General features: G+C 71.4%; 53 protein-coding genes (1 of these 53 cut by a window edge). 19 read left to right on the top strand and 34 right to left on the bottom strand.

The features are described from left to right. The 6 genes from AC0IW9_RS11490 to AC0IW9_RS11465 form a co-directional block, all read right to left on the bottom strand. Positions 1-129 carry the beginning of an ABC transporter permease gene (locus tag AC0IW9_RS11490; protein WP_471648381.1) on the bottom strand. Its footprint begins 660 nt before the window's first position, so the window shows 129 of its 789 coding nt (coding positions 1-129); it begins with the start codon at positions 127-129; its stop codon lies off the left edge, out of view. Further along, a complete protein-coding gene (locus AC0IW9_RS11485; protein WP_471648380.1) occupies positions 126-962 on the bottom strand; it encodes an ABC transporter permease in 837 nt (278 codons plus the stop codon). Before AC0IW9_RS11485 ends, AC0IW9_RS11490 begins: the two co-directional genes overlap by 4 nt. After that, positions 952-2,013: an ABC transporter ATP-binding protein gene (locus tag AC0IW9_RS11480; RefSeq protein WP_471648472.1), complete on the bottom strand. Its 1,062-nt coding sequence runs from the start codon at positions 2,011-2,013 to the stop codon at positions 952-954. The genes AC0IW9_RS11485 and AC0IW9_RS11480 overlap by 11 nt, the downstream gene beginning before the upstream one ends. Before the next feature lie 32 nt (positions 2,014-2,045). Next, positions 2,046-2,816 carry a class II aldolase/adducin family protein gene (locus AC0IW9_RS11475; RefSeq protein ID WP_471648379.1) on the bottom strand — a complete coding sequence of 257 codons (771 nt, stop codon included), beginning with the start codon at positions 2,814-2,816 and terminating at the stop codon, positions 2,046-2,048. Position 2,817: 1 nt separating this feature from the next. Continuing rightward, positions 2,818-3,765 (bottom strand): 2-hydroxyacid dehydrogenase, encoded by a 948-nt coding sequence (locus AC0IW9_RS11470; RefSeq protein WP_471648378.1) that lies wholly within the window; start codon positions 3,763-3,765, stop codon positions 2,818-2,820. A 94-nt stretch (positions 3,766-3,859) separates the two neighbouring features. Then, positions 3,860-4,963 carry an extracellular solute-binding protein gene (locus AC0IW9_RS11465; RefSeq protein ID WP_471648377.1) on the bottom strand — a complete coding sequence of 368 codons (1,104 nt, stop codon included), beginning with the start codon at positions 4,961-4,963 and terminating at the stop codon, positions 3,860-3,862. 96 nt (positions 4,964-5,059) lie between these two features. Between AC0IW9_RS11465 and AC0IW9_RS11460 the strand changes: the two genes are divergently transcribed. After that, positions 5,060-6,379 carry an NAD(P)/FAD-dependent oxidoreductase gene (locus AC0IW9_RS11460; RefSeq protein WP_471648376.1) on the top strand — a complete coding sequence of 440 codons (1,320 nt, stop codon included), beginning with the start codon at positions 5,060-5,062 and terminating at the stop codon, positions 6,377-6,379. A 64-nt stretch (positions 6,380-6,443) separates the two neighbouring features. After that, positions 6,444-7,058, top strand: a complete 615-nt coding sequence (queE, locus tag AC0IW9_RS11455) for a 7-carboxy-7-deazaguanine synthase (protein ID WP_471648375.1) — start codon at positions 6,444-6,446, stop codon at positions 7,056-7,058. Positions 7,059-7,070: 12 nt separating this feature from the next. Here the strand turns inward: queE and parC are convergent, their stop codons facing one another. The 3 genes from parC to recO all read right to left on the bottom strand — a co-directional run bounded on the left by parC (position 7,071) and on the right by recO (position 11,171). After that, positions 7,071-9,311 carry a DNA topoisomerase IV subunit A gene (gene parC / locus AC0IW9_RS11450; RefSeq protein ID WP_471648374.1) on the bottom strand — a complete coding sequence of 747 codons (2,241 nt, stop codon included), beginning with the start codon at positions 9,309-9,311 and terminating at the stop codon, positions 7,071-7,073. A 72-nt stretch (positions 9,312-9,383) separates the two neighbouring features. Next, the gene (locus AC0IW9_RS11445; protein ID WP_471648373.1) at positions 9,384-10,412 is read right to left on the bottom strand and encodes an LLM class flavin-dependent oxidoreductase; all 1,029 of its coding nucleotides are present in this window, start codon (positions 10,410-10,412) and stop codon (positions 9,384-9,386) included. 21 nt (positions 10,413-10,433) lie between these two features. Further along, positions 10,434-11,171 (bottom strand): DNA repair protein RecO, encoded by a 738-nt coding sequence (gene recO / locus AC0IW9_RS11440; RefSeq protein ID WP_471648372.1) that lies wholly within the window; start codon positions 11,169-11,171, stop codon positions 10,434-10,436. A gap of 105 nt (positions 11,172-11,276) precedes the next feature. Here recO and AC0IW9_RS11435 point away from each other — a divergent pair, with 105 nt between their 5' ends. Next, positions 11,277-12,242: a magnesium transporter CorA family protein gene (locus tag AC0IW9_RS11435; RefSeq protein ID WP_471648371.1), complete on the top strand. Its 966-nt coding sequence runs from the start codon at positions 11,277-11,279 to the stop codon at positions 12,240-12,242. Here the strand turns inward: AC0IW9_RS11435 and htpG are convergent. From htpG to AC0IW9_RS11410, 5 genes are all read right to left on the bottom strand, one after another. After that, entirely contained in the window at positions 12,220-14,073 is a 1,854-nt protein-coding gene (gene htpG, locus AC0IW9_RS11430) for a molecular chaperone HtpG (RefSeq protein ID WP_471648370.1), read from the bottom strand. The genes AC0IW9_RS11435 and htpG overlap by 23 nt on opposite strands. A 118-nt stretch (positions 14,074-14,191) precedes the next feature. Beyond that, positions 14,192-15,169 carry a TRAP transporter substrate-binding protein gene (locus AC0IW9_RS11425; protein ID WP_471648369.1) on the bottom strand — a complete coding sequence of 326 codons (978 nt, stop codon included), beginning with the start codon at positions 15,167-15,169 and terminating at the stop codon, positions 14,192-14,194. 95 nt (positions 15,170-15,264) lie between these two features. Beyond that, on the bottom strand, positions 15,265-17,061 hold the full coding sequence (locus AC0IW9_RS11420; RefSeq protein ID WP_471648368.1) for a putative bifunctional diguanylate cyclase/phosphodiesterase: 1,797 nt from the start codon (positions 17,059-17,061) through the stop codon (positions 15,265-15,267). 149 nt (positions 17,062-17,210) lie between these two features. Beyond that, positions 17,211-17,966 carry an SDR family NAD(P)-dependent oxidoreductase gene (locus AC0IW9_RS11415; protein ID WP_471648367.1) on the bottom strand — a complete coding sequence of 252 codons (756 nt, stop codon included), beginning with the start codon at positions 17,964-17,966 and terminating at the stop codon, positions 17,211-17,213. Continuing rightward, positions 17,963-19,321, bottom strand: a complete 1,359-nt coding sequence (locus tag AC0IW9_RS11410; RefSeq protein ID WP_471648366.1) for a formimidoylglutamate deiminase — start codon at positions 19,319-19,321, stop codon at positions 17,963-17,965. Before AC0IW9_RS11410 ends, AC0IW9_RS11415 begins: the two co-directional genes overlap by 4 nt. A 275-nt stretch (positions 19,322-19,596) precedes the next feature. Here AC0IW9_RS11410 and AC0IW9_RS11405 point away from each other — a divergent pair, with 275 nt between their 5' ends. After that, complete coding sequence (locus AC0IW9_RS11405) at positions 19,597-21,687, top strand: hybrid sensor histidine kinase/response regulator (RefSeq protein WP_471648365.1); 2,091 nt, start codon at positions 19,597-19,599, stop codon at positions 21,685-21,687. Positions 21,688-21,719: 32 nt separating this feature from the next. On the opposite strand, the gene AC0IW9_RS11400 is transcribed toward AC0IW9_RS11405, so the two are convergent. After that, positions 21,720-22,658 carry a lipid kinase gene (locus tag AC0IW9_RS11400; RefSeq protein ID WP_471648364.1) on the bottom strand — a complete coding sequence of 313 codons (939 nt, stop codon included), beginning with the start codon at positions 22,656-22,658 and terminating at the stop codon, positions 21,720-21,722. 114 nt (positions 22,659-22,772) lie between these two features. Here AC0IW9_RS11400 and AC0IW9_RS11395 point away from each other — a divergent pair, with 114 nt between their 5' ends. Genes AC0IW9_RS11395 through AC0IW9_RS11360 form a run of 8 tightly spaced genes read left to right on the top strand, consistent with a single transcriptional unit; the run spans position 22,773 to position 29,752 of the window. Then, complete coding sequence (locus AC0IW9_RS11395; RefSeq protein ID WP_471648363.1) at positions 22,773-23,456, top strand: phosphatase PAP2 family protein; 684 nt, start codon at positions 22,773-22,775, stop codon at positions 23,454-23,456. A 31-nt stretch (positions 23,457-23,487) separates the two neighbouring features. Beyond that, positions 23,488-25,164, top strand: a complete 1,677-nt coding sequence (hutU, locus tag AC0IW9_RS11390; RefSeq protein ID WP_471648362.1) for a urocanate hydratase — start codon at positions 23,488-23,490, stop codon at positions 25,162-25,164. Between the two features lie 2 nt (positions 25,165-25,166). Further along, positions 25,167-26,366, top strand: coding sequence for an imidazolonepropionase (gene hutI / locus AC0IW9_RS11385; RefSeq protein ID WP_471648361.1), 1,200 nt, complete (start codon positions 25,167-25,169; stop codon positions 26,364-26,366). Then, on the top strand, positions 26,366-26,782 hold the full coding sequence (locus tag AC0IW9_RS11380; protein WP_471648360.1) for a PaaI family thioesterase: 417 nt from the start codon (positions 26,366-26,368) through the stop codon (positions 26,780-26,782). The genes hutI and AC0IW9_RS11380 overlap by 1 nt, the downstream gene beginning before the upstream one ends. Continuing rightward, positions 26,779-27,525, top strand: coding sequence for a hypothetical protein (locus AC0IW9_RS11375; RefSeq protein ID WP_471648359.1), 747 nt, complete (start codon positions 26,779-26,781; stop codon positions 27,523-27,525). The genes AC0IW9_RS11380 and AC0IW9_RS11375 overlap by 4 nt, the downstream gene beginning before the upstream one ends. Before the next feature lie 44 nt (positions 27,526-27,569). Continuing rightward, on the top strand, positions 27,570-28,325 hold the full coding sequence (locus tag AC0IW9_RS11370) for a hypothetical protein (RefSeq protein ID WP_471648358.1): 756 nt from the start codon (positions 27,570-27,572) through the stop codon (positions 28,323-28,325). Between the two features lie 32 nt (positions 28,326-28,357). After that, the gene (locus AC0IW9_RS11365; RefSeq protein WP_471648357.1) at positions 28,358-29,092 is read left to right on the top strand and encodes an alpha/beta fold hydrolase; all 735 of its coding nucleotides are present in this window, start codon (positions 28,358-28,360) and stop codon (positions 29,090-29,092) included. Positions 29,093-29,143: 51 nt separating this feature from the next. Beyond that, entirely contained in the window at positions 29,144-29,752 is a 609-nt protein-coding gene (locus AC0IW9_RS11360; protein WP_471648356.1) for a TetR/AcrR family transcriptional regulator, read from the top strand. Positions 29,753-29,771: 19 nt separating this feature from the next. Here the strand turns inward: AC0IW9_RS11360 and AC0IW9_RS11355 are convergent, their stop codons facing one another. Together AC0IW9_RS11355 and AC0IW9_RS11350 are read right to left on the bottom strand one after the other, a co-directional pair. Then, entirely contained in the window at positions 29,772-31,295 is a 1,524-nt protein-coding gene (locus tag AC0IW9_RS11355; RefSeq protein ID WP_471648355.1) for a flavin monoamine oxidase family protein, read from the bottom strand. Further along, complete coding sequence (locus AC0IW9_RS11350) at positions 31,292-32,377, bottom strand: isocitrate/isopropylmalate dehydrogenase family protein (protein WP_471648354.1); 1,086 nt, start codon at positions 32,375-32,377, stop codon at positions 31,292-31,294. The genes AC0IW9_RS11355 and AC0IW9_RS11350 overlap by 4 nt, the downstream gene beginning before the upstream one ends. A 75-nt stretch (positions 32,378-32,452) precedes the next feature. Between AC0IW9_RS11350 and AC0IW9_RS11345 the strand changes: the two genes are divergently transcribed. Both AC0IW9_RS11345 and AC0IW9_RS11340 read left to right on the top strand, forming a co-directional pair. Next, positions 32,453-33,430, top strand: a complete 978-nt coding sequence (locus AC0IW9_RS11345) for a Bug family tripartite tricarboxylate transporter substrate binding protein (RefSeq protein ID WP_471648353.1) — start codon at positions 32,453-32,455, stop codon at positions 33,428-33,430. Positions 33,431-33,434: 4 nt separating this feature from the next. After that, entirely contained in the window at positions 33,435-34,391 is a 957-nt protein-coding gene (locus AC0IW9_RS11340; protein ID WP_471648352.1) for a Bug family tripartite tricarboxylate transporter substrate binding protein, read from the top strand. A gap of 52 nt (positions 34,392-34,443) precedes the next feature. Here AC0IW9_RS11340 and AC0IW9_RS11335 read toward each other — a convergent pair whose 3' ends face one another. From AC0IW9_RS11335 to rpsB, 17 genes are all read right to left on the bottom strand, one after another. Beyond that, positions 34,444-35,319 carry a DUF697 domain-containing protein gene (locus tag AC0IW9_RS11335; RefSeq protein WP_471648351.1) on the bottom strand — a complete coding sequence of 292 codons (876 nt, stop codon included), beginning with the start codon at positions 35,317-35,319 and terminating at the stop codon, positions 34,444-34,446. Further along, a complete protein-coding gene (locus AC0IW9_RS11330) occupies positions 35,316-36,725 on the bottom strand; it encodes a YcjX family protein (RefSeq protein ID WP_471648350.1) in 1,410 nt (469 codons plus the stop codon). Before AC0IW9_RS11330 ends, AC0IW9_RS11335 begins: the two co-directional genes overlap by 4 nt. A gap of 3 nt (positions 36,726-36,728) precedes the next feature. Beyond that, a complete protein-coding gene (gloA, locus tag AC0IW9_RS11325; RefSeq protein ID WP_471648349.1) occupies positions 36,729-37,118 on the bottom strand; it encodes a lactoylglutathione lyase in 390 nt (129 codons plus the stop codon). Continuing rightward, the gene (locus tag AC0IW9_RS11320) at positions 37,115-37,984 is read right to left on the bottom strand and encodes an LpxI family protein (RefSeq protein ID WP_471648348.1); all 870 of its coding nucleotides are present in this window, start codon (positions 37,982-37,984) and stop codon (positions 37,115-37,117) included. Before AC0IW9_RS11320 ends, gloA begins: the two co-directional genes overlap by 4 nt. Further along, positions 37,981-38,823, bottom strand: a complete 843-nt coding sequence (gene lpxA, locus AC0IW9_RS11315; protein ID WP_471648347.1) for an acyl-ACP--UDP-N-acetylglucosamine O-acyltransferase — start codon at positions 38,821-38,823, stop codon at positions 37,981-37,983. The genes AC0IW9_RS11320 and lpxA overlap by 4 nt, the downstream gene beginning before the upstream one ends. A 4-nt stretch (positions 38,824-38,827) precedes the next feature. After that, positions 38,828-39,316 carry a 3-hydroxyacyl-ACP dehydratase FabZ gene (gene fabZ, locus AC0IW9_RS11310; protein ID WP_471648346.1) on the bottom strand — a complete coding sequence of 163 codons (489 nt, stop codon included), beginning with the start codon at positions 39,314-39,316 and terminating at the stop codon, positions 38,828-38,830. Between the two features lie 3 nt (positions 39,317-39,319). After that, on the bottom strand, positions 39,320-40,384 hold the full coding sequence (gene lpxD, locus AC0IW9_RS11305; protein WP_471648345.1) for a UDP-3-O-(3-hydroxymyristoyl)glucosamine N-acyltransferase: 1,065 nt from the start codon (positions 40,382-40,384) through the stop codon (positions 39,320-39,322). Between the two features lie 16 nt (positions 40,385-40,400). Then, complete coding sequence (locus AC0IW9_RS11300; RefSeq protein WP_471648344.1) at positions 40,401-41,255, bottom strand: OmpH/Skp family outer membrane protein; 855 nt, start codon at positions 41,253-41,255, stop codon at positions 40,401-40,403. A gap of 74 nt (positions 41,256-41,329) precedes the next feature. After that, a complete protein-coding gene (gene bamA / locus AC0IW9_RS11295) occupies positions 41,330-43,756 on the bottom strand; it encodes an outer membrane protein assembly factor BamA (RefSeq protein ID WP_471648343.1) in 2,427 nt (808 codons plus the stop codon). Between the two features lie 193 nt (positions 43,757-43,949). Then, positions 43,950-45,080 (bottom strand): RIP metalloprotease RseP, encoded by a 1,131-nt coding sequence (rseP, locus tag AC0IW9_RS11290; RefSeq protein ID WP_471648342.1) that lies wholly within the window; start codon positions 45,078-45,080, stop codon positions 43,950-43,952. A gap of 61 nt (positions 45,081-45,141) precedes the next feature. Beyond that, positions 45,142-46,305 (bottom strand): 1-deoxy-D-xylulose-5-phosphate reductoisomerase, encoded by a 1,164-nt coding sequence (gene dxr / locus AC0IW9_RS11285; RefSeq protein ID WP_471648341.1) that lies wholly within the window; start codon positions 46,303-46,305, stop codon positions 45,142-45,144. After that, positions 46,302-47,153, bottom strand: a complete 852-nt coding sequence (locus AC0IW9_RS11280) for a phosphatidate cytidylyltransferase (RefSeq protein WP_471648340.1) — start codon at positions 47,151-47,153, stop codon at positions 46,302-46,304. Before AC0IW9_RS11280 ends, dxr begins: the two co-directional genes overlap by 4 nt. A gap of 27 nt (positions 47,154-47,180) precedes the next feature. Continuing rightward, complete coding sequence (uppS, locus tag AC0IW9_RS11275; protein ID WP_471648339.1) at positions 47,181-47,945, bottom strand: polyprenyl diphosphate synthase; 765 nt, start codon at positions 47,943-47,945, stop codon at positions 47,181-47,183. A 5-nt stretch (positions 47,946-47,950) separates the two neighbouring features. After that, positions 47,951-48,523: a ribosome recycling factor gene (frr, locus tag AC0IW9_RS11270; protein ID WP_471648338.1), complete on the bottom strand. Its 573-nt coding sequence runs from the start codon at positions 48,521-48,523 to the stop codon at positions 47,951-47,953. Positions 48,524-48,602: 79 nt separating this feature from the next. Then, the gene (gene pyrH / locus AC0IW9_RS11265; RefSeq protein WP_471648337.1) at positions 48,603-49,328 is read right to left on the bottom strand and encodes a UMP kinase; all 726 of its coding nucleotides are present in this window, start codon (positions 49,326-49,328) and stop codon (positions 48,603-48,605) included. 137 nt (positions 49,329-49,465) lie between these two features. After that, the gene (tsf, locus tag AC0IW9_RS11260; protein WP_471648336.1) at positions 49,466-50,386 is read right to left on the bottom strand and encodes a translation elongation factor Ts; all 921 of its coding nucleotides are present in this window, start codon (positions 50,384-50,386) and stop codon (positions 49,466-49,468) included. 100 nt (positions 50,387-50,486) lie between these two features. Continuing rightward, positions 50,487-51,359 (bottom strand): 30S ribosomal protein S2, encoded by an 873-nt coding sequence (gene rpsB, locus AC0IW9_RS11255; RefSeq protein WP_471648335.1) that lies wholly within the window; start codon positions 51,357-51,359, stop codon positions 50,487-50,489. Between the two features lie 213 nt (positions 51,360-51,572). Here rpsB and AC0IW9_RS11250 point away from each other — a divergent pair, with 213 nt between their 5' ends. The 5 genes from AC0IW9_RS11250 to pgsA all read left to right on the top strand — a co-directional run. Next, positions 51,573-52,469, top strand: coding sequence for an ROK family protein (locus AC0IW9_RS11250; RefSeq protein WP_471648334.1), 897 nt, complete (start codon positions 51,573-51,575; stop codon positions 52,467-52,469). A 50-nt stretch (positions 52,470-52,519) separates the two neighbouring features. After that, positions 52,520-53,299 carry an SDR family oxidoreductase gene (locus tag AC0IW9_RS11245; RefSeq protein ID WP_471648333.1) on the top strand — a complete coding sequence of 260 codons (780 nt, stop codon included), beginning with the start codon at positions 52,520-52,522 and terminating at the stop codon, positions 53,297-53,299. Positions 53,300-53,347: 48 nt separating this feature from the next. Then, on the top strand, positions 53,348-53,740 hold the full coding sequence (gene folB, locus AC0IW9_RS11240; protein ID WP_471648332.1) for a dihydroneopterin aldolase: 393 nt from the start codon (positions 53,348-53,350) through the stop codon (positions 53,738-53,740). A gap of 309 nt (positions 53,741-54,049) precedes the next feature. Then, on the top strand, positions 54,050-55,957 hold the full coding sequence (gene uvrC, locus AC0IW9_RS11235; RefSeq protein WP_471648331.1) for an excinuclease ABC subunit UvrC: 1,908 nt from the start codon (positions 54,050-54,052) through the stop codon (positions 55,955-55,957). Between the two features lie 63 nt (positions 55,958-56,020). Continuing rightward, on the top strand, positions 56,021-56,629 hold a 609-nt coding region (pgsA, locus tag AC0IW9_RS11230; protein WP_471648330.1), incomplete at its 3' end, for a CDP-diacylglycerol--glycerol-3-phosphate 3-phosphatidyltransferase.

Here is a 56,629-nt window from a genome sequence, read left to right as displayed (position 1 = left end):
GGGCAGCGAGAGGAAGCGCTGGTCGGTGACCGAGACCGGCAGGACGATGGTGATGGGCAGGATGAGGTAGAGCACCGTCGCCCAGGCGATGATGCGGGCGAAGGGGCCAGCCCCGTACCCGCCGGTCATGCCCTTGCCCCGAACATGCGGCGCAGATCGACGATGCGGGAGAAGATGCCGAGCGTCACCAGGATGGCGACCACCATGACCGTCGCCAGCATGGTCCCGAGCCCCCAGCGGATGATGTCGAGGATCTGCAGCTTGATCCACTCCGCCGCCATCAGCGTCTTGCCGCCGCCGAGGATGGCTGGGGTGATGTAGAAGCCGAGCGAGAAGATGAAGACCAGCACCCCCGCCGCGACCAGCCCCGGCGCCGAGAGCGGCAGGAAGATGCGGAGGAAGGCGGTGCGGCGGGAGGCGCCGAGGCCGCGCGCCGCGGCCAGCAGCCGCGGGTCGATCTCCCGCATGCTGGCCAGGATCGGCAGCACCGCATAGGGCACCATGTAGTGGACCATGCCGATAACGATGCCGAATTCGTTCCAGACCAGCGCCAGCGGCGCATCGATGACGCCCGCCGCCTGCAGCCCCTGGTTCACCAGCCCCTGCCGGCGCAGCAGCGTCACCCAGGCGAAGGCGCGGACCAGGACGCTGATCCAGAGCGGCAGCAGCACGCACAGCAGCCACCAGCGCTGCGCCCGCGGCTTGGCGAGGGCGATGACATAGGCCAGGGCATAGCCGAGCAGCAGCGCGATGACGGTGGTGAGCAGGCCGATCCGCAGCGTCGTGCCGATGACGCGCTGCACGCCCATGTTGGTCAGCAGGCGTTCGTAGTTGCCGAAGCCGAGTTCCGGCTCGGTGACCGAGATGGTCAGCACCTGGAGGATCGGCGCGATGTAGAAGACCGTCATCAGCAGGAAGGCCGGCAGCAGCAGCAGCCACCAGCCGAGCGCGCTACGCTGCATCGTCGAGCACCGGGACGGCGGCATCGGCGGACCAGCCGAGGCGGACCGTGAGGCCCTCGGTGGGGGCGATCGGCGCGCGCCAGGATGGCAGGGTGACGCGGATCTCGCCGAGGTCGGCGGTGCGGACCACCAGCAGGAAGCCGGCCCCGAGATAGGCCCAGGCGGCAATCTGGCCCTCGACCTGGTTGTCCTCGGCCTCGCCCTCGGCCAGCAGGGCGATCTTCTCCGGGCGGAGGGAGAGCAGCGCCAGGCTGCCGGCGGCGGGGCGGAGGGCACGCGGCGCCTGCTGGACCAGGGTGGTGGCGCCTGCCTGCAGCGTCAGCCCGCCCGGATGGCTTTCCCGCACGGTGCCCTGGAGGAAGTTCGACTTGCCGAGGAAATCGGCGACGAAGCGGGTGCGCGGCTGCTCGTACAGCGCCTCGGGCGCGCCGAGCTGGATCAGCTTGCCGTGGTTGAGGATGGCGACCTGGTCGGAGAGCGACAGCGCCTCCTCCTGGTCATGCGTCACGTTGACGAAGGTGCGACCGACCCGGCGGTGCAGCGCCTTCAGCTCCTCCTGCAGCTCGGCGCGCAGCTTCTTGTCGAGCGCCGAGAGCGGTTCGTCCAGCAGCAGCAGCGCCGGGTCGAAGACCAGGGCGCGGGCCAGCGCCACGCGCTGCTGCTGGCCGCCCGACAATTGCGAAGGCCTGCGCTCGGCGAAGCGGTCGAGCTGCACCAGGTCCAGCGCGGCGCGGACCTTGGCATCGCGGTCGGCCCGCGACAGGCCGCGGACCCGCAGCGGAAAGGCGACGTTCTCCGCCACGGTCATGTGCGGGAACAGCGCATAGCCCTGGAAGACCATGCCGAAGTCGCGGCGCTCCGGCGGCAGCGGGGTGATGTCGCTGCCATCCAGCAGCACCATGCCCGCGCTCGGCGCGACGAAGCCGGCGATGGTCATCAGGATGGTGGTCTTGCCGCTGCCGGAAGGCCCGAGCAGGGTCAGGAAGGCCCCGCGCGGGACGCTGAGCGAGACGGCATCGACCGCGGTGAATTGGCCGTAGCGCTTGGTCAGGTCACGCAGTTCCAGCGCGTGGGCGGTCGCGCTCAGCTCCGGTAGTCCGGCTGCTCGCGGTCGAGCTTGCGCTTCAGCGCCTGCCAGGGCAGCCAGCCCTTGGTCGGCCCCATGCTGAACTGGGCGCGGGTGCGGGCGACCGTCTCGGCCGAGGGAATCGCCAACGGCACGCCGGAGCCCTGCGCCGCGAGCTGGATGCGGCAGGACTGCTCGAGGTACCACATCCAGTAGAAGGCCTCCCGCACCGTGGCGCCGACGGTCAGCAGCCCGTGGTTGCGGAGGATCATGCAGGGCCGGTCGCCGAGGTCGGCCACCAGCCGCTCGCGCTCCGACATGTTGTCGTCGGCGGCGACGCCCTCGTAGTCGTGCACCGCGACGCGGCCGTCGAATTCCATGCTGATCTGGTTCAGCGGCAGCAGCCCGCCCGCCTGGGCGGCCACCGCCATGCCGGCCAGGGTATGGGTGTGCATCACGCATTGCGCGCTGTCGCGGCCGAGGTGCACGGCGGAATGGATGACGAAGCCGGCCGGGTTGACCGGCCAGTCGGTCGGCTGTGCCGGCTCGCCCTCGGCATCCACCATGACCAGGGAGGAGGCGGTGATCTCCTCGAACAGCAGCCCGTAGGGATTGACCAGGAAGCGATGCCCCGGCCCCGGCACCCGGACCGAGAGGTGGGTGAAGACCAGGTCGGTCATGCCGTAGAGGGCGATCAGCCGGTAGGCGGCGGCGAGGTCCTCGCGCAGCTCCTGCTCGGTGAAGATGTGGTCCGGGTCGGGCCGGCGCGGCGGGGCGGGAAGCGGCATGTCAGTAGCCTTTGGCGTGATCAAACAGGTTGGGCAGCGGCTCGCCCCGCTCGAAGCCCGCGATGGCGGCGGCGACGGCGGCGGAGCGTTCCATCCGCGACGGCAGGCTGGCGACATGGGCCGTGACGGTGCAGCGCGGATGCGACCAGAGCGGGTGGCCCGGCGCCAGCGGCTCGGGCTCGAAGACGTCGAGCACGGCACCGCCGAGCTGGCCGTCGTCCAGCGCGGCCAGGATGTCGTCGAGCTTCTGCTGCATGCCGCGCCCGGCGCCGATGTAGCCGGCGCCGCGCGGCAGCTTCGCCAGCGTCGCGGCATTGATGATGTGGCGGGTGTCCGGCGTCGCCGGCAGCAGGCAGATCAGGATATCGGTCCGCGCCAGGAAGGCGTCGCGCTCGGCATCGCCGGCATAGCTCTCGACACCGGGGACCGACTTGCGGCCGCGGGACCAGCCGATGACGGGGAAGCCGATGCCCTGCAGCATGGCCGCCGTCCGCGCCCCCATGTTGCCGAGGCCCATGATGCCGACGGTGCGCTGGCTGGCGCGATAGGGCGGCTCGAAATCCTCCCAGCGGCCGGCGGCCTGGGCGATGGCCATGCGCCGGGCATCCTTCAGCAGCGACAGGGCGGCCCAGCAGCAATACTCGCCCATGCGCTCGGTCGCCTCCGGGATGCTCATCCGCACCAGCGGGATGTGCAGCGGATAGGCGGGGTCGGCGACGATGCCATCGACCCCGGCGCCCGAGCCGAAGACCACCTGCAGCTTCGGCATGGCGGCGAGGCGGCCGGGCTCAGGGTCCCAGACCAGGGCGTAGTCGATCTCCTCGGGGCGCACCTCGGGATCGGTCCAGTAGCGGACCCTAAGCCCGGGCGAGAGGGATTCGAAGCAGGCCCGCCATTCCTCGAACACGGCCTCGCCGCCGGATTTCACCACCATCAAGCGCTGCGACATCCGGACCTCGTATTGCGTTGCAGCAAGCGTGCCGCAGCTTCGGGCCGGGGGCTAGCAGGATTCGGGCCAGGAGCGGTGCCCCTGGCCCGGCGGGTCACCCTGTGACGGCGTCGATGTAGTCCTGGTTCACCGCCTGGTAGTTCTCCCCCCACCAGGTACCGTTGATCACCACCTGCTGCTTCTCGTTCTCCGGATCGGTCGGGTTGAAGCGGCGCAGCTCGGCCGGGACCAGGGCGGCGGCCTTTGGATTGGTCGGGCCATTGCCCAGCAAGCCAAGCAGGCCGACCTGCGGTTCCGGCTTGGCGAGCATGCTGGCGAGCAGCCGCTGCGCCATCTCACCGCCCGGATTGCCCTTCGGGATGACGAAGATGCCGGGCTGCAGGATGCCCTGGTTCCAGATGAACTTGAACCGGCCGTTCGATTCCTTCTCCAGCACCGTCGCCCTTGTGTGCCAGATCTGGCCCATCACCGCCTCTCCGGTGCGCATCAGCTGCTCGGATTCGCTGCCATTGGTCCACATGACCAGGTTGCGGCGCAGCTCCAGCACGCGCTTCAGCGCGGCGCGGGTATCGAGCGGATAGAGCGAAGCCGGGTCCTTCCCCATCGACAGCATGGCGGCTTCCAGGGAGCAGGTCGCATCCCGCCGCAGCAACCGCGTGCCGGGGAATTTGCGGGTATCCCAGAAATCCGCCCAGCCGGTGGGCGCGGTCGGGAATTTGGCGCTGTCGTAGACCAGCACGCTGCTGAAGGAATAGGGCGCGGCGCCGTACTCCAGCGCGAAGCCCGGGCCGATGACGTTGCTGCGGTCGACGATCCCGTAGTCGATCCTGGTCGCGAGGTTCAGCTTGCCCAGCAGGTTGGCGCCGCTGGCCGAGCTGTCGCAGAGGTCCCAGGTCGTACGACCGCTCTCGACCATGCTGCGGATGCGCCCCGTGGCCGGGCCGGTGCTGTCCTGCACCACCTTCCAGCCCGGCGTCTCCGCCAGGAAGGGGGCGCCGTAGAATTTGCCGAAGCCTTCGTTGGCCAGGCCGCCCCAATTGACCATGACCAATTGCCGCTCGGCCTGCGCCGCGGCCTCGTCGCCGGCGGCGATGACGCCGAGCGCGGCGAGGCCCTGGAGCAGGGCGCGGCGGGAGAACAGACCGCGCCGGTACTGGCGGAGCGCCAGTGCGACGCAATCCTGCTGGAAACTCTGCATGGGCATTGCCCCTCTTGCGGCGTTGAGCCGTCGGCGTGAACCTCACCCAGGCCTGATCAAAGCGCATTCGGCGCCGGCCGGGGAGCCCTCCATTCGATGTCCGACCAATTGTTCGCCCCCGGTTTTAAGACCAGCCCCTGGTGGTGGGAGGCGGCCGAGCCGCCGCAGCGCGACAATGCGCTGCCGGACAAGGCGGCGGTGGTGGTGGTCGGCGGCGGCTATGCCGGGCTCTCGGCGGCGCTGACCCTCAGGCGGCTGGGCCAGCAGGTGGTGGTGCTGGATGCCGAGCGGATCGGCTGGGGCGCCTCCTCGCGCAACGGCGGGATGGTCTCAGGCGGGCTGAAGGTGGCGGGCACCGGGCTCGAGCAGGCGCATGGGCCGGAGCGGGCCAAGCAGATCGCCCTCGCCGCCGCGGCCAGCCTGCCCTTCATCGAGGAGACCATCGCGCGGGAGGAGATCGACTGCGACTACATCCGCTGCGGCCGCTACGCCGCGGCTTGGTCGCCCGGGCATTACCGCGCCATGGCGGAGAAGGCGCCGCTGCTGGCCGAGCTCACCGGCCTGCCGACCGAGATGCTGCCGAAGGCGCGACAGCGGGAGGCGCTGGGGAGCGACCACTACCACGGCGGTATGCTGGCGGCGGCGACCGGCAGCCTGCATCCGGGCAAGTATGCCCGCGGGCTGGCGGCGGCCGCCGAGCGCGCCGGGGCGCGGCTGGTGGATGGCGTGCGGGTGCAGAAGATCCGCGAGGAGGCGGGCGGCTTCCGGGTGGCGACCGACAAGGGCGAGATCCGCGCCGATGCGGTGCTGGTGACGACCAATGGCTATTCGCTTGATGCGCGCGGCACCGCCAGCCCCTGGCTGGCGCGTCGGCTGGTGCCGCTGAACAGCTACATCATCGCTACGGAGGAGCTGGGCGAGGAGAAGATCGAGAAGCTCTTCCCCGGCCGGCGGATGATCGCCGACAGCAAGCGGGTGCTGAACTACTTCCGGCCGAGCCCGGACGGGAAGCGCATCCTCTGGGGTGGCCGCGCCAGCTTCCGCGCGGCGACGGCGGAGCAGACGGCCGTCGCGCTGCACCAGTACATGACGGCCTGCTTCCCCGAACTGGCCAAGCTGCGGATCACCCATGCCTGGACCGGCCATGTCGCCTTCACCTTCGACTACCTGCCGCATATCGGGGTGCAGGACGGCATCCATTACGCCGCCGGATGTCAGGGCAGCGGCGTGGCGATGGCGACCTGGCTCGGGCACAATGTGGCGATGAAGCTGGCAGGCGCCGCCAATGCCCGCTTCGCGCTGGATGGCCTGCCCTTCCCGACGCGGCCTTTCTATTCCGGCAATCCGGCCTGGGTACTGCCCTTCATCGGCGGGTGGTATCGGCTGCGGGACCGGATCGACCGCATGGCGGCCTGAGGCGGCGCGTTGACAGCGGGGGCGTGGATGGCCGAAGGGACGGCCTGAATCGGAACCCCCCGCATTGACCTATACCGTCCACGAGATCTTCCTGACCACCCAGGGCGAAGGCGCCAACCTCGGCCGCACCGCCGTCTTCATCCGCTTCGCCGGCTGCAACCTGTGGTCCGGGCGGGAGGAGGACCGGGCGACCGCCGTCTGCCGCTTCTGCGATACCGAATTCCGCGGCGGCGAGAAGCATGATGTCGCCAGCCTGGTGGCCGCCGCCCTCGCCCTCTGGCCGGCGGGCGCCGGGCACCGCTTCACCGTGCTGACCGGCGGCGAGCCGCTGCTGCAGGTGGATGCGCCGCTGCTGGCGGCGCTGCACGCCGCCGGCTTCACCGTGGCGATCGAGACCAACGGCACCCTGCCGCTGCCCGGGCCGATCGACTGGGTCTGCGTCAGCCCCAAGGCCGGGGCGCCGCTGGTCCTGGCCGAGGCCAGCGAGCTGAAGCTGGTCTATCCCCAGGCCCGGCTGGACCCGGCGGCGCTGGCTGGCTTCCCCGCCGGGCAGCTTTGGCTCTCCCCGATGGATGGGCCGGAGATCGCGGCCAATACCGCCGCCGCCGCCGCCTATTGCCGGGACCATCCGGAATGGCGGCTGAATATCCAGGCGCACAAGACCTGGGGGGTGCGGTAGCCCCCTCCCCCGCTACTCGAAACGGTTGGACTTGGGGAAGCCGTTCGGCGGCAGCTTGCCGGCCGTCGCGCGGTTGCCACGCCAGGGCGTGACATCGGCCTCGGTGCGGATGCGGTCGCCGAGGCGCCAGCTCAGCCCCTCCTTCCGGACGAAGACCTTGGCATCGGCCAGGCCGCCGTCCTTGTAGGATTGCAGCTGCACGCCGCGGCCGCGCGCCATCTCCGGCACCTGTTCCAGCGGGAAGACCAGCAGCTTGCGGTTCTCGCCGAGCACCGCGACCATGTCGCCCTCGGCGCGCTTGCAGACCGCGGCTTCGCGGCCGGCTTCCAGCACCAGCACCTGCTTGCCGGTCCGCTTCTCCGCTGCCAGATCCTCGCCGGCGACCAGGAAGCCCTTGCCGTCCGAGCCGGCGACCAGGTAGCGGGCGCCCTCGGCCTGGACGAACATGACCAGCACCGCATCCTCGTTGGTCATCTCGACCAGCAGCCGCACCGGCTGGCCGTCGCCGCGGCCGCGCGGCAGGGCCTCGGCCTTCAGCGTATAGGCGCGGCCATTGGTGGCGAAGAGGATGATGCGGTCGGTGCTTTGCGCATGCACCGCGGTGTGCAGCGTGTCGCCTTCCTTGAAGCGCAGTTCCGCATCGGGGCCGAGGTGGCCCTTCTGGGCGCGGATCCAGCCCTTCTCCGACAGGATGACGGTGATCGGCTCGCGCTCGACGAAGGCATTCTCGTCGATGGTGATGCTGGGCATGGTGTTGCCCGTCACGGTGCGGCGGTTGCCGAGCGCGCCGTCGCCGAACATCCGCCGCGTTTCCTCGACCTCCGCGGCGATGGCAGCCCAGCGCTTGGCCTCGGAGGACATCAGTCCCTGCAGCGCCTTCTGCTCCTTCGTGAGCTTGGTGTGCTCGCGCTTGATCTCCATCTCCTCGAGCTTGCGCAGGCTGCGCAGGCGCATGTCGAGGATGGCATTGGCCTGCACCTCGGTCAGCTCGAAGGTGCGCATCAGCGCCTCCTTCGGCTTGTCCTCCTCGCGGACGATGCGGATGACCTCGTCGAGGTTGAGGTAGACGATGAGGAAGCCGGAGAGGATCTCGAGCCGGCGGGCGATGGCATCCAGCCGGTGCTGGGTGCGGCGGACCAGCACGACGTGGCGGTGGTCGAGCCAGGCGCGCAGCACCTCGCGCAGGCTCATCACCCGGGGGGTGCGGTCGGCGTCCAGCACGTTGAGGTTCAGCGGGATGCGGTTCTCGAGCTGGGTGGCGCGGAACAGCGTCTCCATCAGCATCGCCGGGTCGATGTTGCGGTTCTTCGGCTCCAGCACGATGCGCACCTTGTCGGTGCTCTCGTCGCGGATGTCGCCCAGCAGGGGAAGCTTCTTCTCCTCCAGCAGCTGCGCGATCTGCTCGATCAGCTTGGCCTTGGCGACCTGGTAGGGGATCTCCTCGATGATGATGGTATAGGCGCCGAGCTTGCCGTCCTCGCGGCGCCAGGCGGCGCGGACGCGGAAGCCGCCGCGGCCGGTCTCGTAGGCTTCGTGCAACGCCTCCGGCGTTTCCATCAGCACGCCGCCGGTCGGGAAATCCGGGCCCTTGATGTGGCCCAGCAGCTCGGCGGTGGTGGCGGCCGGGTTGGCGATCAGCGCCAGAGCGGCGCCGCAGAGCTCGCCGGCATTGTGCGGCGGGATGGAGGTCGCCATGCCGACGGCGATGCCGGTCGCGCCATTGGCCAGCAGGTTCGGGAAGGCGGCGGGCAGGACGACAGGCTCCTGCTCCTCCCCGTCGTAGGTGGTGCGGAAATCGACCGAGTTCTCGTCGATGCCCTGGAGGAGCGCCTCGGCGACGGTGGTGAGCCGCGCCTCGGTGTAGCGCATGGCCGCGGCGTTATCGCCGTCGATATTGCCGAAATTGCCCTGGCCATCGACCAGCGGGTAGCGCGCGGCGAAATCCTGCGCCTGGCGGACCAGCGCCTCGTAGATCGAGCTGTCGCCATGCGGGTGGTACTTGCCCATGACGTCGCCGACGATGCGGGCGCATTTCTTGAAGCCCGCCGCCGGGTCCAGCTTCAGCTGGTGCATCGCCCAGAGCAGCCGGCGATGCACCGGCTTCAGCCCGTCCCGCACATCCGGCAGGGACCGCGACATGATGGTGGACATGGCATAGGCCAGGTAGCGCTCGGACAGGGCATCCGCGAGGAAGGTATCGCGGGTGCCGCCGCCATCCCCGGAGGGCGGGAGGGTCTTGATGTCGTCGGGCATCGGATCCGCCAGTTTCGTGCTTTGTTCTCACTGGCAGTCTAGCCGAGGGCCGGGCCGATGACCACCCGGCTCTCAGCCGAAATGCGGCATGACATGCTCGGCGAAGACCCGGAGCGAGCGCGCCAGCACCTCGGTCGGCACATCCGGCATCTGCATCCGCAGCACGATCTCGGTCGGGTGCAGCGCCTCCGCCAGGGCCTGCACGCCCTCCCGCACCTCGGCTGGGTCGCCGATGAGGAAGCGGGAGGCGAGCGCCTGGAAGCCCATCGCATCCGCATCGGTCACCAGCGCGCCGCTGTCGTCGCGCAGCGCCCGCTCGCCGGAGGCCGATTTCTTGCCATAGAGGCCGAAGAGCTGGCTGGTGCCGGGGGCGCCGTAGCGGATGGCCTCGCCGCGGTCCTCCAGCACCAGCGCCTCGCGGATCACCGGGCGCTCGGTGGGGGTATAGCCGTAGCGGGCGGCAGCGGCCTCGTAGCGGGCGAAATGCCCGGCCAGCTCGGCGGTGGTATGGCGGGGGGATGCGGTGACGGGGACGCCGCGCCGCGCCGCCCGGTCCAGCATCTGCGGGCCGGAGACGCCGTACCAGATCGGCAGCTCCGGCTGCACCGGGCGGGGCTTCAGCGCCAGGCTCGGCACCTGGAAGAAATGGCCGGCGAAGCCGATGTCGTCCGGGTTGCGCCAGGCCTGCTGGAGGAAGTCGATGATCTCCTCGTGCCGGCGGAAGCGCTCCTCATAGGCCAGGCCGCGGCCGGCGAATTCCTCCCGCACATAGCCCGGGGCGGTGCCGAGGCCGAGGCGGCCATTCGAGATCAGGTCGAGGGTCGCCAGATCCTCCAGCAGCTGCACCGGGTGATACAGGGTGCTGACCAGGATGTTGGAGACGAGGCGGACCCGCTTCGTCAGCCCGGCGGCGGTCGCCAGCACCAGCAGCGGGCTGGGCAGCCAGCCATCGGGCTGGAAATGGTGCTCGGTGACGTGGACGCCGTGGTAGCCGAGCGCCTCCACCAGCGGCAGCACCTCGGTGAACTGGGCGAAGCTCTCCCGGTGGCTGAGCAGCCCGCCCTCCGGCGCGACGAAGCTGAACATGATGGAGAACTTCATCCGGGTGGGCTCCTCGCCGGCTCAGTCCAGGCTGGCCGCCACCCGATCCTGCAGCATGCCCCGCGCCATGGGGAGGCCCTGCTGCTGGTGGCCGAAGGCGTCGCGGCCGAGGAAATGCCCGGTCAGCCGCAGCCCGGCCAGGCAATCCGCCATGCTCACCGGGCTCGACTGGCCCAGCAGGAAGCGCGGCAGCGGCAGCAGCCGGTCGGCCCAGGGCAGGCCCGCCTCGGTGCTGACGGCGCGGCCGGTGCGGGGGGAGACCAGGGTCAGGTCATCGACGCTGCCGGTCAGGGCGCAGCGGGCGAGGTCGAGGCCATAGCCCAGCTCGGTCAGCAGCTCCGCCTCCCAGCGGATGTAGTCCGGCAGGGCGGCGGCGGTCCCCTCCCCCAACCGGGCGATCAGCGCCACCAGGCCATGGAAGCACCGGGGATGCGGCTGGCGTTCCGGCAGGGCGCCCTCGGCCACGGCGCAGGCGGCGCGCAGCAGGGCCAGGGCCAGCGGATCCTCCATGGCCAGCGCCGCCGCCGGATGCACCATCTCGCCCGAGAGGGCGCCGAGCTGGTCGGGCAGCCGGGCGACCCAGCGGGCCTCCACCAGGTTGCCGGGCAGCCACACGGCGGATTGCGCGCGGGAGGCACCCCCCTTGGCCAAACCGGCATGGCGGCCCAGGGCTTCCGACAGCAAGGTCACCACGGCGCCCGATTCGCCGAGCGGCCGGGTGGCGAGGACGACGGCGGGGCCGCTCCATTCGGTGCTCACGTCAGGCTCCGGCCAGGGTCCGGTAAGGCGTCCATGCCGCAGGATGTGGGGCGATGGATGCCTGGGCGAAAGGTATCACGCCACGGGGCGAAGGAGTTGCGCTGGGTGCTGAAAATCTATCCGGGTCCGGTTTCAGGTGAGCTGCCGGCGGAGCTGCCGGCCGGGGCGGTCTGGCTGGACCTGCTGAACGGGACCGAGGCGGAGAAGGCCTTCGTCGCCCGGACCACGGGGCTGCGGGTGCCGGACCTCGAGAGCCTGCGGGAGATCGAGAATTCCAGCCGGCTGATGGCCGAGGGCGAGGTGCTCTATCTCTCCATGCCCATCATCTCGCGCGGCGACGGGCCGAAGCCGCAGGTCTCGGCGCTGGGGCTGGTGCTGTCGCCGCAGGTGCTGCTGACGGTGCGCTTCGCCCCCATCGGCTCCTTCGACAGCTTCGCCGGGCAATTCGGCAAGGCCGAGGACACGAGTTGCAGCTTCGGCGCCTTCATCGGCCTGCTGGAGGCGATGGTGGACCGGATCGCCGATGCGCTGGAGCGCATCCGCGGCGAGCTGGACGACATCTCCCATGCGGCCTTCGAGGCGGAGGTGCCGCTGCGCCATTCGCCGGCGCGGATGGACCGGGTGCTGCGGCTGTCGCTGCGCTCGATCGGCCGGATGGGGGAATATACCTCGAACGTGCGGGATACGCTGCTCGGCGTGGAGCGCATCCTGCCCTTCGCGGTGGAGCAGGCGCGGCGCTGGGTGCCGCCGGAATACGACCACCGGGTGCGCACCCTGCGGCAGGATATCGCATCCCTCAACGACTACGACGCGCGGCTGTCGGACAAGGTGCAGTTCCTGCTCGATGCCACGCTGGGCTTCATCAGCATCGAGCAGAACAACACCATCAAGATCCTGACGGTGGTCTCGGTCGTCGGCATCCCGCCGACCCTGGTCGCCAGCATCTACGGCATGAACTTCAAATTCATGCCGGAGTTGGACTGGGCGCTGGGCTACCCCTGGGGGCTGGCGCTGATCGTGCTCAGCGGGGTGCTGCCGCTGGTGCTCTTCAGGCTGAAGGGCTGGCTGTGAGGCTTCCTGCCAGCATGCCGGCGACCTGACGGGCGAAGCCGGCGGGGTCGCGCGGGGTATCACCATCCTGCAGCCGGGCGAGGTCCAGCAAGGTGCCGGCGGCCGCCTTGAGGTCGTCCCCCGTCTCCGCCAGCTCCGCCAGGCGGCGGATCAGCGGGTGCTGCGGGTTCACCTCCAGCACCGGGTTGCCGGCGCCGAAGCCGCGGCCGGCGCGGCGCAGCAGGCGCTGCATCTGCAGGTCGGGGCCATGCTCCGGCGCGGCGAGGACCACGGCGCTGTCGACCAGCCGGTCGGTGGTGCGGACGTCGGAGACCTCCGCCTCAAGCGCCGCTTTCAGCAGCGGCAGCAGCTTCGCGGTATCGGCCGGCGGCTCGGCATCGGCCACGGCCGGAGCGATGGCGGAAAGGTCGACGCTGCCCTGGGTGATGCTGCGGATCGGCTTGTCCTCGAAGGCATCGAGGCGTTCCGGCCAGAAGCTGTCCACCTGATCCGAAAGCAGCAGCACCTCGACGCCGCGGGCGGTGAAGCCCTCGAGCTGGCTCGACTTCGCCAGCGCCGCCGGATCGTCGCCGACCAGGATATAGATGGCCGTCTGGCCTTCCTTCATGCGGGAGACGTAGTCGGGCAGCGAGGTCCAGCCCTCCTGGGTCGAGGATTTGAAGCGCAGCAGGGGGGCAAGCTCCTTGCGGTGCTCGCTGTCCTCCCAGACGCCCTCCTTCATCACCGGGCCGAAATTCTCCCAGAAGCCGGCATAGCTCTCGGCATCCTTGGCGCGGGTCTTGAGCTCGGAGATGACGCGGTTGGTCACCGCCTTGCGGATGCGGGCCAGCGCCGGGGTGGTCTGCAGCATCTCGCGCGAGACGTTGAGCGGCAGGTCCTCGGTGTCCACCACGCCATGGACGAAGCGCAGCCAGGGCGGCAGCAGCGCGGCCTCGTCGGTGATGAACATGCGGCGGACATGCAGGCGGACGCGGCTCTCGCGCTCGCCCTCCACCGCCTGGAAGGGCTTCATGCCGGGGATGAAGAGCAGCGCCGCGAATTCGGTGGTCCCTTCGGCGCGCCAGTGCAGCGTGGCCCAGGGCTTGTCGAAGAAGTGGCCGACGTGGCGGTAGAAGTCGGCGTACTGTTCCTCGGTGACCTCGGACTTGGCCTTGCGCCACAGGGCGGTGCCCTCGTTGGCCGGGGTGTCCTTGCCGTCCTCGGCAATGGTGATGGGGACCGTGATGTGGTCGGCCCATTTGCGGATGATGGTCTGCAGGCGCAGAGGTTCGAGGAATTCCTCGGCATCCGCCTTCATGTGCAGGGTGATGGTGGTGCCGGGCTCGTCGCGGGTTGCGGGTGCCAGGGTGAAGTCCCCCTGCCCGGCCGAGGCCCAGGTCCAGGCCTCCTCGGTCCCGGCGCGGCGGGACGTCACCTCGACCCGGTCGGCGACCATGAAGGCGGAGTAGAAGCCGACGCCGAACTGGCCGATCAGGCTCGGCCGCTCGCCCGGCTTGGCATCGACCAGCGACTGGGTGAAGGCGCGGGTGCCGGAACGGGCGATGGTGCCGAGGTTCTTCGCCAGCTCCTCCTTCGCCATGCCGATGCCGGCATCGGTCAGGGTCAGGCTGCGGGCGGCCTTGTCCGGCAGGATGCGGATGGCGGCATCGGCCGGCGGCGGGGTGACCGCCTGGGTCAGGGATTCGAAGCGGCGGCGGTCGATCGCATCGGCCGCATTGGCCACCAGCTCGCGCAGGAAGATTTCGCGGTCGGAGTAGAGGGCGTGGACCACCAGGTCCAGCAGGCGGCCGACTTCGGCGCCGAATTCATGCCGCTCGACGGTTTCGCTCACGGGGGATGCTCCAGGGTTGCGGGCTCTCGCGCGGGCGATATGCGGGAGGTTCGTGACGAGTTCAAGGCCGGGGGGTCAAGTGTGGCGGCGGTCGCCGGGACCGCCCCCACGCAGGAGGTCAGCGCAGCAGCGCGCGGTAGCGGTCCAGCATGGCGCGGCCGTCGGGGCCGGCCTTGGCCACCCATTCCTCCTCCTGCTTCGCGCCGATGGCGCGGAGGCCGGTCATCAGCACCTCCGAGGGTTCCGGCGTCAGCATGCCCTGGGCCAGCAGCCGGGCGGTCATCACCTGCTCGGAGGCCTGCGACGCCTCCCAGCCGCGCGCCGTGGCGCGGTCCGCCGCGGCGGCGATGGCCGCCTGGGTCGGGGCATCGAGGGCGCGGAGCGCCCGGGTATTCGCCACCACCACGTTGCGGGTCAGGGTGAAGCCGATGTTGTAGAAGTAGCGGCTATAGTCCCAGGCGGCGCTGTCGACGCCGGTCTGGGCGCTGGTGATCATGGCGTTGATGATGCCCGTCGCGAAGGCCTGGGGGATATCGGCCGCCTGCACCAGCACCGGGGTGGCGCCGAGCAGCTCGGCCATGCGGGCGATGACCGGCGTCTGGGCGCGGAAGCGGGCGCCCTTCAGGTCCTCCACGCTGCGCAGCTCGGTGCGGCTATAGAGGCCCTGGCTGGGCCAAGGGACCATGTAGAGCGCGGTCAGCCCCTGGCGCTCCAGCCGGGCGCGGACGGCGGGCTCGATCGCCTGGCCGAGGGCGCGGCCCTGGGCCCAGGAGGTCGCCAGGAAGGGCAGGAAGTCGACCTCGTAGATCGGATCCTCGTTGCCATAGGCGCCGAGCAGGAATTCGCCGAGCTGGATCTGCCCGGTCTGCACCCCGCGCTTGATCTGCGGCAGCGGCATCAGCGCGGCATTGGTATGGAGCTGGACGGCGAGCTTGCCGGGAGCCGTCGCCTCGATGTCGGCCAGGAAGCCGCGGACGGTCTGGGTGTGGAAATTGGTATCCGGATAGGCGGTGGCCATGACCCAGCGGGTCTGGGCGACGGCCGGGGTGACAAGCGTGACGAGCGCGGCGACGGCCGCGGTGATGATACGGTGCATGCCGCTCCTCCAGAGGATGGTCGGTGCCGTGGAGGGCGCGTTCTTCCCGTTTCGGTTATGACAGGAGGCTGGCGGCGGCGCCAGCGCGGCCTGCCTCAGGCCGCGGCGGCCCGCTGGTCCGGGGAGGGCTGGCCTTGGCGCTCCCGGCTGTCGCGCCACCAGGCGAGGAATTCGCCGGCCGGCATCGGGCGACCGAAGAGATAGCCCTGCGCCTCGTCGCAGCCGGCGGTGGTGATCGCGCGGAGGGCCTCCTCCGTCTCGACCCCCTCCGCCACCACCCGGTAGCCGAGGTCGTGCGAGAGCGAGGCCATGGTTGCAACCAGGGATTGCTTGCGCTCGTCCCCCACCAGCCCGCGGACGAAGGACTGGTCCACCTTGACCACCTGGGCCGGCAGCCGCTGGAGATAGGCGAGGCTGCTGTAGCCGGTGCCGAAGTCGTCGATCGCCAGGCGGATGCCGGCGCCGGCGATGGCCTCGAGCATGGCGAGCGCCTTGCCCGCATCCTGCATGATGGCGCTCTCGGTCAGCTCCAGCTCCAGGCTCGCGGCCGGCACCGCGTGCCAGACCAGGGCCTCCTGCAGCCGGGCGGCGAAATCGGGCTCCTGCAGGTTGGCCGCCGAGATATTGACCGAGAGTTCCAGCGCATGCCCGGCCGCCCGCCAGCGGCTGAGCTGACCAAGGGCGGCTTCCAGCACCCAGGCCGTGGCCGCCCGTGACATCGAGGTCTGCTCCACCAGCGGCATGAATTCGCCGGGCGAGACTTCGCCGAAGGTCGGATGGCGCCAGCGGAGCAGCACCTCGGCCCCCAGGCAGGCCCTCGTGGCCAGGTCGACGCGCGGCTGGAAGACCAGGCGCAGCTGGTCGGCGGCCTCGAGCGCCCCGGCGAAGTCGTTCAGCAGGGCGAAGCGGCGGGTATGCAGCTGGTCCTGGTCGGCGGAATAGAGGCCGCAGGCCTGGGCCGACTTGCGGGCATCCTGCGCCGCGCTATGCGCCATCCGCAGCAGGTCCTGCGGTTCGACCCGGCCCAGCTCGAAGGGCACGACGCCGGCGGCCGGGGTGGTCACGTAGCGCATGCCGGCGTCCTGGCGGGCGAAATCCAGCTTCGCCTCCAGCCGCGGCAGGTAGCTGGCGGCGACGCTGCCCGGCTCCGCCAGGAAGGCGAATTGGGTGGCGTTGACATGATAGGCCTTGGCGGCGGGGCCGATCGCGGCCCGGATCGTCCTGGCCATCCCGGCGACCAGCGCATCGAAATAGGGTGCGCCCATCACCCGCACCGCATTGCTGTGCTCCTCCGGGCTGGCAACCTCGATCAGCACGGCGAGGCACGGCTCGTGGCAGGGCCGGTCGCCGACCAAGTCCTTCAGATCCTCGGCGAACTGGATCCGGTTGGGCATGCCGCTCAAGGGTTCGATCCGGCCGAAGGCATGCTGCAGCTCGACCTGCGCCATGGTCATCGCGGCCAGGTCGTGCAGCGCCGCCAGCTCGGTCGCCGAGGCATCGCGCGGCTCGGCGCCGAGGACGCACATGGCGCCCAGGCCGAAGCCGTCGCGCGTCATCAGCGGCGCGCCGGCATAGAAGCGGATCCCGCTGCGGGCCAGGTGGCAGTCGCGGTAATCGGGGTCGGCCAGCAGGTCGGGAATGACGAGGAGGCGCGTCGTCTCGGCCACCTGGGAACAGGGTGCCTGATGGCGGGGGATCGACTGATGCGCCACCCCGATGCGCGATTTGAACCATTGCCGGTCGTGGTCGGTCAGGGAGACCGCGGCGATCGGCAGGCCGAAGAGATGGGCCGCCATGCGGGTGATGCGGTCGAAGGCTTCGCTCGCCCCGGTATCGAGCAGATCGAGCTGATGGAGCGCCGCAAGACGCGCGGCTTCATGCGAGAAGGGCATTCCAGACCTGTGCAATGGCAACGCAATTGACGCAGCTATCGAGGCACTCCGTCAACCGAAAGTTATCCATTGCACCGCGCCTCATCTATACAGGACCAAGTACAGGACCAAGTCGCCGAATCCTGAATCAATGCTGCAACGTTCCCACCTCAGTGCATGACGTCGCCGCCGTTCGGCGACAGCGTGGCGCCGACGTAGTAGTCCCCGCCCGGCCCGGCCAGCAGCAGCGCCGTCGCCGCGATCTCCTCCGGCCGGCCGAGCCGCCCGGCCAGGATCGAGCCCTCGATCATCGCCTTCCAGTCCGGCCCGCGCGACCGGGTCAGGTCGGTCTCGATCGGTCCCGGGGCGATGGCATTGACCTGGATGCCCTTCGGCGCCGCCTCCCAGGCCAGGTTGCGGGTGAAGCCGATGATGGCGCCCTTGGCGGTGCCGTAGGGGGTGATGTTCGGCCCGCCCTTGAAGGCCAGCTGGCTGGCGAGGTTGATGATCTTGCCGCGGCCCCGTGCCACCATCCCGGCATAGACGGCCTGGGCCATGAAGAACATGCCCTTCACATGCACGTCGATGACCCGGTCGTAGACCTCCTCCGTCACGCTCTCGAAGGGGCCGCGCAGGTTGATGCCGGCATTGTTCACCAGGATGTCGCAGGGGCCGAGCGCCGCTTCCGCCGCCGCGGCGAAGGCGCGGGTCGCGGCCGGGTCGGCGACGTCGCAGTCCTGGGCGAAGGCACGGCGGCCGCGGGCGGTGACGGCCTGGGCCAGGGTCGCGGCCTGCTCGGCATCGCCCAGGTGGCAGATCGCCACATCGGCCCCGGCCTCGGCGAAGGCCAGCGCGATGGCGCGGCCGATCCCGCGGCTGCCGCCGGTGATGATGGCAACCTTGCCGTGCAGCATTCCGTCACTCATGCCAGCAGCCCCCGCATCACCCTGGCGAATGCCTCGCCGATCTCGCGCGCCTGGACATGCCGGCCGGCCTCCACCACCCGCTGGCCGCCGGCGATGACGGTGCGGATCGGGTTGTGCTGGCCGGAGAAGACCCAGGCATCCAGCAGCCTATCCCCGGCATGGCCCGCCAGCGAGGGGTGGTCGCCATCCAATTCCACCAGGTCGCAGCGCAGCCCCGGGGCGATGGCCCCGACCGGCCGGCCGAGCGCCTGGGCGCCGCCGGCCAGCGCGCCATCCAGCAGCCGCCGGCCGGGATGGGGCGAGGCCTCCGTGGTGGCGATGCTGCGCGACTGCCGCAGCAGGCGCTGGCCGGTCTCCAGCAGGCGCAGCTCGTCGCGGGCGGCGATGCCGACATGGCTGTCGGTGCCGATGCCGAAGGCGCCGCCGGCGGCGAGCCACTCGGGCAGCGGAAACAGCCCGTCGCCCAGCGAGGCCTCCGTGGTGGGACACAGGCCGGCGACGGCGCCGGTGGCGGCGAGGCCGGCGGTCTCGGCCGCGGTCATGTGCGTCGCATGGACCAGGCACCAGCGGGCATCGAGGGGCAGGTTGGCCAGCAGCCATTCGACCGGGCGGGCGCCCGTCGCGGCCAGGCATTCGGCGACCTCGCGCGGCTGCTCGGCGACATGGATATGGATCGGCCCCGCCTCCCCCGCCAGCGCCGCCAGCATCGCCGGCGTGACGGCGCGGAGACTATGCGGGGCGACCCCGACCGCCGCCTGCGGATCCCCGGCGGTCGCCGCCCGTGCCGCGCCGACCAGGCGGAGATAGGGGTCGAGGTCGTGCAGGAAGCGGCGCTGCCCTTCGGACGGCGGCAGGCCGAAGATGCCGCCATGGCGATAGAGCACCGGCAGCAGGGTGATGCCCATGCCGGTGCGGCGGGCGGCGGCCAGGTGGCGCAGCAGCATCTCGGCGGGCGCGGCATAGGGGCTGCCGTCCGGGGCATGGTGCAGGTAGTGGAATTCGGCGACGCCGGTGAAGCCCCATTCCAGCAGCTCGACATAGAGCTGGGCGGCGATCGCCTCCAGCGCCTCCGGGCCGAGCCGGCCGGTGAAGCGGTACATCACCTCCCGCCAGCTCCAGAAGCTGTCCTGTCCCGCGGGGCCACGGCGTTCCGTCGCGCCGGCCATGGCGCGCTGGAAGGCGTGGGAATGCAGGTTGGGCACCCCGGGGATGAGGCTGCCGCGCAGCCGCTGCGCGGTGCCGGGGGCGGCATCGGGCGTGACGGCGGTGATCCAGCCGGCGGCATCGGCGGCGATGCGGACGTCGCGGGCCCAGCCATCGGGCAGCAGGGCGGCGGGGGCGAAGAAATCGGGCATGCCGCATCATGCCGGGGACCGGCGCCGGGCGGAATGGCCGAGGCCCCTTCCCCGGACAAGGCCCGCCCTGCCCCGCAAGCGCCAGCGGCGCGCGGCGGTGTTACGGACCACTCACCGGGTTGTACCTTTCCTAAAGCTAAGCATGGCGATAATGATTCGCAATGCCGAGACTCATCGCCCTGCCGGCGCCGGGATGTCCCGGGCAGCCACCGGATCCCCGACGACCGGACGCCGGAAGGAAAACCGGCACCATGCCGGCCGGCGGCTAGCGGCCCATGGCGGATGATGGGGGCCGGGTCGCCGCGGATCCCGCGGTGCTGTCCGGCGGCAGCGCGACCGCCCGCCTCGTGGCCGATTTCGACTGGGCCGCGACCAGCCTCGGCCCCATCGTCGGCTGGCCGCCGGGCCGGCGGGCGACGGTGCAGCTCATCCTCCACTCCCCGGTGCCGATCGTCACCCTCTGGGGCGAGGAGGGCATCATGATCTACAACGATGCCTATTCCGGCTTCGCCGGCGGCCGCCACCCGCGCCTCTTCGGCTCCCGCGTGCGGGAGGGCTGGCCGGAGGTGGCGGAGTTCAACGACCACGTCATGCGCATCGGCCTGGCCGGCGGGACCCTGGCCTACCGGGACCAGGAGCTGGTGCTGCATCGCAGCGGCCAGCCGGAACAGGTCTGGATGAACCTCGACTATTCCCCGATCATCGGGGAGGCGGGCGAGCCGGTCGGGGTCATCGCCGTTGTCGTCGAGACGACGCAGAAGGTGCTGGCGGAGCGCCGGCAGCGCGACACCGCCGCCGCCCTGGCAAGTCTGAACCGGGAGCTGGAGCAGCGCGTCGCCGAACGCACGGCGGAGCGCGACCGGGTCTGGCGCAACTCGCGCGACCTGATCGTGGTGCTGCGGGCCGACGGCACCTTCACCGCCGTCAGCCCGGCCTGGACCGAGATCCTTGGGCATGACCCGGAGGAGGTGGTGGGCCGCCATTTCCTCGACTTCGTGCTGCCCGAGGATGCGGCCCGCACCCAGGCGGGGCTGGAGAGCGCGGCGGCGCAGCAGGACCTGACCCGCTTCGAGAACCGCTACCGGCACCGGGACGGCTCGGCGCGCTGGATCTCCTGGAATACCGCGGCCGAGGGCGCGGTGATCTATGCCTATGGCCGCGACATCACCGCCGAGAAGCAGCGGGCCGAGGCGCTGGAGCGGGCGGAGGACCAGCTCCGCCAAGCACAGAAGATGGAGGCGGTCGGCCAGCTCACCGGCGGGATCGCGCATGACTTCAACAACCTGCTGACCGGGATCATCGGCAGCCTGGAGATGATCGGGACGCGCATCGCCCAGGGCCGGATCGGCGACCTGCCCCGCTATACCCTGGCGGCGCGCGGCGCGGCCAACCGGGCGGCGGCGCTGACCCACCGGCTGCTCGCCTTCTCCCGCCGGCAGACGCTTGAGCCGAAGCTGACCGATGCCAACCAGCTGGTGGCGGGGATGGCCGATCTCATCCGCCGCACCATGGGGCCGGCGGTGGTGGTGGAGGTGGTGGCCGCGGCCGGGCTCTGGCCCAGCATGGTCGACCGCAACCAGTTGGAGAACGCGCTGCTCAACCTCAGCATCAATGCCCGGGACGCGATGCCCGATGGCGGCAGGCTGACGATCGAGACAGCCAACCGCTGGCTCGATACCCGCACGGCGGTGACCCATGGGCTGGCGCCGGGGCAGTACATCTCGCTCTGCGTCAGCGATACCGGCGTCGGCATGACCCCGGAGGTGGCGGCCCGGGCCTTCGACCCCTTCTTCACCACCAAGCCGACCGGCCTCGGCACCGGGCTCGGCCTCTCGATGATCCATGGCTTCGCCCGGCAATCCGGCGGCCAGGCCCGGATCTATTCGGAGCCGGGCCGGGGGACGATGATCTGCCTCTATCTGCCCCGCCACCTGGGCGAGGCGCCGGCGGAGGAACCGGCCGAGGCTGCCGGGCGCCTGCCGCCGGCCCCGGCCGCCACGGGCGGGACGGTGCTGGTGGTGGACGACGAGCCGACGGTGCGGATGCTGGTGACGGAAGTGCTCGGCGAGCTGGGCTTCGCCACCATCGAGGCGGCGGATGGCCCGGCCGGCCTTGCCATCCTGCAATCGCCCGTGCGGATCGACCTGCTGATTTCCGACGTGGGCCTGCCGGGCGGCATGAACGGCCGGCAGGTGGCGGATGCGGCCCGGGAGCTGCGGCCGGGGCTGAAGGTGCTGTTCATCACCGGCTATGCCGAGAATGCGGTGCTGAGCCATGGCCACCTGGACCCCGGCATGCATGTGATGACCAAGCCCTTCCCCACCGCCGCCCTGGCCGAGCGGGTCCAGGCCATCCTCGCCGGTTGAGGGCCAGGCCGGAGTGGTTCAGACGGAATGGCTCAGGCGGGCGGCTGCGGCGGGGCGAAGACCTTCAGCGCCCCCGGCAGCAGGCGGAAGACCGCCGGCGTATGGGTCACCAACTCCCCGTCGGTATTGACCGGGCGCGGCTTGCGGGTGCGCAGCTCCATGGCGGTGGTGCGGAAGGCGCGGACATCGTCCCAGCGGCCCTGGGTGCCGCTGCGCAGCCAGGGCAGCAGCGCCACCAGTCGCCACCAATGCGCGATCTCGAGGCTATAGACATCGAGGACGCCGTCGTCCGGCCGCGCCTCGGCGGCAACGGTCATGCCACCGCCATAATGCTTGCCGTTGCCGACCGAGACCTGGATCGTCTTGATCCGCTTCACCTGGCCGTCATGGATGAGCGTGGCGGTGAAGGGCCGGGCGCGGCGCAGCAGCCCGAAGGCGGCGATGCCGTAGCCGAGCTTGCCCCAGCGCTTCTTCGCCGCGGCCTTCATCTCCCCGGCCAGCTCGGCGCTGAAGCCGACGCTGGCGACGTTGAAGTAGCGATGGCCATTCACCTCGCCGAGGTCAAGCCGGCGCGGCGGTTGCTCGGCGATGACCCGGGCGGCGCCTTCCAGCTCCAGCGGGATGCCGAGGCTGCGGGCGAGGTCGTTGGCGGTGCCGAGCGGCAGGATGCCGAGGGGCAGCCCGGTCTGCAGCAGGCCGGGGATGGCGCCGTTCAGCGTGCCGTCGCCGCCGCCGAGCACCACCCGGTCGATATCCCCGCCGGCGGTGCCGGTCAGGATGGCCTCGGTGCAGGGCATCCCTTCCGGCGGGTCGAAGGGGGTGACGGCCATGCCGGCGGCCTCCAGCGCGTCGCGGGCGGCCTCGGCGGCATCGGCCCCGCTGCGGGCGCGGCGGTTGACGATCAGCAGGGCATGGGGGCCCTTCCTCGCTGCGGTAATGACCCGGCTCCCGTTGCTATTCCGCCGCTGCAACCGCTGAGGGCGCCAAGGGTTGCCGCAGGCGCGTGTCGTGGTGCGCCGGGAGGATGCGGGATGGTGGGTACCGGGCCGGATGGGACGATGGCCGATCGCCAGGATGGGCCAAGCATGGGGCCCCGACTGCGGCGGCTGCTGGCCGGGCAGGCCATACCGCTGCTGGCGCTGGCGGTCTGCGCCGGCGGGCTGCTGGGCTTCGCCCTGCTGGCCGATCTGCTGGAGGATGGCGAGCATCGCTTCGACGAGACGGTGCTGATGGCGCTGCGCCAGCCCGGGGACCCGGCCCAGCCGATCGGCCCGGCCTGGCTGGGGCTGGTGATGCGGGACATGACGGCGCTGGGCGGCATCCCGGTGCTCGGGCTCTTCGCGCTGATCGCCTTCGGCTACCTGCTGCTGGCCCGGCAGGGCAAGGCGGCGCTGCTGCTGCTGGTCTCGCTGCCCGGCGGCCTGCTGCTCAATACGCTGCTGAAGCAGGGCTTCGACCGGCCGCGCCCGGCGCTGGTCGCGCATCTGGTCGATGTGCAGACGCTGAGCTTCCCGAGCGGGCATGCGATGCTCTCGGCGGTCGGCTACCTCACGCTCGGCGCGCTGCTGGCCGGGGCGGCGACGCAGCGGCGGCGGCAGGGCTATATCCTGGGCGTGGCGGTGCTGCTGACCCTGCTGATCGGCGGCAGCCGGGTCTATCTCGGCGTGCACTGGCCGACCGACGTGCTGGCGGGATGGTGCCTCGGCGCGGCCTGGGCCATGGGCTGCTGGCTGGTGCTGCGCCTGGCGCCCCTCCTTCGTCGCGGATGACGGCGGGCCGCCGGCCGATTACTCTGCCGGCATGACCGATACCCTAGGCCGCTTCCGCAATGCCCCCGCCATCCGCGCGCCGCGCGGGCTGGAGAAATCCGCGCTCGCCTGGACCACCGAGGCGCCGCTGCGGATGCTGATGAACAACCTCGACGCCGAGGTGGCGGAGAAGCCCGGGGAGCTGGTGGTCTATGGCGGCATCGGCCGCGCCGCCCGCGACTGGGCCAGCTACGAGCGCATCGTCGAGACGCTCCGCCGGCTGCGCGAGGACCAGACGCTGCTGGTGCAATCCGGCAAGCCGGTCGGCGTCTTCGAGACCCATGCCGATGCGCCGCGGGTGCTGATCGCCAACAGCAACCTCGTCCCCCGCTGGGCGAGTTGGGAGCATTTCTCCGAGCTCGATCGCAAGGGGCTGATGATGTACGGCCAGATGACCGCGGGGTCCTGGATATACATCGGCTCCCAGGGGATCGTGCAGGGCACCTACGAGACCTTCGCCGAGTGCGGGCGGCAGCATTTCGGCGGCGACCTCGCCGGGCGCTGGATCCTGACCGGCGGGCTCGGCGGCATGGGCGGGGCGCAGCCGCTGGCCGGCGTCTTCGCCGGCGCCTGCGTACTGGCGGTGGAATGCCAGCCTTCCTCCATCGAGAAGCGGCTGGAGACGAAGTATCTCGACCACAAGGCCGACGACCTCGACACCGCCCTCGCCATGATCCGCCGCGCCTGCGACGAAAAGCGCGCCATCAGCGTCGGCCTGCTCGGCAATGCCGCCGAGGTCTTCCCGGAGCTGGTCCGCCGCGGCGTGGTGCCGGATATCGTCACCGACCAGACCAGCGCCCACGACCCGGCCAATGGCTACCTCCCCGCCGGCTGGACCCTGGCGCAATGGGCCGAGCTGCGGGAGCGCGACCCGGCCGCCGTTGCCGCCGCGGCGAAGCGCAGCATGGTCGCCCAGGTCCAGGCCATGCTGGATTTCCAGGCCCGCGGCGCCCAGGTGGTCGACTACGGCAACAACATCCGGCAGATGGCCAAGGAGGAAGGGCTGACCGGCGCCTTCGGCTTCCCCGGCTTCGTCCCCGCCTATATCCGCCCGCTCTTCTGCCGCGGCATCGGCCCCTTCCGCTGGGCGGCGCTGTCGGGCGACCCGGAGGACATCTACCGTACGGATGCCAAGGTGCGGGAGCTGATCCCCGACGATGCCCATCTGCACCGCTGGCTGGACATGGCCCGCGCCCGGATTTCCTTCCAGGGCCTGCCGGCCCGCATCTGCTGGGTCGGGCTCGGGGTGCGCGACAAGCTGGGCCTCGCCTTCAACGAGATGGTGGCGCGCGGCGAGATCGGCCCCATCGTCATCGGCCGCGACCACCTCGACAGCGGCAGCGTCGCCTCCCCCAACCGGGAGACGGAGGCGATGCGCGACGGCTCGGACGCTGTCTCCGACTGGCCGCTGCTCAATGCGCTGCTGAATACCGCGAGCGGGGCGACCTGGGTTTCGCTGCACCATGGCGGCGGCGTCGGCATGGGCTTCTCCCAACATGCCGGCATGGTCATCGTCTGCGACGGCACCGCCGATGCAGCGCGGCGGCTGAAGCGGGTGCTCTGGAACGACCCGGCGACCGGGGTCATGCGCCATGCCGATGCGGGCTACGAGACCGCCATCGACTGCGCCCGCGAGCACGGCCTCGACCTGCCGATGCTGGGCCGCTGAGCATGTTCGACCGCGTCTGGCTGAACGCCGACCTTGCGACCATGGAAGGCCCCGGCCTCGGGGTGGTGACGGATGGCGCCATTGCCGCGCAGGACGGCCGCATCGCCTGGGTCGGCCCGCGCGCGGCGCTGCCGGGCCCCGCCGCCGAGACGGTGGACTGCGCCGGCGCCTGGATCCTGCCCGGGCTGATCGATTGCCACACCCACCTGGTCTTCGGCGGCGACCGCTCGGATGAATTCGAACGCCGCCTGGCCGGCGAGGATTACGCCGCCATCCTGGCCTCGGGCGGCGGCATCCTCTCGACCATGCGGGCAACGCGGGCGGCCGATGCGGCGACGCTGCTCGCTGCCGCCCTGCCCCGCGCCCGGGCGCTGATTGCCGAGGGCGTCACCACTATCGAGATCAAATCCGGCTATGGGCTGGAGCGGGAGGCGGAACTGCGCCAGCTCCGCGTCGCCCGGCAGCTGGCCGAGCGGCTGCCGGTCGCGGTGCAGACGACGCTGCTCGCCGCCCATGCGGTGCCGCCGGAATACGCCGGACGCCGCACCGACTATGCCCGGCTGGTGGCGGAGGAGATCGTCCCCGCCGCCGCGGGTCTCGCCGATGCCGTCGATGTCTTCCACGACCGGATCGGCTTCGACGATGCCGAGACCCTGCTGGTGGTCGAGGCGGCGCGCCGGGCCGGGCTGCCGGTGAAGCTGCACGGCGACCAGCATGCCGACATGGGCAGCGCGGCCTTCGCCGCGAAGCATGGCGCGCTTTCGGTCGACCATCTCGAATGCGCCAATGCGGCCGGGCTGGCGGCGATGGGCGCGGCGGGCACGGTCGCGGTACTGCTGCCCGGCGCCACCTACTTCCTGCGGGAGCCGCGGCGGCCGGATATCGCCGCCATGCGCGCGGCCGGGGTGCGCATGGCGCTGAGTACGGACATGAACCCCGGCTCCTCCCCGGCGCAGTCGCTGCTGCTGATGCTGAACCTCGGCTGCACCCTGTTCCGGCTGACGGTGGAGGAGGCGCTGCTGGGCGTCACCCGCCATGCCGCGGCGGCGCTGGGGCTGGCCGACCGCGGCCGGCTGGCGCCGGGGCTGCGCTGCGACCTGGCACTGTACGGGATCACCCGTCCGGCCGAGCTCTGCTATTGGTTCGGGTGGAATCCCTGCCAGGGTCGTGTTCTGCTGGGCCGGGTGCTGGAAGGATGCTGATGCAGACGCCAAGCCTGGCCGAGATGACGGCCATCATCCACCGCGGGGTGCCGCTCGCCGGCGCCTGGGGCATCGAGGTGGTCTCGGCCGAGGCCGGCACCGCCGTGGTCCGCCTGCCGGCCCAGCCGCTGCTGCTGCGCCCGGGCAATACCGTCTCCGGCCCGGCGCTGATGGGCCTGGCCGACGTGGCGATGTGGGCGGCGCTGCTGTCCGTCACCGGCGGCAAAGACGAGAGCGTGACGTCGAGCATGACGGTCAATTTCCTCCGCCCCGCCGGCTCCGGCCCGGTGTTGGCGGAAGCCCGAATCGTCAAGCGCGGCAAGCGCATGGTCTTCGGCGACATCATGCTACGGGCGGAAGGCAGCGAGGCCATCGCCGTGCATGTGACGACCACCTGGGCGGTGATCGCGCCATGACGCGCTGGCTGGTGGCAGCGCTGCTGTTGCTGGCCCCCTTCGGCCCGGCCCGGGCGGTGGACGAGATCCAGGTCTATACCGGGGAGATCGCGGCACCGCGCGAATGGTCGCTGCTGCAGCACCTGAACTACGGCCTGCGGGCCCGCGCCGGCCGCGACTACCCGGGCGGGCTGCCGGCCCGCGGCACGGTCAACGGCACGCCGGAGCTGGCCTATGGCGTGACCCCCTTCTACGAGGTCGGGCTCTACCTGCCCTTCGCCTTCCGCGACGACCGCTTCTACTCCGGCGGCTTCAAGCTGCGGAACCTCTTCGTCACCCCCGATGCCGGCAACCGCGCGGTCTTCTACGGCCTGAACACCGAGCTGTCCTGGGCGCCGCAGCGCTTCTCCCGCAGCTTCTGGAACCTCGAGTTCCGCCCGATCCTCGGCATCCACCTGGGCGGCTGGGAGCTGACGACCAACCCGATCATCGGCCTCGGCATCGGCGGCCATCAGGGCACCGCCTTCCTGCCAGCCAACCGCGTCTCCTACGGCGTCCGGCCGGACCTCTCCTTCGGCGTCGAGACCTATTCCGACTTCTCCAGCCCCGGCCGCTTCGCCAAGTTCGACCGACAGGCGCACCAGGTCTTCGCCGTGACGGACTTCAAGCTCGGCACGGTCGACGTGAACCTCGGCATCGGCCGCGGGCTGACGCCGCAGAGCGACCGCTGGGCGGTGAAGACGATCTTCGGCTTCAGCTTCTGAACCCTTCTGGTGTCGGCACGTTGCGCCGGACGGAGGGACCCCCCATGCGCCGATTGCTCGCCCTGTTGCTGCTGCTCGCCACCCCCATCATTACCCCCGCCGGGGCCGCCGGCTTCGACGAATTCCAGATCTTCGACGGCCGCATCGGCGAGCCGGGCTCGGTCGACCTGAACCTGCACTACAATCTCGGCCGCCGCGGCCGGCTGGACAGCCCGCGGGAGCAGGGCGCCCCGCGCAACGGCATGCTCCTCACCCCGGAGATCGGCTTCCCCACCGCCCCCTGGCACGAGATCGCGGTCTTCCTGCCGGTCGCCCGGGAGTTCACCGGCGACATCTACGGCGGCGGCTTCAAGGTGCGGAACACCTTCATCAGCCCCGGCGCCGCCGACCGGCCCTTCGCCTACGGCATGGACGTCGAGCTGCGCTACCAGTCCGCCCGCTTCTCCGAGGCCGACTGGGCGGTGACCCTGCGGCCGATCATCGACCTGCGTTACGAGCGCTGGCAGCTCATCCTCAACCCGGCGGTCGAGATGCCGCTCGGCCGCGGCGGCGCCATCTTCGCCCCGGCGGTGCGCGGCGTGCGGCAAGTGGCCGAGACCGTCTGGCTCGGCGTCGAGCACTACATGGACTTCGGCCGCATCGACCGGCCGGAGGCCCCCCGCGGCCAGGCGCACCAGCTCTTCGTCACCACCGACGTGAAGCTCTCCAACCGCTTCGCCCTGCATGTCGGGCTCGGCCATGGCCTGACGCATGCCAGCGACCGCTGGGCCGGCAAGGTGATCCTCGCGGTGGACTTCTGATAGGCTCCCGGCAAAGACGCGGGAGCAAGGCGATGGCCGGCAAGACCTATGTGCTGCTGCACGGCGCCTTCCATGGCGCCTGGTGCTGGCGGGATGTCGCGGAGCGGCTGCGCGCCGCGGGCCACCGGGTGACGACGCCGACCCAGACCGGCCTCGGCGAGCGGGCGCACCTGCTCTCGGCGCAGATCACCCTGGATACCTTCGTCGAGGATGTGGTCCGGCACCTGGAGGCGGAGGAGCTGGAGGATGTGGTGCTGGTCGGCCACAGCTTCGGCGGCAACGGCATCTCCGGCGCGGCGGACCGGGTGCCCGGGCGCATCCGGCACCTGGTCTACCTCGATGCGATGATCCTGGAGGATGGCCAGACCCCCTGGGGCCGGATGCGGCCGGAGGTCGCGGCCGAGCGCCGCCGGCTGGTGGCCGAGCAGGGCGCCGGGATCGTGGCGCCGCCGCCGCCGGTCAGCGCCTTCGGCGTGCCGGAGGACCATCCCCTCGCCCCCTGGGTGCGGCGGCGGCTGACCCCGCATCCGGCCGGGACCTACCGCACCCCGCTGCGGCTGGGCGGACCGGTCGGCAATGGGCTGCCCTGCACCTACATCGCCTGTTCCGCCCCCTGGTACGCGCCGCTTGACTGGGCGCGGGACTGGGTGCGGGCGCGGCCGGCCTCGGGGGGAGAAGGCTGGTCCTGGCAGGAGATCGCCACCGGGCACGATGCCATGGTGACGGCGCCGGAGGAGCTGGCCCGGATGCTGGCCGCCATCGGCTAGGCGACGCCCCAGGGCTTGCAGTTACAGGAGCTTACGGGCTTTCTGCCGGTCATGGCAGCGGACCCCTCCCCCGAACCGGCCGCCCGGCGCGGCTATCACCACGGCAATCTGCGGGAGGCCCTGCTGGAGGCCGCGCGCGCCCTGGTGGCCGAACGCGGGCCGCAGGGCTTCACCCTGACCGAGGCGGCGCGACGGGCCGGGGTCTCGCCCTCCGCCCCCTATCGGCATTTCAAGGACCGCGAGGAGGTGCTGGCGGAGCTCTGCCGGCGCGGATTCGCCCTGTTTGGCCAAAGGCTGCAGGCCGCGGCGGGCGGGGCCGCCTCCCCCACCGAGGCGCTGTCCGGGATGGGCCCGGCCTATCTCGCCTTCGCCCGGGAGGAGCCGGGGTACTACGCCGCGATGTTCGCCTTCCAGCCGCCGGCGGGGGCGGAGCCGGCGGTGCCGGAGCAGCGGGAGCCCTTCGAGGGGCTGGCCCGGGCGGTCGCCCGGGTGCTGCCGGCCGGGGTGGCGGAGCCGCGGCTGGTCGCGTTGCAGATCTGGGCGCTGTCGCATGGCGTGGCGATGCTGGAACGGGTAGGCATGCCGCCACCGGGCAGCGGGGCGCCACCGCCGGAACGCATCCTCGATACCGGGGTCGCCGCCCTGCTCGGGCGGCGGTAGCCGCTTAGGCCCCCCCCCTTTAGGCCATCCCCTCCAGCGCATTCCAGGCCGAAAGCACCGCGCCCTCCTGCCAGCCGGTGAGCCAGGAGAGGTATTCGCCGGCGAAGTGGTAGGGGCCTTCGGGGCTCCGCAGCAGCGGGTACAGATCGCGCCGCTGCGCCGTGGTCCATTCCGCCCAGGCGCCGCCGGCCCGCGGCATGCGCGACCAGGCGACGGAGACGGGCGCCGAGACCTCCCGGCCCAGGCCCGGGTGCAGCGCCTCGCCATCGGCGGCGATGGCGGCGGCACGCCCGGCCGGGCGGCGGGCGGCGAAACGCTCGCCGAGGTTGTCATCCCAGATATAGGCGCCGGTCAGGATGCCGCCCTCGGCGTGGAAGCCATGCGAGGGATACCAGAGCTGGGTGGCCTCGCCCGGGGTCCAGGAGATCCCGCCGTAGATGGCGTGGTCCTCCTCCCAGAAGCGGCGCGCGCAGCGGAAGGCGAGCTTGGCGGCCGAGGAATAATGCAGCGCGGCGAGGCCGGCGCGGCGCGCCTCCGGCAGGTCGGTATCAAGCCGGGCCAGCAGCGGCGCCGGCAGGGTGATGAGGACCTGCGCGGCGGTCTCCTCCCGCATCCCGTCGGCACAGCGCCAGCGCACCCGGGCACCGGCTTCGCCGCGGCGAAGCGAGACGACCTCGGCGCCGGGCACCAGCGCCTCGCCGAGTGCCGTGGCCAGGGCGGCGGCGATGCGGTCCATGCCGCCCACCGGTTGCAGCATGGTGGCGGCATAGTCCACGCCCTCGGTGAAGGCGGCGCCGGCCCAGAGGGTCGGCTCCAGCAGCAGCCGGGCATCGAGCGGCGGCAGGGCGCGTGGCGCCTCCAGCCCTGCCCCCGGCGGCCGGTCCCAGCCGGCGCGGGAGGAGCCGTGGTAGCGATGGTCCGCCCCCAGCGCGCCGAAGCGGCGGAGCATGGCGCGCAGCGCCTCCAGGTCGGGCTCGTCCAGCGGCGCCTCGAGCGTGCCGCGCTCCAGCCCCTTGGCGGCGAGCTCGGCGATGAGGCCGCGAAGGTCGGCCTGCACCCGCCGCTGCGGCACCGGGCCGGTGGAGGCCTGCAGCAGGGCGGCGCGGTTCTCGTTCACCTGCACCTCCAGCGGCACGCCGAGCGCACGGCAATAGCCGAGGATGCCACGGTGGTGGTGCGGGATGCGGGCGGGGCCGGGGTTGAAGTAGAGATGCGGCGCGGCATCCCAGGCCACCGGCTGCGGCGGTGCCTCGCTTTCCCGCACCGTATCGCCGGCGCGGAGCGTCAGGCAGCGGCCACCGGCGCGCTCGGCGGCCTCCAGCACCCGCACGGACCAGCCGGCGCGCCGCATCTCGAGGGCCGCGACCAGCCCGGCGATGCCGCCGCCGATGACGATGACCCGGCGGTCGCCGCGCGGCAGCACCGGCGCCGCCGCCCGCGCCGGGGTGGCCGGCAGCCCGCCGAGCGCCGCCAGGGTGGCGATGGCCGCCGGCAGCCCGCCGGCCGCGCCCACCCCCTGCAGCAGCGCCCGCCGGGAAATCACGCGCCGAAACGCGCGGTGACGGCCTTGGCCACCGCCGCCGTGCCATCCGGCCCGCCGATATCGGCGGTGCGCAGCCCGGCGGCGAAGGCGCCATCCACCGCCGCCTCCAGCTCCGCCGCCGCATCGGCGAAGCCCTGCCCGGCCCCGCGCGCCGCCAGCCAGTCCAGCATCATCGCCGCCGAGAGCAGGGTCGCGGTCGGATTGGCGATGCCCTTCCCCGCGATGTCGGGCGCCGTGCCATGCGCCGGCTGGAAGACCGCGTGCTCGTCGCCGATATCGGCGCTGGGCGAGAAGCCCATGCCACCGACCAGCCCGGCGGCGAGGTCCGAGAGGATATCGCCGAACATGTTCTCGGTCGGCACCACGTCGAAGGCCCAGGGGTGGCGCACCAGGTCGAGCGCCATGGCATCGACGTAGTGATGCGCCGATTCCACCTGCGGAAACTCGCGCGCCACGCCGTCGAAGACGCCGCGCATGAAGGCGAAGGCGCGGAAGACATTGGCCTTGTCCACCAGGGTCACCCGCCCCGTGCGCCCACGCTTGGCGGCGCGCCGCTCGGCGAGGCGGAAGGCGAAGCGGGACAGCTTCTCGGTCGTCGCGCGGGTGATGCGCAGCGTCTCCTCGGCATAGTCCTCGGTCACCAGCCCCTTGCCGCTGGAATGGAACAGCCCCTCCGTGCTCTCCCGGATGAGGACGAAATCGATCCCCGCCGCGCGCGGGTCGGCCAGCGCCACCGGCACGCCGGGAATGGCCCGCACCGGCCGCACCCCGGCATAGAGCTTCAGGCGGAAGCGCAGGTCGAGTTGCGGCGCGATCTCGGTGCCATCGGCGCGGCGGATGCCGGGCCAGCCCATGGCACCGAGCAGGATGGCGTCCGACGCCTCCGCCGCGCGGAAGCTCGCGTCCGGGAAGGCATCGCCGGTCGCCTGGTAGTGGAAGGCGCCGGCCGCCAGCGTCTCGGTGCGGATGCCGATGCCGTGGCGCTTCGCCAGCGGCTCCAGCACGCCGAGCGTCGCCGCGGTCACCTCGGTGCCGATGCCGTCGCCCGGCAGGACTGCGATCCTTACGCTGTTGCTGGCCATGTGCTTTCCCCCTGGGACGATTGGCCCCTATCCTGCGGCAAAGCCCGACCCAGGGCCAAATCCGGAGGAACGACCATGACCCTCATCACCCGGCGCGCGCTGCTCGCCACCGCCGCCGTGCTGGCGGCCCCGGCCGTCCGTGCGCAAGGCACCTGGCCGGAGCGGCCGGTGCGCATCATCGTCCCCTTCCCGCCCGGCCAGGCCGCCGACATCTTCACGCGGGTCTATGCCGACGAACTCTCGCGCCGCTGGCCGCAGCGCGTCGTGGTCGAGAATCGCGGCGGCGGCGCCGGCGCCCCGGCGCTGGAGGCCGGGGCACGGGCCGCGCCGGACGGCTATACACTGACCGCCGGCACCTCCGGCACGCTCGGCGTGAACCCCTCGGTACTGCCGCGGCTGCCCTATGACGCGGAGAAGGATTTCGCCTTCATCTCCAACGTCGTCGTGCTGCCGCTGCTGATCGTGGCGCATCCCTCGCTGGGCATGAAGACCGCGGCCGAGGTGGTGGCCGCGGCCAAGGCGGCGCCGGGAGCGATCGACATCGCCACCGCCGGCCCCGCCACCAGCCAGCACATGTCGGCCGAGCTTTTCGTCCATCGCACCGGCATCAGGCTCAACATGGTGCATTACCGCGGCAGCGGCCCGGCCATGGCCGACCTGCTCTCGGGCAACGTCAAGCTGATGTTCGACAGCGTCGCCTCCGCCCTGCCGCAGATCCAGGCAGGCCGCATCATCCCCATCGCCGTCACCACGCCCGACCGCGCGCCGCAGCTGCCCGACGTGCCGACCATCGCCGAGACGGTGGCGCCGGGCTACGGCGCCTATGGCTGGACCGGGCTCTGCGCGCCCACGGGGACGCCGGAGGCCATCATCCGCCAGGTCAATGCCGATGTCGGGGCCATCCTGCGTCAGCCCGCGGTGCAGGCCCGCTTCCTCGAACTCGGCGGCACCGCGGCGCCTGGCACGCCGGAGGAATTCGGCGCCTTCGTCCGGCGGGAGATCGCGCAGTGGCGCGAGGTCGCCCGCATCGCCAATGTCCGGCTGGAGGGTTGAGGCCATGCACCGCCGCACCCTGCTCGGCAGCAGCCTGCTGCTCGCCACGCCGGCCATCGCCCAACCGACTGGCCGCCCCGTCCGCGTCATCGTCCCCTATGGCCCCGGCGGCAGCAGCGACTTGGTCGCCCGCATCCTGGCCCAGCGCGCCAGCGAGATCAGCGGCCTGTCCTTCGTGGTCGAGAACCGCGGCGGCGGCGCCACCGTCCCCGCCACCCAGCAGGTGGTCGCCGCGCCGCCGGATGGCTCCACCATCGGCACCGCCGACAATGCCTTGGTGCTGAACCCCTTCCTGCTGGCGGCGAGGCTGCCCTACGATACCGAGCGCGACATCGGCGCCCTCGGCCTGGCGGTGACCGCCCCGGCGCTGCTGCTGGCCCACCCGGATGCCCCGGCCCGGACCGTGCAGCAGGTGCTGGCGGAGGCCCGCGCGGAGAGTGGCGGCCTCGGCATCTCCCATGGCGGGATCGGGGCGCCGACGCACCTCACCGCCGTGCAGTTCCAGCTCGCCAGCGGCCTGCCCATCACCCTGGTCGGCTACCGCGGCGGCGGGCCGCAGCTCACCGGCCTGGTCAGCGGCGACGTCCGCTACGGCTTCGTCGCCATCTCCTCGGCGCTCAGCCAGGTGCAGGGCGGCAAGCTGCGGCCCATCGCCATCGTCGCCGCGAAGCGCAGCCCGCTGCTGCCGGAGGTGCCGACCATGGCCGAGGCCGGACTGCCGGCGGTGGATGCGCTGGGCTGGTGGGGCTTCATCATGCCGGCCGGGGTACCACCGACGGTGGTTGCGCGGCTGCATGCGGCCATCATCGCCCCGGCGAAGGAGCCGGCCACGGCGGCGCGGCTGGAGGCGCTGGGCTATACGGTCGTCGCCAGCGGGCCGGAGGAGTATGCGGCACAGATCCGGCGGGAGATCCCGCAGTGGCGGGAAGTGCTGACCAGGGCGGGGGTGACGCCGGAGTAGACAGGAAGACGGGGGAAGGCACTTCCCCCGAGCCCCCTTCGCTTTCTGTCAGTTAAGGCAAAGGGGGGACGATGCGGCAGGCTTCTGCCGCCACCTTCGACAGCCGCAGCATCCGCCGCGCGGCCACCGCGCCCGCCGCGGCCTCGCCGGCGAATTGCTCCAGCAGCTTGTTCGACAGCAGCGCCCGCGCCGCGGCATCCACCGCCACATCCGTCGCGGCCACCGTCGCCGCATCCAGCAGGGTCCGCCGCAGCAGCGCCAGGGTGCCGACCAGCCCCGGCCGCAGCCCGTGCAGCGCCGCCACCTGCCGCACCAGCCGCACCCCGCGCCAGGTGAAGATCAGCGCATCCAGCCCCGGCGAGGGGCTCACCGCCGTCACCGCGAAGGACTGCACCGCCGCCGCCCGGCCCAGCGCCACCGCCTGGCTGTCCAGCACCAGCAGCGGCCCGCCCTCCAGCAGCGCCCGCAGCTCCCCGGTGCTGCCGGCCTGGCGCAGCGCCGGCTGCAAAGCCGCCGCCTCCGCCACGCCCCCGGCCCAGCGCAGCGCCTCCGCCTTGGCCGCCGGCAGATCCTCCCGCGCGAAGGCCGCCCGGGCCCGCTCCACGGCGCGGATCGAGAGCAAACCCCGCACTTCCCGCCAGGCGCCGGAGGCCAGCAGGCCGAAGCCCGCGACCACCACCCCCGCGGTTGCCCAGCCCTGCACCGGGCCGCGGCCGAACTGGTCGATGACGAAATTCACCGCATCCAGCGCCGCCAGCCCAAGGCCCAGCACCGCCAGCCCCGCCCCCGCCCGGCCGAGCCCGGACCAGCGCGAGGGCACCTTCGGCGCCGCCACCGGCACCACCGCCTGCTCCCATTGGAAGTCGAGCCGCGGCGCCGGGGCCACATCCTCGACGATCACCCGCGGGCCCCTTGGGCTATCGCTCACAGCAGGTCTCCGATCAGCGCGGCCAGCAGCGCATCCAGCCCGAGATGCGGAACGCCGGAACCCCCCGCCGAGTCCAGCTTCGGCGGCTGGAATTCCGGCATCTCGAAGAAGCCGTGCTCCCAGAAGCCCGGCTCCGGCGGCCGCAGCGGAATCTCGCCGGGATAGACCTTGGCGCTCTGCCCGGTCGCCAGCAGCGTCCCCCGCACCGCCGCAACCGGCCGGCCGTCGAGGCTCGCCACCGCATCCTCGGTGCAGCGGAGCGAGGCCAGCGCATGCACGCTGGTGGCGACGCCGGCTTCCGTGACGCGGCCCTGCGGCGCCGCGACCAGGGTGCCGAGCAGCGCCGCCAGCGCATCCCGCTGCCGGCCCGGCACATGGTCCGCCTTGGTCGCGGCGAAGGCGACCCGGGCGACGCCGGCGCCCACCAGCCAGTCCCACCAGCCGCCGCCGTAGCGCAGCGCCGCGGCGATGGCGGCCAACGCCTCGGCGGTATCCTCGAAGGCCGCCTGGCCGGCATGCAGCGCACCGAGCACGTCGACCAGCACCGCCTGGCGGTCGAAGCGGCGGAAGAAGGGCTCGAAGAACTCCGCGCGCTGGGCCGCGACATAGGCGGCGTGCCGCTGCGCCATCAGCGAGGCGAGGCCGCCGCCGGCCGGATGCGGCAGCGGGAAGAACCACAGCAGCGGCGTCTCCCCACGCGGCCCTGGGTTCAGCACCCGCCCCGGCTGCAGGAAGCGGAAGCCGAGGCTATCCCGGCATTCCCGCAGCGCGTCGCGGTAGAGCGCATGGCCGCGCCGGGCCAGGCTCTCATCCGCCGTGGCGCCGGCCGGCAGCGCCTCCACCCAGGCCAGGAATTCGCGTGCCGCCGCCGAGGCCCCGGCCCGCCGCAGCCGCCGCAGGGTCTCGGCCGACCAATCGGCATAGCCCTGGTCGAGCATCGGCAGGTCGAGCAGCCATTCGCCGGGATAGTCGAGCAGTTCCAGCGTGATGGTCCGGCTGCCGATGACGCTCCCCAGCAGGCTGCCGAAGCTGCCCGCCCGGTCCAGCTCCAGCGTCAGCTCAAGCGTCGAGAGGTCGTCGGTCCGCCCCGGCCAGGCCGGCGGATCGGCGGCGAGCGCGGCCAGATGCGCCTCCACATCGAAGCGCGGCAGCGCCTCGCTGGCCGAGGGCACCAGCCGCACCGACCGCAGCCGGCCGCCGGCCGCCGCCTCGAACAGCGGAAGGGTGCGCTTGCCGCGCCCGGCCGCCAGCAGGTTGGCGACGAGCGAGGTGATGAAGACGGTCTTGCCCGCCCGGGTCAGCCCGGTGACGGCGAGGCGGATGCGCGGCTGGCCGATGGCGCGCCGGCCGAGGCGTTCCGGGACCTCGGCGAGGTCCCGCAGCAAGGCCAGCGCGTCAGGGAGCATGGTTCAGCGCTGGATCAGCTCGATCTTGTAGCCGTCCGGATCCTCGACGAAGGCGATGATCGTTGTGCCGAATTTCACCGGCCCGGCTTCCCGCGTCACCTTGCCGCCGCCTTTGCGGACCTTCTCGCAGGCCGCCGCCACATCCGGCAGGCCGACCGCGAGGTGGCCGAAGGCATTGCCCTGGTCGTACTTGTCGGTGCCGTAGTTGTAGGTCAGCTCGATCTCGCCCTGGCCCTCGGCATTGCCCTCGCCGTAGCCGAGGAAGCACAGCGTGTACTTGCCCTCCGGCACGTCGCGGCGGCGCAGCTCCTTCATGTCCAGCAGCTCGGTGTAGAATTTCACGCTGCGGTCGAGGTTGCCGACCCGGATCATGGTGTGCAGGAATTTGCTCATGGCGTCGTCTCCATTGATTGCAGCTCGGCGGCACCGAGGGCGATGAGGAAGAGCCCCGCCGCATCCGCCGCCGCGACCGTCGCCGGCCGGTCCACCACGATGGTGCCGCCGGCCTCGATGGCAATGCCGGCGAGCCCGGCCGCCGCCGCACCCTCGATGGTGACGGGGCCGATGGTCGGCAAGTCCACCCGGCGATCCTGCCCCGGCTTCACCAGCTTCACCAGCACGCCGCCCGGACCTTCCCGCCTGAGCCCGGCGCAACGCGCGAGCAGGGCATCGGTGCCCTCGATCGCCTCGACGCCGAGGACGAGGCCCTGCTGCACCACGGCGCATTGGCCGACATCCACCCGGCCGAGGGCGCGGACCACGGCGATGCCGCGGCGGATATCCTCCCAGGCGCGCTCCTCCGGCGCGAGGGCGCCGAGCTGGCCGGCCTCCGGCAGGATGTCGCGGACGATGGCCTGGGAGGGCACGACCTCGTAGCCATCCTCTTCCAGGATGCGGACGACGGCCTTCAGCAGCCCGTCATCGCCCTGCCAAGCGGCGCGGCCGACCCGCAGCAGCATCTTGGCCATGCCGGCATCGGGGAAGATGGCGGTGAAGGAGGGGCGGCTGGCGCGGCCGCACATGACGATCTGGCGGACGCCATGGGCGCGGAATTGCTCCATGGCATGACCACCGGCGCCGACCCGGACGGTGATATGCGGCACGCCGGCGAAATCCGCCGGATCGGCCCAGCCTTCCACCACCACGACGAAGACATCCCGGCCGGAGGCGCGGGCGGCGGCGATGACCCGGTGGGGCATCTGGCCGCCACCGGCGATCAGCCCCAAGGGACCGGTGGGCGGGCCCGAAGCCGGGCTCATTGCCCGTCCCCGGGCTCCTCGTCGGTGCCGCCGAGCTCGGGCGCGGCCATCCGGCCGGGCCGCACGAGCTGGCGGCGGCGGGCGGGATCGCGGATGAAGTCGATGATCTCCATCACCAGCGGCTCGCCGGCGTAGCGCTCCGCGGCCGTCGCCAGCCTGGCCGCGAATTCGCCGGGATCCTTGAAGAGCAACGCATTGGCGACCCGCAGGGTGCGGAGCTGGTCCCGCGAGGCGCCGCGGCGCAGCAGGCCGATCTTGTTGAAGCCGACGAGACGGGCGGGCAGGCCGAAGACATAGCCGAAGGGCGGGATGTCGTTGGTGACGCCGGCGAGGCCCGAGACCATCGCCAGCCGGCCGATCCGCACGCCCTGGAAGACCGCGGCGCCGCCGCCGACGAAGCCGCCATCGGCCACATGCACATGGCCGCCGAGCATGACGTTGTTGGCCAGTATGACGCCGTCGCCCAGCACGCAGTCATGCGCGACATGGGCCTGGGCCATCAGCATGCAGTCGGCGCCGACGGTGGTGACGCCGGTGCCGCCGACGCTGGCGCGGTGGATGGTGACGCCCTCCCGCACCAGGGTACGGGCGCCGACCTCGCAGCGGGTCGGCTCTCCCTTGTACTTGGTATCCTGCGGCGGCGTGCCGATGGAGGCGAAGGGCAGCACGCGGACGCCGGCGCCGAGGCGCGTCATCCCCTCGACCACCACATGCGAGACGAGTTCGACGCCATCCCCGAGCACCGCCTCGGGCCCGATGCTGCAGAAGGGGCCGATGCTGCAGCCGGTGCCGAGCACGGCACCGGGCGCGACCTGCGCGCTCGGATGAATGAGGGTCAAGGGATCAGCGGTCCAGGATCATCGCGGCATAGCTGGCTTCGGCGACGACCTTGCCATCCACCTTCGCCTCGGCGTGGAATTTCCAGATATTCCCACGCTTCTTCTCGCGCACCACATGCACGCGCATCTGGTCGCCGGGAACCACCGGCTTGCGGAACTTGGCATTCTCGATGGTCATGAAATAGACCAGCTTGCCGCGCGCATCCGGGCCGAGGCTTTCCACCACCAGCACCGCCGCGGTCTGCGCCATGCATTCGATGATGAGCACGCCCGGCATCACCGGGTGTTCCGGGAAATGGCCCTGGAAGAAGTTCTCGTTGATCGAGACATTCTTGATGCCGACCGCCGAGACGTCCTTGACCACCTCGACCACGCGATCGACCAGCAGGAAGGGATAGCGGTGCGGGATGGCCCGCATGATCTGCCCGATATCGTAGGTATCGGCCAGCTCGGGTGCGGCGGTTTCCGCCTGCGTCGCCTCGGTACCGTCCATCCGCTAGCCTGCCTTCCCCTCGTCCTTGGTATCCGGCTTGATATCCGGCTTGCTGGGCGGCGCCCCCATCTTGCGCAGCCGCGCGATGGAACGCCAGAATTCCCGCACCGGCCAGGCCGGGCTGCCGATCACATCCGTCTTGGCCGGCACATTCTCCATCACCCCGGCCTGGCCGCCGATGCGGGCGCCGCTGCCGATCTCGAGATGCCCGGCGATGCCGGCCTGGGCGGCCAGCTGCACGTAATCCCCGAGGGTGGAGGAGCCGGAAATGCCGGCCAGGGCCACGATGATGCAGCCCCGGCCCATGGTCACGTTGTGGCCGATCTGGGTCAGGTTGTCGAGCCGCGAGCCCGGCCCGATGACCGTATCACCCTGGCTGCCGCGGTCGATGCAGGCATTGGCCCCGACCTCGACGAAATCGCCGAGCAGCACCCGGCCGAGCTGCGGCATGGTCTCGAACCGGCCGTCCGGCGTCGGCGCGAAGCCGAAGCCCTCCTGGCCGATCCGGGCACCGGGATGCAGCACCACGCCACGGCCGGCGACGGCATGGCTGATGCTGCTATGGGCATGCAGCCGGCAGCCCTCCCCCAGCTCCACCGCCGGGCCGACCACCGCATGCGGATGCAGGATGCAGCCGGCGCCGAGCCGGGCGCCGGCCCCGACCACGGCATAGGGGCCGATCTCGCAGCCCTCGCCCAGCGCCGCATCGGCGGCGACCACGGCGGTCGGGTGGATGCCGGGCACCGGCTTCGGCGCCGGATGCAGCAGCTGGGCGATGCGGCCGAAGCCGAGGTAGGGCGCCGGGGCGACGATCGCCAGCACGCCCTCCGGCACCTGCGACGCCATCGCCGCCGCCAGCACCACGGCGCCGGCCTTGGTTTCCTTCAGCGCCGGCAGGTACTTGCGGTTGTCGAGGAAGCTGACGTCGCCGGGCCCGGCCGTCTGCAGCGGCGCGACGCCGTGGAACAGCCGCTCCGGGTCGCCCTCGCAGCGGCCACCGGCCGCGGCGACGATGTCGGCCAGCCGCAACGGGCCGGCGCTGGTGAAGAACCGGGGATCCGCCGCCAAGGCCGGCTCCTGCCGCTCAGCGCCGCTGCTGCGGGGCGGCCGGCGCCGGGGACGCCGGACGGGGCGCGGCGGCGGCCGGCGCCGCCGGGGCGGCCTCGCCACCGGCGGTCTCGGCCGGCATGGTCACGCTGCGCAGCACGCGATTGAACTGCTGCGCCACTTCCTCGGTCAGGTCGAAGGGCGGGTCGTTGAAGATGACCAGCGGCCGCGGCAGCACGAGGTTCACCTTGCGGCTGGCCGCCACCTGGCGGATCACCACGCCCAGCCCCTGCTCGATCTCGACCAGCGCCTGCTGCGCCGCCTGCTCGATCGCCCGCGAACGCTCGCGGAAGATGCGCTGGCTGTCGGTGATGCGGTCCTGCAGGGTGCGCTCGCGCTCCCGCAGCTGCTCCGCCGGCAGGGTGGCGCGCTGGTTGGCGAGCTGCTGCTGCTGCTCGCGCCAGCTGTTCTGCTCGCGCTGGAGGTCGTCGTTCAGCTTGGCGCGGCGGCGCTCGATCTCGTCCCGCACCTGGTTGAAGGCGGTGGAGACGCGCTGGATCTCCGGCACGTCGACGATGCCGATGACCGCATCGGGCGGCTGCTGGCCGGCCGGCAGGGGCGGCGGCGCCTCGGTCCGGGCACCGCCGGGCCGGGCCGGCTGGGCCGCGGGCTGGTTGGGGCGCTGGGCCTGGGGCTGCTGCGGCCGGGCCGGCTGCTGCGCCGGGCGCTGGCCGCCCTGGTTGGGGATGAAATAGCCGGGGTCCTGCTGCTGGGCCAGGGCCGGGCCGCTGCCCGCCACCGCGGCGAACAGCAGGGCGGATGCCGCCAGGGTGACCCTGGCCCGGGATGCGCCTGCCCGCGGGGACTGGGGCAGGGACTGGGGCAGAGACACGGCAGGCGAAGCGCGAAGGGCTGGCATATGCAGGGAAATCCCAGAAATCGGTAAGGCGGTCGAGGCGGCGATGGTCAGAAGCGGGTGCCGAAGCCGAAGCGGAAGATTTGGGTCTCGTCGTAGGACTTCTTCACCACCGCCTGGGCAAGATCGATGTTGATCAGGCCGAAGGGGCTCCGCCAGGAAACGCCGACGCCGGCGCCGACGCGGGGCGAGCTGTCGTCGGCGACGCCGATGCCCTTCGCCGATTGCGACAGCGAGCCGACATCGACGAAGGCGCGGCCGACCAGCCCGAGTTCCGCCGGCAGCGGCAGCGGGTAGCGCATTTCCGTGGTCTGGGTCCACAGCAGGCGGCCGCCGAGGCTGTCGCTCGTCGTCGTGTCGCGCGGGCCGGCGCCGGCGATGCGGAAGCCGCGGAGGTTCTCGCCGCCGAGGAAGAAGCGGTCGATGATGCGGTCCCGCTTGCCGAAGAGCGTCTCGAGGTAGCCGACGCTGCCGGAGATCGAGAGCAGGTAGTCCGGGTCGCCGAAGACGGATTCGAGCGGGACGTAGTAGGTGCCGTCCACCCGGGTCCGCAGATAGGCCACGTCGCCGCCGAGGCCGGCGAAATCGGTGCCGAGGCGCAGCACGGCGCCGCGCCGCGGATCGACCACCGAATCGCGGAGATCGTAGGTCAGGGTCTGGCCGATCTGCGACAGCACGGTCGTGCCGGCCTGCTCGCGGACGAAGCGGGAGGCATTGGTCGCGATATCGGTGATCTCGCGCTGGGTCAGGGTATAGGCCCAGGTCTGCCGCAGCCGGTCGTTGAAGGCATAGCCCAGGCGGAGGGTGAAGCCCTCGCGCCGCTCGCGGTAGGAGGCGATGTTCAGCAGGTTGCGCTCGACGTAGAAGATATCGAGGCCGGCCGCGAGGTTGCGGTTGAGGAAATACGGGTCGGTGATCGAGAAGTCGAGCTGGCTGCGGCGCTGCGCCAGGGTGCCGTTGATGCGGGCGTCGATGCCGGTGCCGAGCAGGTTGCGCTCGCGCAGGCCGACGTCGGCGAGCAGGCCGGCATCCGTGGAATAGCCGCCGCCGATCGAGACCTCGCCGGTCGCCCTTTCGGTCACCTGGGTATTCAGGATGGCGCGGTCGGGCGCCGAGCCCGGCGCCGAGTTCACCTGCACGTCGGAGAAGTAGCCGAGGTCGCGGATGCGCTGGCGCGAGCGGCGGATCTGCGCGGCATTGAAGGCATCGCCTTCGGCCAGGCGGAATTCGCGGCGGATGACGCGGTCCTGGGTGCGGGTATTGCCGCCGATGTCGATGCGCTCGACATAGACGCGCGGCGCCTCGTTGATCTCGAAGGTGAGGTCGACGCGGCGATCCTCGCGGTTGCGGGTGATGCGGGGCTGCACGTCGACGAAGGGGAAGCCGCGCAGGTTGGCGGCATCCTGCAGCGCCTGGGCCACCCGCTCGACCACGTCGCCGTCGTACCAGTCGCCCTCGCTGACATCGACCAGCCGCTGGACGCTGGCGGCATCGAGGTTGCGGAGGTTGGAGACGACCTCGACCTTGCCGACCTTGTAGCGGACGCCCTCATCGACCGAATAGGTGACGAAGAAGCCGGTGCGGTCCGGCGCCAGCTCGGCCGTCGCATTGGTGATCTGCACATCGGCATAGCCGTTGCGCAGGTAGTAGCGGCGCAGCAGCTCGCGGTCGAAGGCCAGGCGCTCCGGGTCGAACTGGTCGGAGGAGGAGAGCAGCCGGTACCAGGCCTGCTCCTTGGTGGCGACGATCTCCTTCAGCTTGCTGTCGGAATAGGCGCCGTTGCCGACGAAGTTGATGCGGGCGACCAGCGCCACCTCGCCTTCCTGGATCTCATAGACCAGGTCGACGCGGTTCTGGTCGAGCTGGATGATCTTCGGCTCGACGGTCGCGGCGAAGCGGCCGCGCCGGGCATAGAGCTCGGTGATGCGCTGGCGATCGGCCTGCACCGCCTGGGGGGTGAAGACCGCCCGGCCGCGCATCTGGATTTCCTTGCCCAGTACGTCGTCCGAGATCTTCTTGTTGCCCTCGAAGGCGACGCGATTGACGATCGGGTTCTCGGCGACCTGCACCACCACCCGGTTGCCGTCGCGCCGCACCTGAACGTCCCGGAACAGGCCGGTGGCGAACAGCGACTTGAGGCTGCGGTCCAGCCGGTCGGCATCGAAGGCGTCGCCTGGCTGCAGCAGCATGTAGGACCGGACGGTATCGGCCTCGATCCGCTGGTTGCCGGTGACGTCGACGGCCTGGATCACCCCGCCTTCGGGGGCGGCCCGCACGGGCGCCGCCCGCGGGCCGGGGCGCGGCGCCGGGCGAAGCTGCGCCTGCTGCTGGCCGAGCGGCGGACGGGCACGGGCCGGCTCGCGCGTGCCCCGTTCATCGGCGCGTGGAGGCCGGGACTGCGCCTCGGCCACCGCCGGGATCAGGCCCGTGCCGAGGCAGGCGGTGGCAAGCAGAAGAACGCGGAGGGAGAGGGACAAAGGGCAGGCCCGTAGCTTATGGGTTCAGCGAGCGGGCGGAGAATAGCCGCCACCACCCGCCACCGCCACCCCGCACCTCGCGCCTTTGCGCGTAGCTTTGCCAAAGGCTTAACCGGGACGCCTAAGCAGGGGCAAAACGCGGGGCATCACGTCCCCTGGGAAGCCGGGCCGAAAGCCCGGTCCGGCGCGGGCGTCAGCCGACCAGGCCGGCGACCCATTTGCCGATCGGCCCGCCGGCGATGTCGTTCCAGGATGCGAAGAGAAACAGCGTCACCAGCACGGCGAAGCCGGCGCGGAAGCCGTATTCCTGCGCCCGCGGCGGCAGCGGACGGCCGCGAATCGCCTCTGCCGCGTAGAAGACGAGGTGTCCGCCATCCAGCAGGGGGATGGGGAACAGGTTCAGCAGGCCGAGGCTGACCGAGAGCAGCGCCATCAGGTTGATCAGCGGGACGATGCCGAGCGAGGCAGCCTCGCCCGAGACCTCGGCGATGCGGATCGGCCCGCCGAGCTCCTTGGCCGAGCGCTCGCCGGTCAGCATCTCGCCGATGCCCTTCAGGGTCATCCAGGTGACGTCGCCGGTCTGCACCGTGCCGGCGACGAGGGCGGAGGCCGGGTTCAGCCGCTCGAATCGCGCCGCGCCGCCCTGGATGCCCAGCACGCCGACCGGGCCATTGGCCCCGTCCCGGCTATCCGGCACGGCGGTGACGCTGAGCGGCGCGCCGTCGCGGGTGATGGCGATGGTGACGGACTGGCCCGGACGGGGCTGGATGTAGCGCTGCACCTGCTCGAAGCGGACGACCTTCTGGCCATCCAGCGAGACGATGGTATCGCCCGGCTGCAGGCCGGCGCGGGCCGCCGCCGAGCCTTCCGCCACCGCATTGAGGCCGGTGCCGCCGACCGGCTGGCCGACCGTGGCATAGAGGCCGGCGAAGAGCAGGATGGCGAGGAGGAAATTCGCCACCGGCCCGGCGGCCACCACGATGGCCCGGCTGCCGACCGGCTTCTCATGGAAGGTATGGCCGGCGCGCCAGGCGGCACGGGCCTCGGGCGTCGCATCCTCCGGCGTTTCCTGGCCATGCAGCTTCACGTAGCCGCCGAGCGGGATCCAGCCGAGCCGCCATTCGGTGCCGCGCTTGTCGGTCCCCTGCAGCAGCGGCCGGCCGAATCCGATGGAGAAGGCATCCACATGCACCCCGCGCCAGCGGGCGGCGAGGTAGTGCCCCATCTCATGCACGAAGACGAGGACGCCGAGGACGACCGCGAAGGCGATCAGCGTCCGCGGCAGCGACGGCAGCAGGTTCCAGAGATTGCCGAAGAGTTCCAACGCGATCGCTCCTGCCGCCCGGGGGCGGCGCTACTGATTGAGGCGGCCGCGCAGCGACCCGTCAGGCTGCCGCGCGGCGGGCGGCGAGGCGGGCGGCTTCCTGCCGGGCCCCGGTATCCAGCGCCAGCACCTCGTCGAGGCCGCTGATCGCGGGATTGCCGAGCACCGCCAGCGTCTCCTCCACGACCGTTGCAATATCGAGGAAGCCCAGCCGCCGGTCCAGGAACAAGGCGACCGCCACCTCGTTCGCCGCGTTCAATATGGTGGTGGCGCCCTGCCCCGCCTGCAACGCCAGCCGCGCCAGCCGTAACGCGGGGAAACGCTCCGCATCGGGGGCGAAGAATTCCAGCCGGCCCAGGGTGACGAGGTCGAGCCGCGGCAGCACCACCGGCATGCGCTCCGGCCAGGCCAGGGCATGGGCGATCGGCGTCCGCATATCCGGCGTGCCGAGCTGGGCCAGCACCGAGCCATCGGCATACTGCACCAGCCCATGCACGGTGGATTGCGGATGGACCAGGATCTCGATCCGCTCCTCCGGCACCGGAAACAGCCGGGCGGCCTCGATCAGCTCCAGGCCCTTGTTCATCATGGTGGCGCTGTCGACCGAGATCTTGGCGCCCATCTTCCAGATCGGGTGGCGCACCGCGATCTCCGGCGTCGCCGCCCGCATCGTTGCCATGTCGGCATTGCGGAAGGGCCCGCCGGAGGCGGTCAGCACGATCTTCTCGATCGCCGCCGGGTCCCGGGCATCCAGCGCCTGGAAGATGGCATTGTGCTCGCTGTCGACCGGCAACAGGGTCGCGCCGGACCGGGCGGCGGCGGCCAGCACGATCTCCCCGGCGCAGACCAGGCTTTCCTTGTTGGCCAGCGCGAGCGTCCCGCCATGGCCGAGCGCGGCCAGGGTGCTGCGCAGCCCGGCCGCGCCGACGATGGCGGCCATGGTCCAGTCGACCGGACGGGCGGCGGCCTCGATCACCGCCTCGGGCCCGGCCGCGGTCTCGATCCCGGTCCCGGCCAGCGCCTCCCGCAGGGCGCCATGGCAGGCGGGGTCCGCCACCACGGCGAGACGGGCGGCGAATTGCCGGGCCTGGGCGGCCAGCCGGGTCACGTCGCGGCCGGCGACCAGGGCCTCCACCGCGAAGCGCCCCGGAGGCGCGGCCTCCAGCAGCGCCAGCGTGCTCTGCCCGACCGAGCCGGTGCTGCCGAGGACCGTGATTCGCTTCATCGCCACAACGCTTCCCCAGGCCCCAGTGCCACGCCAAGCAACGCCGCCGCGGGGGCGGCCGAGAGGACGCCATCCAGCCGATCCAGCAGGCCACCATGCCCGGGGATGAGGGAGGAGCTGTCCTTCACGTGGAAGCGCCGCTTGATCCAGCTTTCGAATAGATCCCCGACCTGCGCCAGCAGGCCGAGGGTGGCGGCGACCAGCGCCACCCGCAGGAACGGCACCGTCGCCGTTTCCATCACGTAGGCCGCCAGGATCCCGACGGCCATGGCCGCGACCAGCCCGCCCGCCGCGCCCGACCAGGTCTTGTTGGGCGAGATCGCCGGCGCCAGCTTCGGCCCGCCGAAGCGCCGGCCGGCGAGATAGGCGCCGATGTCGCTCGACCAGACCACCAGGAACAGGAACAGCACGTTGACCAGCCCGGCGGTCGCATCGCCGCGCAACTGGATCAGGCCGAGGCCGGCGCAGCCGATATAGGGCACGCCGAAGGCCAGCCAGAAGCCGGGGACGGCCTGGCGGAAGCGCGGCGGCTCGGCCACCGCCCAGAGCCCTACGAAGCCGATCCCGAGCAGCGCCAGCGCCCAGCCCCAGGCCTCGCCCAAGGCCAGTACGCCGGCGGCCAGCACCAGCACCGGCACCGCGAGGCCCGGCAGCCGCTTGGTCGAGAAGCCGCAGAGTCGCACCCATTCCCAGGCCAGCAGCGCCACCGCCGCGGCCATCAGCGCCGTCCAGGCCTCGGCGCCAAGCCAGATGCAGAGGATGGCGGCGGGGACCAGCAGCGCGGCGGACAGTGCCCGCTTGCGCAAGTCGGGCCAGCGGGAGGCAGGCTTCGCGGGGGCTTCCGTCACGCGCCCTGGTGCTTCATCCAAGGCGGATCATCCGACGCGAGCGCCGTAGCGGCGTTCCCGCCGGCCATAGTCGCGCAGCGCGCGGGCCAGATGCTCGGCGCCGTAATCCGGCCACAGCACGTCCTGGAAGACGAATTCCGCATAGGCCGCCTGCCAGAGCAGGAAGTTCGACAGCCGCTGCTCGCCGGAGGTGCGGATGATGAGATCCGGGTCCGGCATGCCGGCGGTGAAGAGCCGGGCGGCGAAGGCGGCCTCGTCCAGGCTGGCCGGGTCGAGCGTGCCGGCCCGGGCGGCCTCGGCGATGGCCCGGGCGGCGGCGACGATCTCGTCCCGCGCGCCGTAGGACAATGCCACGTTCAGGTTCAGCCGGGTGCCGCGGGCGGTGACCGCCTCGGCCCGCTCGATCTCGCGCATGGTCTCGGCGCCGAAGCGGGCGCGGTCGCCGATGACGCGGAGGCGGATGCCCTCCTTCGCCAGCGTCGCCACCTCGGAGCGGAGATAGAGCCGCAGCAGCCCGGTCAGCGCCCGCACCTCCTCGGCCGGCCGCAGCCAGTTCTCGGAGGAGAAGGCGAAGAGCGTCAGCCAGCCGACGCCCTGCTCGGCGCAGGCCTCGATGGTGCGGCGCACCGCCTCGGCCCCGGCCTTGTGGCCGAGCGCGACCGGCAGGCCGCGGGCCTCCGCCCAGCGCCGATTGCCGTCCATGATGATGGCGACATGCGCCGGCACGCCGCCCGGCGCAGCCGTGCCGGGAGCGGGATCGGCCAGGTGGGTGAGCTGAGAAGCGCCAGACACCGGCGTCAGACCTGCCTGATGTCCTTCTCCTTGTCGGCCAAGGTGGTATCAACAAGCTTGATGTACTGGTCGGTCAGCTTCTGCACCTCGTCGGACCAGTTCTTTGCGTCGTCCTGGCCGATCGGTGCCTTCTTGTCCTTCTCCTGCGCCTTGATCTGCTCCATGCCGTCGCGGCGGACGCCGCGGATGGAGACCTTGGTCGCCTCGGCATACTTGCCGGCGGTCTTGATCAGGTCGGCGCGGCGTTCCTGGGTCAGCGGCGGCAGCGGCACGCGGATCACCTGGCCCTCGGCCTGGGGGTTGAGCCCGAGGCCGCTGTCGCGGATGGCGATCTCGACCGCCTTGGTGATGGACTTGTCCCAGACCTGCACCGAGAGCAGCCCCGGCCCGCCGACCGAGACATTGGCGACCTGGTTCAGCGGCTGGTTGTTGCCATAGGCCTCCACCCGGATCGGCTCCAGCAGCGCCGGGCTGGCGCGGCCGGTCCGCAGGCCGGAGAATTCCTTCTTCATGGTCTCGATCGCGCCATCCATGCGGCGCGTCAGATCCTGCTTGAGTGTCTTGAGATCGGCCGGCATGGCCACTGTCCCCCGATCGCTGGTTACGAACCGTCGCCACAGAACACCATCCGAAGATGGCGAGACGCAGGCGGCGGGTTCAATGTTGTTCGATGACCGTCGTGAACTTGCCTTCGCCCTTCAATACGGCGGTGAAGGCGCCTGGTTCATGAATGTTGAAGACAATGATCGGCAGGTTGTTCTCGCGCGCCAGGCTGATCGCCGCCGCATCCATGACCAGCAGGTCCCGCGCCAGCATGTCGAGATAGGTCAGCGTAACGTAGCGTTCCGCCTTCGGGTTCTTGCGGGGATCGGCGGAATAGACGCCGTCCACCTGCGTGCCCTTGAACAGCGCGTTGCATTCCATCTCCGCCGCGCGCAGGGCGGCGGCGGTATCCGTGGTGAAGAAGGGGTTGCCCGTGCCGCCGGCGAAGATGACGACGCGGCCCTTCTCCATGTGCCGGATGGCGCGGCGGCGGATATAGGGCTCGCACAGCGACTGCATCGGGATGGCGGATTGCACGCGCGTCGGCAGCCCGGCCTTCTCCAGCGCGGATTGCATGGCGAGCGCATTCATCACCGTCGCCAGCATGCCCATGTAGTCGGCCTGGGAACGATCCATGCCCGCGGCGGCGCCGGCGATGCCGCGGAAGATGTTGCCGCCGCCGATGACCAGGCAGACCTGGACGCCGAGCTCGACCACCCCCTTCACATCCTCGGCGATGCGCCGGCAGGTTGCGGTATCGAGGCCATAGTCGCGGCTGCCCATCAGTGCCTCACCGGACACCTTGAGCATGACACGCTGGTAGTTGGGCGGGTTGTTCATTATGCGACCGTGACGGGAGCGGGGAACCATATTCAGCGGCCCCTGCCCCCGCAAGGCCCTGGACAGCCGGCGGAATCCACATGCGGGTGAGCAGGGCTCACCCGCGGCGGAACGGTCTTCACCGTCCCGCCATGGCCTCAGGCCTTGGCAACGCCCGAAACCGCGGCGACCTCGGCGGCGAAATCCGCCCCGGCCGGCTTGTCGATGCCTTCGCCGAGCTGGAAGCGGGCGAAGTCGCTGAGCTGGCCGCCGGCCTTCTTCACGATGGACTTCACCCGGCTCTCGCCGTCATGCACCCAGACCTGCTCCAGCAGCACCACTTCCTCGTAGTACTTGCGGATGCGGCCCTCGACCATCTTCTCGATGATGGCCTCCGGCTTGCCCGAGGCACGGGCCTGCTCGGTCAGCACCGCCTTCTCGCGCTCGAGCGCGGCGGGATCGACCGAGGAGGCTTCCAGCGCTTCCGGCCGGGTCGCCGCGACATGCATGCCGATCTGGCGGCCGAGCTGCTCCAGCGCGTCGATCTCCGAGGCGCCCTCGAGGCCGACCAGCACGCCGATCTTGCCAAGGCCCGGCTTGATCGCGTTATGGGTATAGGTGGCGACCACGCCGGACTTGACCTCGATCCGCTTGGCGCGGCGGATGGTCATGTTCTCGCCGATGGTGGCGATGAGGCGCGTCAGCTCCTCGGTCACGCTGTGGCGCGTGCCGGGATAGGTCGCGGTCTTCAGCTTCTCGACGTCGTCGCCGACCGACAGGACCAGCCCGGCCACTTCGGCGACGAAAGCCTGGAACTGCTCGTTGCGGGCGACGAAATCGGTTTCGGCATTCACCTCGACCATGCCGGCCACGTTCGGGCCGCTGGCGACGCCGACCAGACCCTCGGATGCCAGGCGGCCGGACTTCTTGGCGGCGGCCGAGAGGCCCTTGGTCCGCAGCCAGTCGATCGCCGCTTCCATGTCGCCGCCGGTTTCCACCAGGGCCTTCTTGCAGTCCATCATGCCGGCGCCGGTCTTGTCGCGCAGGTCGCGCACCAGAAGCGCAGTAATCTCGGCCATGGATCAATCCTCCAACTGCGGGCGGCCTAGCGGCCGCCCCATCGTCTCATCCTGAGCGTCCGCCGTCCTGTTCGGACAAGGCGGAACGCCGCGGCGCAGATCAGGCCTGCGCCGGGGTCTCTTCGGCCGGAGCAGCCTCGGCGACCGGGGTGGCTTCGGCGGCGGGCGCCTCCTCGGCGGCGGCGGCGATGAACTCCTCCGGGGTCGACTCCTCGGCGGCGGCGGCCAGCGCCTCGTCCTCGGGCAGGTCCTCGACCGAGCCCATGTCCACGCCCGAGGCCTGCAGCCCGGCCGAGATGCCGTCGATGACGGCGCCGGCGATCAGGTCGCAGTACAGGTTGATGGCGCGGATGGCGTCATCGTTGCCGGGGATCGGGAAGGCGACGCCCATCGGGTCGGCGTTGCTGTCGACCACGGCGATGACGGGGATGCCGAGCTTGTTGGCCTCCTCGATCGCCAGCTTCTCCTTGACCACGTCGATCACGAAGATGATGTCGGGCAGGCCGCCCATCTCCTTGATGCCGCCGAGCGCGCGGTCGAGCTTCTCCTTCTCGCGGGTCAGCATCAGGATCTCTTTCTTCGTGAGACCGGTGATGTTGCCGCCGAGCTGCTCGTCCATCTGCTTCAGGCGCTTGATCGAGCCCGTGATGGTCTTCCAGTTGGTCAGCATGCCGCCGAGCCAGCGGTGGTTCACGTAGTACTGGCCGCAGCGCGCGCTGCTTTCCGCCACGTACTCGGCCGCCGCCTTCTTGGTGCCGACGAAGAGCACGCGGCCACCGGCGGCGACGACGTCGCGCACGGCCTTCAGGGCGCGGTCCAGCATCGGGACGGTCTGCTGCAGGTCGAGGATATGGACCTGGTTGCGGATGCCGAAGATGTACGGCGCCATCCGCGGATTCCAGCGGCGGGTGTGGTGGCCGAAGTGGACGCCCGCTTCGAGCAGCAGACGCATGGAAACCTGTGGCATCGCCATGGGGCGAGATCCTTCCTGAAAGTCCGGTTGAGCCTCCGCGGTGCATTCCCGGATGTTCCGGGACCGGACCCTGCCGGATGGTAGGGCGCGCCGCGTGCGAATTTGCCACGCCGGGGGCAATCCCCGGCCTCGGCGGGCGGGGATATGGCATGGCGGGGCCGCCGCGGCAAGGAGAGGCTTGCGGGTGCCGCAGGCGTCCCGCAATTGAAGGGCATGGCGATACGGCTCGGCATCGACCTCGGCGGCACCAAGACGGAGATCGTGGCCCTTGATGCGGCCGGGACCATAAGGCTGCGCCGGCGGACGCCCACGCCCCCCTCCTATCCCGAGGTCATCGCCCTGATCGGCGGGCTGGTGGAGGCGGCCGAGGCCGAATCGGGCGAGCGTGGCACGGTCGGGATCGGCATCCCCGGCAGCCTGTCGCCGGCCACCGGCCTGGTGCGGGGGGCCAATTCCACCTGGCTGAACGGCGGCCGGCTGGACCGGGACGTCGAGGCGCGGCTCGGCCGCCCGGTCAGGCTGAGCAACGATGCCAATTGCCTGGCGATGAGCGAGGCGGCGGATGGCGCCGGGGCAGGCTTCGGCACGGTTTTCGCCGTCATCCTCGGCACCGGGGTCGGCGCCGGGATCGTCACCGACGGGCGCATCCTGGAAGGCCGCAACCGCATCGCCGGGGAATGGGGCCACAACCCGCTGCCCTGGCCGGGCGCGGCGGAATACCCCGGCCCTGCCTGCTGGTGCGGCCGGCGCGGCTGCATCGAGACCTTTCTCTGCGGCCCGGCGCTGGCCGCCGATGCGGATGGGCCGGGCGCCCGGGATGCCGGGCCGCTGGCCGGCCGCGCCGCCGCCGGGGATGCCGCCGCCGCCGCCGCCCTGGCCCGCCACGCGGACCGGCTGGCCCGGGCGCTGGCGCATGTCATCAACCTGCTGGACCCGGACTGCATCATCCTGGGCGGCGGCCTGTCCAACCTCGATCACCTGTACGAGGACGTGCCGCAGCGCTGGCGCGACTTCGTCTTCAGCGACACGGTGACGACGCCGCTGCTGCGGGCCCGGCACGGGGACAGCTCCGGCGTGCTCGGCGCCGCCCGGCTCTGGGACGGCGGCTGACGCCGCGGCGAGGCGACAAGCCTTCGGCCGCCTGCTACAGCGCCAACCCCATGGTCCCGATCTCCCCCCTCATCCCGCGCGCCGCCCTGGTCACCGGCGGCGCCCGCCGGCTCGGCCGCGCCATCGCCCGCGCCCTTGCCGGGGACGGCTTCGATGTCGCCATCCACTACTCCGGCAGCGCCGAGGCCGCCGCGGCGACGGCGGCGGAGATCCAGGCGCTCGGCCGCCGCGCCATCACCCTGAAGGCCGAGCTCGGCACCGAGGCGGAGGTCGCCGGGCTGATCCCGGCGGCGCAGGCGGCGCTCGGGCCGATCGGCGTGCTGGTGAACAATGCCAGCACCTTCGAACGCGACGAATGGGCCGATGTGACCCGCGAAAGCTGGGACCGCCACCTGGAGCCGAACCTGCGCGCCCCCTTCGTGCTGGCCCAGGCCATGGCGAAGGCGCTGTCCGCCCCGGCCGAGGGGCTGGTGCTGAACATGCTGGACCAGCGGGTCTGGTCGCTGACGCCGCATTTCGTCTCCTATACCGTCTCCAAGGCCGGGCTCTGGGCGCTGACCCAGACCCTGGCGCTGGCGCTGGCGCCGCGCATCCGGGTGAATGCCATTGGCCCCGGCCCGGCCATGCCCAGCCCGCGCCAGACCCAGGCGCAATTCGACCGGCAATGTGCCTCCGTCCCGCTCCAGCGCGGCACCTCGGCCGAGGAGGTGGCCCGCGCGGCGCTGGCCATCCTCGGCCTGCCGGCGATGACCGGGCAGATGCTCGCCCTCGACGGCGGGCAGCACCTGCAATGGGCGCCGAGCGGCGGGTCGGGGTTGATGGAAGAATGAGCCCTCGCGTTTTCGTAACGGTTCCCGCATCCACAAAGGCCGCATAGGATGAATTTCGCACCGGACGCCGCGCGGCGCCTGCGTCTGGTCTTCGTCCGCGGCCTCGCCCTCCAGGCCCGCCTCGGCGTCTATCCGCATGAGAAGGCGGCCCCGCAGCGCGTCATCATCGGGGTGGAGCTGGCGGTGGAGGACGAGGCCGCGCCCGCCTCCATCGGCGCCGACGACCTGCGCCGGGTGGTGGACTACGAGCGGGTGGTGCGCGCGGCGCGGGCCGCCGCGGCGGATGGGCATACGCTGCTGGTCGAGACCCTGGCCGAGCGCATCGCCGCCGCCGCCCTGGCCGACCCCCGGGTCCTGCGGGCCCGGGTCTCGGTGGAGAAGCCGGACGCCTTCCCGGATGCCGCAACCGTAGGCGTCGTGATCGAGCGGATGCGCGACTGAGAAGCAAGTCCGCGCGGCAGCGAAACGGTTCTTCGCCGTAATTCATCCACCGCGAATTTGGCCACCGCCGACCTGGGTATTTGTGTCAAGCGCAACCTCCCTATTGACCTGGGTCTGGAAGGCGTGAAAATGAAATACTCAATAAAATCAAAGACCTACAGAAATGCCAGTTTTTTGGGCAAACACTTATGTCCGGCAGATGACAGCCAATTTTCACGCTTCTCCCGCCATCCATCCACACAGTTGTCCACAGTATCGGTGGAGAAGATCGGGTTGCGGAGAACCGCCGCGCAACCCTAATCCAGCGCCATGAGTCAAGCTGAAACCCCCAATCCGGACAGCCTGCCGGAGCCGGTCGACGCCGGCCCCGTGATGGAGGGCGTGCGGGTGATCGAAGCGGCGCTGGCCACCCTGCCGCTCTCGCCCGGCGTCTACCGGATGCTGGATGCCAAGGGCGATGCCCTCTATGTCGGCAAGGCCCGGGCGCTGAAGAAGCGGGTGGTCGCCTATACCCAGGTCTCCCGCCTGCCCGAACGGCTGCGCCGCATGGTGCATGAGACCCGCAGCCTGGAGGTCATCACCACCAGCAGCGAGGCCGAGGCACTGCTGCTCGAAGCCAACCTGATCAAGAAATTGCGGCCGCGCTACAACATCGTTCTGCGCGACGATAAATCCTATCCCTGGCTCGTCCTGACCGAGGACCACCCCTACCCGCAGATCGGCAAGCACCGCGGGGAAAGGCGCAAGGGCGCCAGCTACTGGGGGCCCTTCGCCAGTGCCTGGGCAGTCAACCAGACCCTGACCGCCCTGCAGCGCGTCTTCCTGCTGCGCTCCTGCCGGGACACCGTCTTCGACAGCCGCGACCGGCCCTGCCTGCTGCACCAGATCCGCCGCTGCTCCGCCCCCTGCGTCGACCGGGTCAGCAAGGACGCCTATGCCGAGCTGGTGCGGGAGGCGAAGCAGTTCCTCTCGGGCGAGACTCCCTCCATCCAGCGCAACCTGGCCAAGGAGATGGAGGCAGCCGCCGAGCGCCTGGAATTCGAGCGCGCCGCGGCGCTGCGCGACCGCATCCGCGGCCTGACCCATATCCAGGGCCGCGACCGGATCAACCTCGACGGCGTCGGCGATGCCGATGTGGTGGCGCTGCACCAGCTCGCCGGCCAGTCCTGCGTCCAGGTCTTCTTCTTCCGCGGCGGCCGCAACAACGGCAACCGGCCCTATTTCCTGTCCCATGCCAAGACCGACCAGACGCCGGAGGAGGTGCTGGGCGCCTTCCTCGGCCAGCTCTACGACGACCTGCCGCCGCCGCCCCTGGTCCTGCTGAGCCACGAGCTGGCCGAGCGCGCCCTGATCGCCGAGGCGTTGAGCATCAAGGCCGGCCGCAAGGTCGAGATTCATCGTCCCCAGCGCGGCGAGAAGCGCGAGGCCGTGGTCCATGCCGAGACCAATGCGCGCGAGGCCCTGGAACGGCGCATGGCCGAGGGCACCGCGCAGCAGGCGCTGCTCGCCGGCGTCGCCACCCTGTTCGACCTGCCAGCCCAGCCGGAGCGGATCGAGATCTACGACAACAGCCATATCCAGGGCACCAATGCCTATGGCGTCATGGTCGCCGCCGGCCCCGCGGGCTTCATCAAGCAGGCCTACCGGAAGTTCTCCATCAAGTCGGCGGTCACCCCCGGCGACGACTTCGGCATGATGCGGGAGGTCTTCGAGCGCCGCTTCGGCCGCGCCATCAAGGAGGACCCGAACCGCGAGAGCGGCACCTGGCCCGACCTGGTGCTGATCGACGGCGGCCTCGGCCAGCTCAATGCGGCGCGGGAGATCATGGCGGAGCTCGGCGTCGACGACGTGCCGCTGGTCGCCGTCGCCAAGGGGCCGGACCGCGACGCCGGGCGGGAATGGTTCCACCGCGCCGGGGCGGAGCCCTTCCAGCTGCCGCCGCGCGACCCCGTGCTGTACTACCTGCAGCGGCTGCGCGACGAGGCGCATCGCTTCGCCATCACCACCCACCGGGCCGGCCGCTCCAAGGCCATCACCCGCTCCGAGCTGGACGAGATCCCCGGCGTCGGCAGCGCGCTGAAGCGGAAATTGCTGAACCATTTCGGCTCGGCGCGCGGGGTGCGGAACGCGGCGCTGGAGGATCTGGCGAATGCGCCCGGGGTGGGGCCGGCGGTCGCGCGGAAAATTCACGGGCATTTCCACCCCGGCGGCGGCTGAGCGGCCGGATCGCCCTAACCCAGGCTTGCCCCGCGCCGCGCCCTCCGCCATGACTGCGCCGGCATGCCAACCGACCTTCCCAACCTGCTGACGCTGTCGCGCATCGCCGCCATCCCGCTGCTGGTGGCGCTGGTGGCGCTGCACAGCCCCTGGGGGGATGCCGCGGCCTGCTTCGTCTTCTCGGTCGCCGCCATCACCGATTATTTCGACGGCAAGATCGCCCGGCAGCGGCAGACCGTCTCCGGCCTCGGCCGCATGCTGGACCCGATCGCCGACAAGCTGCTGGTCGCCGCCGCGCTGATGCTGCTGGCCGGCCAGGGCCGGCTGCCGGGCCTCTCGCTGTATCCCGCCATCCTGATCATGCTGCGGGAGATCCTGGTCTCCGGCCTGCGCGAATACCTGGCGGAGCTGCGGATCGGCCTGCCGGTGACCAAGCTGGCCAAGTGGAAGACCGGCTTCCAGATGGGCGCGCTGGGCACCCTGCTGGCCGGCGAGACCGGGGCGGCGGTGCTGCACCTGTCCTTTCTGCCGGTCGCGCTGATCGGCGAGGCGATGCTCTGGACCGCCGCGGCGCTGACCCTGATGACCGGCTGGGACTACCTGATGGCCGGCCTGCGCCATGCCGGCCAGCCCGTCCCGGCCGCGACGGGGTGGTCGGGCGTGGCGAATTCC

It is taken from the genome of Belnapia sp. AC561, from assembly GCF_979252845.1.
Note: the sequence above shows the minus strand (reverse complement) of the source record. Positions and strands in the feature narration are given on the sequence as shown.

Coding starts and splice junctions, on each gene's coding strand:
- tsf (WP_471648336.1), bottom strand. CDS start 50,386: ATGGCCGAGATTACTGCGCTTCTGGTGCGCGACCTGCGCGACAAGACC.
- AC0IW9_RS11380 (WP_471648360.1), top strand. CDS start 26,366: ATGCAGACGCCAAGCCTGGCCGAGATGACGGCCATCATCCACCGCGGG.
- AC0IW9_RS11415 (WP_471648367.1), bottom strand. CDS start 17,966: ATGAGTGACGGAATGCTGCACGGCAAGGTTGCCATCATCACCGGCGGC.
- AC0IW9_RS11345 (WP_471648353.1), top strand. CDS start 32,453: ATGACCCTCATCACCCGGCGCGCGCTGCTCGCCACCGCCGCCGTGCTG.
- AC0IW9_RS11360 (WP_471648356.1), top strand. CDS start 29,144: ATGGCAGCGGACCCCTCCCCCGAACCGGCCGCCCGGCGCGGCTATCAC.
- AC0IW9_RS11365 (WP_471648357.1), top strand. CDS start 28,358: ATGGCCGGCAAGACCTATGTGCTGCTGCACGGCGCCTTCCATGGCGCC.
- AC0IW9_RS11395 (WP_471648363.1), top strand. CDS start 22,773: ATGGGGCCCCGACTGCGGCGGCTGCTGGCCGGGCAGGCCATACCGCTG.
- AC0IW9_RS11445 (WP_471648373.1), bottom strand. CDS start 10,412: ATGAAGTTCTCCATCATGTTCAGCTTCGTCGCGCCGGAGGGCGGGCTG.
- AC0IW9_RS11465 (WP_471648377.1), bottom strand. CDS start 4,963: ATGCAGAGTTTCCAGCAGGATTGCGTCGCACTGGCGCTCCGCCAGTAC.
- parC (WP_471648374.1), bottom strand. CDS start 9,311: ATGCCCGACGACATCAAGACCCTCCCGCCCTCCGGGGATGGCGGCGGC.
- AC0IW9_RS11320 (WP_471648348.1), bottom strand. CDS start 37,984: ATGAGCCCGGCTTCGGGCCCGCCCACCGGTCCCTTGGGGCTGATCGCC.
- AC0IW9_RS11370 (WP_471648358.1), top strand. CDS start 27,570: ATGCGCCGATTGCTCGCCCTGTTGCTGCTGCTCGCCACCCCCATCATT.
- AC0IW9_RS11485 (WP_471648380.1), bottom strand. CDS start 962: ATGCAGCGTAGCGCGCTCGGCTGGTGGCTGCTGCTGCTGCCGGCCTTC.
- AC0IW9_RS11420 (WP_471648368.1), bottom strand. CDS start 17,061: ATGCCCTTCTCGCATGAAGCCGCGCGTCTTGCGGCGCTCCATCAGCTC.
- AC0IW9_RS11350 (WP_471648354.1), bottom strand. CDS start 32,377: ATGGCCAGCAACAGCGTAAGGATCGCAGTCCTGCCGGGCGACGGCATC.
- AC0IW9_RS11410 (WP_471648366.1), bottom strand. CDS start 19,321: ATGCCCGATTTCTTCGCCCCCGCCGCCCTGCTGCCCGATGGCTGGGCC.
- uvrC (WP_471648331.1), top strand. CDS start 54,050: ATGAGTCAAGCTGAAACCCCCAATCCGGACAGCCTGCCGGAGCCGGTC.
- fabZ (WP_471648346.1), bottom strand. CDS start 39,316: ATGGACGGTACCGAGGCGACGCAGGCGGAAACCGCCGCACCCGAGCTG.
- AC0IW9_RS11340 (WP_471648352.1), top strand. CDS start 33,435: ATGCACCGCCGCACCCTGCTCGGCAGCAGCCTGCTGCTCGCCACGCCG.
- pyrH (WP_471648337.1), bottom strand. CDS start 49,328: ATGAACAACCCGCCCAACTACCAGCGTGTCATGCTCAAGGTGTCCGGT.
- hutI (WP_471648361.1), top strand. CDS start 25,167: ATGTTCGACCGCGTCTGGCTGAACGCCGACCTTGCGACCATGGAAGGC.
- AC0IW9_RS11425 (WP_471648369.1), bottom strand. CDS start 15,169: ATGCACCGTATCATCACCGCGGCCGTCGCCGCGCTCGTCACGCTTGTC.
- AC0IW9_RS11405 (WP_471648365.1), top strand. CDS start 19,597: ATGGCGGATGATGGGGGCCGGGTCGCCGCGGATCCCGCGGTGCTGTCC.
- rpsB (WP_471648335.1), bottom strand. CDS start 51,359: ATGGCGATGCCACAGGTTTCCATGCGTCTGCTGCTCGAAGCGGGCGTC.
- AC0IW9_RS11375 (WP_471648359.1), top strand. CDS start 26,779: ATGACGCGCTGGCTGGTGGCAGCGCTGCTGTTGCTGGCCCCCTTCGGC.
- dxr (WP_471648341.1), bottom strand. CDS start 46,305: ATGAAGCGAATCACGGTCCTCGGCAGCACCGGCTCGGTCGGGCAGAGC.
- AC0IW9_RS11250 (WP_471648334.1), top strand. CDS start 51,573: ATGGCGATACGGCTCGGCATCGACCTCGGCGGCACCAAGACGGAGATC.
- frr (WP_471648338.1), bottom strand. CDS start 48,523: ATGCCGGCCGATCTCAAGACACTCAAGCAGGATCTGACGCGCCGCATG.
- hutU (WP_471648362.1), top strand. CDS start 23,488: ATGACCGATACCCTAGGCCGCTTCCGCAATGCCCCCGCCATCCGCGCG.
- AC0IW9_RS11460 (WP_471648376.1), top strand. CDS start 5,060: ATGTCCGACCAATTGTTCGCCCCCGGTTTTAAGACCAGCCCCTGGTGG.
- folB (WP_471648332.1), top strand. CDS start 53,348: ATGAATTTCGCACCGGACGCCGCGCGGCGCCTGCGTCTGGTCTTCGTC.
- AC0IW9_RS11330 (WP_471648350.1), bottom strand. CDS start 36,725: ATGCTCCCTGACGCGCTGGCCTTGCTGCGGGACCTCGCCGAGGTCCCG.
- AC0IW9_RS11475 (WP_471648379.1), bottom strand. CDS start 2,816: ATGCCGCTTCCCGCCCCGCCGCGCCGGCCCGACCCGGACCACATCTTC.
- AC0IW9_RS11245 (WP_471648333.1), top strand. CDS start 52,520: ATGGTCCCGATCTCCCCCCTCATCCCGCGCGCCGCCCTGGTCACCGGC.
- gloA (WP_471648349.1), bottom strand. CDS start 37,118: ATGAGCAAATTCCTGCACACCATGATCCGGGTCGGCAACCTCGACCGC.
- AC0IW9_RS11470 (WP_471648378.1), bottom strand. CDS start 3,765: ATGTCGCAGCGCTTGATGGTGGTGAAATCCGGCGGCGAGGCCGTGTTC.